Below are 57671 nucleotides of genomic sequence, written 5' to 3'. Positions count from 1 at the left end.
TAAGATGTGCCAACCTCTGTTTTAAAAAGAACACTTAAGTAAGCCGTGCTCATTCCGGCTCTGTCTGCAAGCTCACTAAGTCCGATATCCTGATCATAATGCTCATCCAGATAAGTAAGAAGCTCCAGGATAACTCTGTGTTTGCTTCCGGTCTGGTCTGCGGTCAGATGCTTGCTGATATCAGACAGAACACTTTCCCCATAGGCCTGTACTGCTTCTATGCTCTGACATTTTGCCATCTCCTGAAAAGAGACAAGGGACCCTCGTTCCACCTGCTTCTGACTTTCGATCAGTACATCGCTGAGCACACAGAGATGCTTGTAAAATTCCCTGCGAAAATCCTGCAACTCCGGGTAAAGTTCCTGCAGGCATCTGATTGCCTGCCGGCATTCTTCCCGAAATGCTGCAGCATCACAGTCTGTAATACATTTTACACTGCTCTCAAAAGTTCTTTCCAATTCCTGAAATTTCTCGCGATTAGCCTGTGCCTTACGATTATCCTCATGACGAGTCTTCGCCCATTCATCTTCAATTCTGGTAAGGGCATTTTTCAGTTTATCTGCTGTAACCGGCTTATCAATATAATCTTTTACGCCAAGAGTAAGCGCCCTCTGCGCATACACAAATTCAGAATAGCCACTGATCACAATAAAATATGTATCCGGACATTCTTCCTTCGCCGCCTCGATCACAGACAGACCATCCAGCCCCGGAATTCGGATATCCGTAATTACTACATCCGGTTTCTCACTTCGGATCACTTCCAGTCCCTGGATTCCGTCATAAGCAGCCCCTACTACCTCATAATCCAGCTTCAGGCGGGAAATTAAAGCCTTAATTCCCTGCACAACTATATATTCATCATCAATTACCACTAAGCGATACATGAAAATCCTCCTTGTATCTGCATTTCCCTATCCCTTATCTTACCGGAACCACAATCGTTACCTTCGTTCCATTGCCTGGACTGCTTTCAAATGTTACACCGTATTTTTCCCCGTAATTCAACTTTATACGCTCTATTACATTGCGCACTCCATAACCGTTCTCCAGTCTGGACATATCGTCAATTCCCACACCATCATCTTCAATAGTGAAAATCATATTATTCTGCTCCTGCCAGCCGCGAAGGGAAATCTTTCCTTTTCCAATCTTCGGCTCCAGACCGTGATACATGGCATTTTCAATAAATGGCTGAAAAATAAAGGTAATCGTTTCACGCTGAAGAATTTCCCTTCTGATATCCACGAACAGTTCAAAACGATTATTGTAGCGCATATTCTGAAGCTTCATATAGCCCTGCATCCATTTCACAGAATCCGCAACTTTAATATATTTGCTTCCATTATTCAGCGCCAGCTTAAAGTTATCAGAAAGTGCTTCTACCATTTCTGCCATCTGGTCATCCCCATGCATGATTGCAACAAAGTACAGGGAATCCAGTGTATTATAAAGAAAATGGGGATTGATCTGGGACTGAAGCAAAAGTAGCTCTGCTTCCCGTTCATTCAGCTTCACCGCCATAAGATGCTCGGAAAGCTCCAGGTTCGTATTGACCATTTCCTTGAATTTCCGTCCGATCCGGCCAACTTCACTGTAGTCAAACTCTTCTGTAATGTGACGCTCTCCTTCCCCAACCTGTGCAATGGTATTTTCCAGCTGCTTCAGAGGATGGCTGATGGTTCTGGAAATGATTCGTGCCATGAGAAAGCCCACTACAAGAACACAGCCGGCTACCAGAAACGAGGTCAGACGGATATTTTTGCTCTCTTCACTGATCTCATTTTTCTCCACTACGTTTACAATATGCCAGCCTGTAGTAGAATTGGTGACAGAAGAAAACAGATACAGATGGTTCTCTCCCGGATTAGAATAGGATTGCATAATTGCATTCTCCCCTTCCTCATTTCCCACAAAATAAACCAGCTGATCATCCTCATCTACAACCATAAAGTTACTGGAATCAAAGCTTTCATTGCCCATAACAAAGGATTTTCCCAACAGCTTCTGGCTCAGTCCCACTACCATATAGCCCATTCCCTGTCCATCAGAGGGATTGATCATATATTTCGCATAAGAAAATCCTTTCTTTGTTCCTGCTTTTAAAATACTGTCACGGAAAAAAATTTCCTTTCCCTGCGCAGCCTTTGCCTGTTTCACCCAGCTTTCTTCCAGGATATCCTTATCACTATAATAATTATAGAAATCATAAGTACCCTGGTTCACATTGTTCAGCTGATACACATGACCATAAAGATCCGTAAATACTATATAATTCACCCACACCTGCTGACTTGCCATTTCATTTGCAATCACACGAAGCTTCACACGGTCTGTGGATGTAAACTTGCTGCCTCCGTATTCATTGCCTTTTTCCAAAATCTGCTGAAGAGCTTCATCATTCAGAAAGCTTCGCCCTACGTCTACAATGTTCTTCAGATTCATATCCATAACGCGGCTGGAATTCTTCAGTGTAGACTGATAAGATGCCCTGTAATTCTGTTCAATCGCATCAATAGAGGTTTTGTATACAATATTCATCAAAACGCCCACACCCAAAAGGGTGATAAGAAACATGGATAAAAAAATCTGATTCTGAATACTCAGCTGTCTCCACGCTTTCTGTATTCCTGAAGGTTCCTTTTTCTTTTCCATATTCTCATCACCCTTTCGCATTTTGCGTTATGATTACTGTTCAAATGCGATATGGTATGTACCGCTTCCCGCTTCGGCAGCCATATAGTCTGCTTCCCTGGTAAATGTCAGTCCATCGCTTTCCAGAACAGCTTTCGCCTTATCCAGACGGATCTCTGCTGTTGTATTTACCGGAATCTGAACAGTTAAAGTAATCTGTTTTCCCTGGACTTCCCATTTTACACCAACATCACCATAAATGCTATGATATTTTCCTGCAGTGTACTTCAGATTTCCACCGATGCGCGGATAGAGTATCGCATGTTTAAAGCCCGGATGTTCCGAATCCGCTTCAATTCCGGCCATTGCACGGTACATCCACTCACCAATAGCTCCATAAGCATAATGGTTAAAGGAGTTCATATCTGCACTCCACATGCTTCCGTCATCCTTCATGCCATCCCAGTGCTCCCAGATCGTAGTGGCACCTTTTTTCACCTGATACAGCCAGGATGGGAAGTCTTCCTTCAGAAGCAGGTCATAGGCTTCCTTCAGAGCGTGGTTCTGACTTAGTGCATGGCAGAAATACGGAGTTCCCACAAATCCGGTAACCAGATGACCGTTTTCTTTGTCCAGAAGGCGTTTCAGACCTTCTACCGTTTTTGTGATATATTTCTCAGGAGTCAGCTGGAAATACAGTGCCACAATATGTGCGGTCTGTGTCTGTGCTGTCATATTTCCTTCTGCGTCGAAGAAGGTCTCCTGGAATTTCTTTACGATCTTATGATAAAGCTCCTCATACTCTGCTGCCACATCCTCTTTTCCAAGGGCTTTCGCCATCTGGACAAAAAGTCCGGTAGAGTATGCATAATATGCCGTACAGGTCAGATCATTTGGTGTGGCTCCAAAGTAGCTGCCTTCTTCTGCATCAAGAGCTACCCAGTCGCCAAACTGCAGCTTGTAGTTCCAGATATAATCAACAGCATGGGCACGCATGAAGTCAATCCATCCCTTCATGCTGTTGTACTGTTTTTTCAGAATATCTTTATCCCCATACATCAGATACATGGTCCATGGATTGATGATGGCCGCATCAGCCCAGGCTGCTGCAGAGTGAGGTCCCTGGCGGAGAAGCCAGTTTCCATCTGTACGGCCTTCCTCAATATTCGGAACAACATGTGGTACACCGCCTTCTGGTGTCTGATCAACCTCCAGATCATGGAGCCATTTCTTATAGAACGTATAGGTATTCATCAGATAAGTGGCTGTACGGCAGAAAATCTGCGCATCACCAGTCCAGCCCAGGCGCTCATCACGCTGCGGGCAGTCTGTAGGTACATCAAGGAAATTACTCTTCAGTCCCCACAGGAAATTGTGATGCAGCTGGTTCAGCAGCGGATTCGAACACTCCAGACTTCCGTTTGAAGCCATGTTGGAGTGAAGAGTGCAGGCTGTGAAATTCTCAGCTTTCGGCTCGCCTGGATAGGAAACAATCAACGCATACTGAAATCCCATGTAAGTAAAAGTCGGATGCCAGGTAACTGTCTCTTCTCTTGCAAAAGTATATTTCATCGTTGCCTTGGCTGCACGAAGGTTGTCCAGATATACATTTCCATCTTTATCCAGAACCTCGAAGCAGTGAAGCTCGATCACATCGCCCGGTTTTCCTGCTGCAGTTACTTCAATTCGCCCTGCCATATTCTGGGCAAAATCAATAACCGTATCTCCTGCCGGTGTTTTGAAAATACGTTTTGCAGGAATACGATCCATTACACGAACCTTTGCAGCGTACTGTGCGCGCATAACCTGTGTATCAAAGAATACAAGCTGAACCGGCTTCCAGTCGCCTTTTGTGGTTTCTGCCTTTGACCAGTCCGGAATCTCAAGGGCTGCATCATAAGTCTCACCATCATAGATTTCTGCAAATACCACCGGTGAATCGCAGCCTTTCCATGATGGATCCGTATAAACAGATTCTGTTGTTCCATCGGTGTAGCGAATCAGAAGTTCCATAGTAAAAGCCGTCTGATCACCATAGTTGTTGCGGGCCTTTGTCAGTCCCATAACTCCTTTATACCAGCCTGGAGCCAGCATTGCTCCGGCATCGTTAATGCCCTTCTGCAGATATTCCGTTACATCATAGGTCTGATAGAGGAGATGTTTTCTATAGGATGTCCAGCCCGGTGTCATCTCGTCCTCACCAACTTTTTTGCCATTCAGGTAAAACTGATACAGGCCAAGGGCTGTGGTAAAGGCATAGGCTTCTTTTATATCTTTTTTGATTTCAAAGGTTCCTCTTACATAGGTTCCTTTGGAAACGTTCTTATAGGAATCGTCAGTTTCGGCGGATACAAAAGAAGCTTTCCATGCTGGTGCGCCTTCCTCCCACTCACCATTTTTTCCTGCAAGGGCAGTTACAAAGGATGCGGTTTCGCTCCAGTCCGTTTCTTCCTGACCATCACTGGCTTTTGCACGGACAAAATAGCGCTTGCCGCTCTCCAGAGAAGCACCTTCTGCATAAACATGTGCAGATTCCTCAGACTCTGTTTTTCCGCTGTTATAGATCAGATCTGTAAAATCAGCGTCTTTTGCAATCTGAAGTTCGTAGGATTTCTGTTTTACATTTTTCTTATCGCTTACAAGTTCCCAGGCAAACTGGGGCATATGGGAAACACCAACCGGGGCTGTTTCATAATCCATATATATTTTCTTGATTGCCAACATTTGTTTTAACCCATCCTTTCTGACATATATTTCTTTGGTATATCGTAACTGTTCAGTACCTTCATGGTCACACACTTCGCAGAATAACATCTACTGAATAATTACGATCCAACACTTTATATTTTTAAATCGTATTTTAGCGTTTTCTCAGATTCAACATCTGTCTTGCCTCATCCGGAGTCGCTGGCTCCAGACCCATGGCGCGGATCAGATTTACCAGTTTCTCAACCACCTGCCAGTTGTACTCGGCATCTACACCTTCTGCCAGATAGTGGCTGTCTTCAAAACCAACTCGTACTACCGTTGCTCCCATAGCAATTGCAGCGGCCAGGAATGTCCAGTTATCACGTCCAAAGTGGGTAACGCCCCAAAGTGCATCAGATGGAACAAAGGAACGGAAAGCTGCCAGCATCTCCGGAGTAGGCTGCATGCCGCCTTTGTGACCAAATACCAGGTTAAACAGCATTGGATCCGCAAATGGCTGCTCAGATTTTACCACTGCCATGTTATGTAACATTCCAATATCAAAAACTTCTGTTTCCGGAAGGATTCCTCTCTTATAAACAGCGTCTGCGCAGTAGCGGATATCATCAAAAGAATTAACATAGACTGCTTCGCCAAGGTTTGTACTTCCGCCATTGAGAGATGCGCTCTCTACCTTGGGATAATCAAGCGGATTGCAGCGTTCCTGGATATTCATATCCGAAACACCGCCTGTAGACGCCTGAACTACCACATCTGTCCGTTTCAGAATCTCATCAAAACACTCAGACATATAAGAAATGTCAGGTGTAAGGCTTCCGTCTGGTTTACGGCAGTGAAGGTGACACATAGCAGCACCAAGTTTTACGCTTTTCTCTACATCCTCTGCAAGCTTTACTGCATCCACACTGGTTCCTGCCTGTACAGGTGCCAGGGATATAATTACTTTTCTCATTATGTAAACCTCCTATTTAAGCGAACCTCTTTCTAATAGACATCTTCCTAACATACAGAGTCTCCGTAAGCTGTTCAAAACAGACTAAAAATTTACTTGTTATGTCATTAAAACTCTTACGTAATTGAAATTTGCCACTCGCGTAAACGAAGACCTGCAATCATGCTATTTTTCAGATCAATTCCTCTACAATTTCCTTCAACGTACTTACTTCACCCACATTTCCCGGGAAAATAATGTATGGCATTCCAGGGAATTTGCTTTCTTCGCCGGTCATCCATACCGGGATTCCCTTCTTCACCTGTCCCATAACACGGGCTTTCTTTACCCGAAGTGCTTTCGTTCCTACGTCAGATGAAGTGATTCCGCCTTTTGCAATGATAAATTTCGGCTTCACAGAAAGCTTTCCGATAATACTGGTCACTGCGTTGGAAATCTTTACAGAAATCTGCAGTTTCTCCTCCGGAGTCATATTCTCCGGCGCAAGAAGCTGTCTGCTTGTATAAATTACAACGGTTCTTCCAGACAGGATTTTCTCCTCTGCTGCTTTCACCGTTCTCTCTACCTCTTTCTCCAGACCATTTTCTTCGAATACGGTATTTACCTGAAATTCCATAAAATCAGCCTGTCCGTCCAGTTCTTTCAGACAGTTCAGCTGGTCTGTGGTCTTCTTTACATGGGAACCGATCAGAACGATTCCTCCGTTCTTCGTGTCACCCTCCAACTGCTCTCTTCCAAGAAGAGGCTGGTCAGAAATCCTTCCCATTACTTTGGTGAAAGCTGCTGCTGTTCTTGCCATGTAATGCTTTCCTTCTTTCATTGCAAGCACCAGTGCTGCGCAGAAAACTTTCAAATCTGCATAAGATACTGCATTGACGATAATTTTCGCCATATTCTGTGCGGACATCAGCTTCTCCTTGATTCCCTGCACATCCAGAGCATTCAGTTCGTCCAGAGAAATGGTGATACAGTCCTCTTTATGGTACTTTCCTTCTGTTTTTTCCTCTACGTATTCCGTAAGATCCGAGGATTTGTAGCCGAAGGTTTTGTCCCTGGCAAATTCCGTCATACCGGCTGGAACCAGGTTGTCCTGCTCTTTTACATAATGGATATTGTCCATTGTGTAGCGGCCACCTTCGGGAAAAAACGGGCAGATGATCTCACCGTCAACAGCTGTGCTCCCTGCAGAAGCTCCATTGTCTGCTGCCGTCTTCTCTGGTCCGGCTGTATTCCCGTCAGCCAGGCCTTCCGCCAGAAGCTGTGTTTCCAACGGATAATGACCTCTTAAAGTGGAATCTCCACGGGAAATGATCATGAAATCCTGTCCCAGTTCCCCTGCCACCTTTGCAACACGTGCGGCAATATCCTGGTGTACCTTTGTGGTCTCTTCCACAGAAAAGCTGCGGGAATTGGTGAGGATAAAAAACATGGATTCTTTTTCCTCAAAGCCCTTGCGGATGGATTCTTCCTCCCAGTCCGTATAAACAGACACATCATGAACCGTCTGCACACCAGTAGGATCATCATCCAGCACTACCAGTTTTTTATGAAAACCTTCCATTGCCTGGGAAAGAAGGGCTTCTGCTTTGTCAGCATCTGTTTTGCTTCTCTCCTCGACGGTATGGAAAGGAATTACTTTACATTCCATAATTTCTATAGCTCTCCATTCTGTTCGTTCAAAGTATAATAAGAAATTGAGTGACATTTGCTATTCCACCGCCATCGGATTCTGCACGGCAGGATTTTTTACATTCATATCCCAGGTTGTGATAACTCAATTGTTACTGTTCACTCCGTTCACAGTAACACGCTTCGCGATGCACAGAAGGACGAACCTTCTTGTGACAAGCACAAGAAGTAGCGTTTGCTGCGCAAACTTAACTCTCGGGTTTTCTGTGAACTTTGTTCACAAAAAACACCTCGCGGAATGTTACCAGTGAACAGTAACACTCAATTTGTTATACGGTATATGCGACAGGGAACCAGATCCTCATTTCTCCATAATCACGGTTATCCCATGCATAATACGGAATCAGACGTACATGCTTTCTGCTCATGCCATGATATTTCAACGGCTGATAAAGCGCATTTCTGTCAAATTCAGAGCGGTCAATGGCATATTCCTCAGTTTCAAGAGCCATCATTCTTCTTCCCTGGATTTCAAACTCCACAGGAGTAAATTCTGCGTTCAGATCCAGGTAAACATCATCCAGATCTGCTGCATGGGTATCTACACTCTCACAGCAGTATACCAATGGTCCCCGCTCAATTGCAGCCTGTCCCACAGTTTCTTCCACCATATTGTTTGCAACAGTATAGCGAACCTTCATATCCAGACTCAGCTGCACATCCATATTCTGAGGATCTTCCACCAGAATATCAAGGTAAGTTCCAGCATCCTCTTTCGTCAGTTCACGGTCTGCACCAGCGCCCTTAATGGAACCGCCCGCTGACCATCCCGGAACACGAAGTCTTAAATGGACCGGGGCATTTATTTTCACATCTTTTGCTGTAAAGCGGATTGTTCCGTCAAATGGATAATCCGTAGACTGCACAAGTGTAAATTCTCCACCATTTTCCAGCTTCACCTGCGCCTCACTTGCACCGTACATACCAGTCCATACACTGTTATCCGATGTCAGATATGCATATTCACTGGACTGTGCAATGGTTCTTGCCAGGTTTGGCGGACAGCAGTAGCTGAGAATATATTCGCTTCTGGTAAGAGGCCAGATCAGCTTATAATCAAGCTCTTTGGCACGTCTTAACATATTTTCATAGAAGAATCTCTTACCATCCAGACTCAGTGCAGCCAGGTTGGTATTTAACATCATTCGTTCCAGAATATCAAAGTACTCTGCCTTTGGCTCCAGCTGGAACATGCGGTACGCCCAAAAAACACCGCCCAAAGATGCACAGGTCTCATTATATGCCGTGATATTCGGAAGCTGATATTCATAACCATAAGCCTGATGCACAAGCTGATGGTCAAAAAAGTAACCATATGGAGAAGCACCATTATATAACGCTCCACATCCGCCTGTGATATAAAGCTTTTTATCCACAAGACTTCTCCATACCTTGTGGAGAACCTCCATATAATCCGGATCTTCCTCTTCCAGGCAAAGGTCAGCCACACCTGCATAGAGATAGTTTGCACGTACAGCATGTCCCAGAATCTTTTCATGCTGCTTCAGCGGAATCTTATCCTGGTTATCATCCATACCATTTTTTACACTGTCGCGAAGAACGATTGCCTGCTTCGCCAGCTTCAGATATCGTTTATCACCAGTAGTACGGTACATTTCCACAAGTCCCATATAATGAGACGGGCAGACGGCAGTCTGAACTTCTCCGGTGCGCTCTGCTTCTTCGTAAAGATGCTCCAGATAATCTGCGGTTTTTGCCGCTATTGTAAGGAAATTATTCTTTCCGGTAATTCTCTTGTGCACACACGCTGCTGTAAACATATGACCGAAGTTATAAACCTCAAAATCATTGATATCGCCCATTCTTGAGACGCCGTTCCCGGTTCTCTCACCGATAATCTGCTTTGTGGAAAGATAACCGTCAGGCTGCTGTGCTCTGCCGATCAGGTCTATATAATTCTCAATTTCTTCCTTCAGCAGCTGATTGTCTGTCTGGTAAGCAGTATAGATGGCAGACTCCATCCATTTATAGAAATCTCCGTCTCCAAAAACGGTTCCATCAAAATCTCCCTCTGCATCGCCAGCACAGATCTTAAAATTCTCTACTACATGACTGATATCTTTACTGTCAAACATATGTTTTAGCTGAGGCACCGTGCTATTGGCACAGGTGTCAAAGCGTTCCTTCCAAAGACCGCCTGTCCATTTTACTTTCATTCCATCCAGGGCATGGACCTTCGCGTATGGGGATCCGGTTGTATCTGTCAGCATGATTATTCTCCTTCTGTAATTTCATATTCTGTTTTAACGGACATGTCGCCCATCAGTGACATCACCATATAGGAAAGTCAGCTGTTCCGCAATATTCCATATAGTATTCTTTATAAGCCTTTCGCTTTCAATGCTGCAGCAAGTGCCTGCGCTCCAAAGCGCGGGCTGGAAAGTACCGGTTTGCCGATTTTCTCGTGGATTGCGTCCTCTGCATAAGCCATAGAGCCCTGTGCCAGAAGAATTACGTCTACCTGGTCTGCGATCTCAGCAGCTTTTCCGCAAAGAAGTGCCTTAAACTTATCTTGGTCTGCACCAAAAGCATCTACCAGGCCATCCACCAGTTCTACATGGCGATTCATCTCTCTTGCCACACGGGAAACTGTATTCTTAGTTGGTTCCAGGGTGGTAGGCAATGTAGCCAGAACGCCCACTCTCTTGCCAAGGCGGGCTGCCTCGCGGCACATCTCCTCATCAATACGGACAATCGGAATACCTGTATAACGGCCAATATCCTGAGCCGCATCTGCAACCTCGCCAACAGAAGAGCAGCAGTTCAAAACCGCATCTGCGCCGTCAGAAACAGCCTGCATATACATTCCTACAAGACGGGCTGCTGCGCCTGCTGTTACATATCCATGCTCTCTTACTTCTGCCAGAATAGACGGATCCTGATAATTCAGGATCTCCGGTGCATCGCCAAGATTTTTTTTGATTTCTTCATTTACACACTCAATCAGCTCTGGTGTGGTACTTGTATAAACAATTCCTAATTTCATTTCCTTGTTCTCCTTCTCTTAACCAATATAGAGCCTTTTCAAATACGCTCTGCGTTTTCACAAAGCTCCGGAAGCTTTCTCCCTGGCTCTGTATTTTCACTTGTGAATTTTGCCCTATTAAAGTATCAAAACCCACTCCATCCTTTTATAGTTTATACAAAAATTTTACGATTACAGGGCCTCCACCGTCAAGTCCAATTTCTTTATTTAGTGTCACATTTATTTAGCGATGCAGCCACCATACAGACAAAAAGGGACGGCGTAGTTTCTAACCGCGCTGTCCCTCCTGCTTGTACCCTTAAATAAATTTATTTGTTTGTGATCACAGAAGCAACTGCTTTCTTCCATCCTGCATACTTCTGCTCACGTTTTTCCACTTCCATGTCCGGTTTATAGGACACGCGGTTTAATTTTCCAAAAATACTTTCATCCCAGACACCAAGCTGCAATCCTGCCGCATAGGCCGGTCCAATAGCGGAAAGTTCCTCGGAATCCGGAACCAGAACTCCGGCATCTGCAATATTGCTCTGGAACTGCATCAGATAGTCGTTTCGGGTCGGACCGCCATCTACGCGAAGCTCCTTCACCGGAACACCAGCATCCTCAGACATAGCCTGTACAACATCTGTAATCTGATAAGCAATACATTCAAGTGCCGCTCTTACAAACTCAGCCTTGCGGGTAGTACGGCTCATGCCTACAACAGAAGCTCTCGCCTCGCTATCCCAGTAAGGAGCACCAAGACCGCTGAATGCAGGAACCAGATACAGGCTGTCCTCCTGAATGGCTTCTTTCGCCAGTTTACCGGTCTCTCCAGGAGAAGAAATGATCTGAAGATCGTCCTTCAGCCAGGTAATAACAGCGCCTGTATAGTTCAGGTTGCCTTCAAGCACATAGTTAACCTTGCCGCCGATTTTCCACGCAAGAGAAGTCACAACCCCATGGGTACTGAGAATTGGCTTCTCACCAATATTCATCATAATAGAAGAGCCGGTTCCATAAGTGGATTTGATCATGCCTGGCTGCAGGCATCCCTGACCAAAAAGAGAGCCGTGGGAGTCTCCCAATACGCCATGGATCGGGATTTTATGAGGAAGAAGTCCCTCGAAATCCGTTTCGCCGAAGCAGGCGTCGGAATCTGTAACCTCTGCCATATTTGCCGGATCAATGCCAAATAATCCGCAGATTTCCTCATCCCATTTCAGGTCAAAAATATTGAAAAGCTGTGTTCTGGAAGCATTGGAATAATCGGTTCTGTATTCTTTGCCCCCTGTCAGCTTGTAAACCAGCCAGCTGTCAATCGTTCCATGGCAGATTTCGTGACGTTCTGCCGCCTCTTTTGCGCCCTCTTCATTTTCCAGAAGCCATGCGATCTTGGAAGCCGGGAAATATGGGGAAAGATTCATTCCGGTTTTCTGGCGGATCAGCTCTGCTGCGCCAGCCTTTTCCACACGGGCACAGATATCCACGGCACGGGCGCACTGCCATACAACTGCATTTCCGTAAGGCTTACCGGTGACGCGGTTCCATGCAAGAGAAGTTTCACGCTGGTTACTGATTCCCAGCCCAACTACATATTCCTTCTCTACCCCCTCCAGAAGTTCTTTCACAACCTCCAGAACATTGCTGTAAATTTCCTCTGGATCATGGGAAACCCAGCCCTTTTCATTGATGATCTGCCTGTGAGGGCGGTCAGTACGGCGCATAATGCTTCCAGTCTCATCGAAAAGGAGCGCCTTGGTACCCTGGGTACTCTGATCAATACTAATAATATATTTTGCCATGTTTACTATCCTCTTAAAACTTTTATATTCTCTAAAATCAACATCTCTGTACCTTAAGTCTGTTTTGTAACTAAATAATAAGCGTGCCTGACCAGACTGCTCAGAAGCACGCCCAATCGGGCAGCACTTCTAAGCAGCATCCTGGTTCTGCATCCACGCAGTCTGTCAGTCACGCTTAAATTTGTTTCTTATTTAATTATTATTTCAGAGCCTCCACAGCCTTCTTCGCAATACCCTCAGCATTTAATCCATAGTAATCAAATACTTCCTGGGAGTTACCTGTGATAACCGGAGCATCCGGAAGAGCCATGTTCAGCACTTTCTTCGGGCAGTTAGCACCAACAACCTGTGCAACCATAGAACCCAGTCCACCAAATGGAGCGTGCTCTTCTACCGTGATCACTGCCTTTGCATTCTGGGCAGCTTTGATAACACCTTCTGCGTCAAGCGGTTTCACGCAGTACATATCCAGTACAGTTGCGGAAATTCCCTGCTCCTCCAATAACTTGGCTGCTGCAAATGCCGGGCGCACCATCTCGCCGCAGGCAATAATTGCCACATCTGTTCCCTCTTTCAGAACAGTTGCCTTGTCCATTTCAAATGGGCAGTTATCTTCTGTATAAATATCCTCAACCGGATTTCTTCCAACACGGATATAAGATGGTTTCTCATCCTTCAACAGTGCCTCGATCAGATGCTTTGTCTGATGACGGTCGCTTGGAAGGTAAACTCTCATATTCGGGATTGCAGACATAGCTGCGATATCCTGTGCAGAATGATGGCTCATTCCAAGTGCGCCGTAACTGATGCCACCGCTGATACCGATAAGAGTAACATTTGTATTGGAGTATGCCACATCAACCTTGGCCTGCTCGTAGCTTCTTGTGGATAAGAAGCAGGCTGGTGAGCATGCAAATGGTTTCTTTCCACATTTTGCAAGACCTGCGGAAATACTTACCAGATTCTGCTCTGCAATACCGGTCTCAATAAACTGATTCGGGAAATTATCTGCAAATGGTGTCATGGAAGCGGATCCTCTGGAATCGCTGCAAAGCACCATAATATCTTTATCGTCTTTTGCCTTGTCCATCAGTACTTCACAGATGGCCTGTCTGTTTGGAATTTTATTCATGAAGAGCGGCCTCCTTTCTTGCTGCAAAATCCGCGATGATCTGATCATATTCTTCCTGAGTCGGAACCTTGTGATGCCAGTTTGCCTTGTTCTCCATTACGGAAGAGCCGCAGCCTTTTACAGTGTTGGCAATTACAGCTGTTGGTTTGCCTTTTACAGTTTTTGCTTCTTCAAAAGCAGCATTTAACTGGTCAATATCGTTTCCGTCTTTTACATCGATCACATGCCATCCAAAAGAACGGATACGCTCATGGAGATCGTCATGTCCCATAACGTCCTCTGTGTTTCCGGAAATCTGAAGACGGTTACGGTCGATTACTGCACAAAGGTTGTCCAATTTATACTGATGACCTGCCATGAAGCCCTCCCATACAGAACCCTCTGCCAGCTCACCGTCACCCATTACGGTGTAAACACGGTAATCTCTGTTGTCTTTTTTGCCTGCAAGAGCCATACCTACACATACCGGAAGTCCATGTCCCAGAGAACCGGAGTTCATCTCGATTCCAGGAAGCTTATTGTTCGGGTGTCCAATATATTTGGAGCCAAATTTTGAAAAATGTGCTTTAATATCTTCCAGATCCAGAAAGCCCTTTGCTGCAAGTACAGCGTAGTAAGCCTCTACAGAATGACCTTTGCTGAGTACGAAACGGTCGCGATCCGGATCATTCATGTTTTCCGGAGAAATGTTCATCTGGCAGAAATACAGGCTCATCAGAGTATCAATCACACTCATGTCGCCACCGATATGGCCGCCCTTTCCGGCAACGATAATATCTACAGTATCTTTTCGCAAGTCAAAAGATTTTGCCTTTAAATTTTCCATTCTCATTCACCTCTTAAATATGCTTTCACATCTTCTTCAATAGGATCATATAAATCAGGAGTGATTCCCATGTATTTGCATGCCTCGTAAAGTACCGGAACTACATCTTTATGGATACCTACACAGTGATGGATGTATGGTCCTTCTACAATCTTGGCTTCCAGACGTTTGATGTTCTCAACCTCAACCCAGAGGTAAGTTCCCATACCTTTCGGTCCATCAACGCCTTTGGCCTTTCCAAGAAGCATAGAGTATTCTCCGTTATCACCATCGAAACGTGCCAGTGTCACTTCACCATGTTTTGCCTCAGCTGTAATGCTTCCCGGATGGCTGAATGCCAGCGGATAAGTAAGCTTCGGAGTCTCTCTTGCAACAGAGATTGGCCATGGTCCACAGTGCTGAAGGAGCTCGCCGTTCTCAATGTCAGGATGACGGATGGTCCAGTCAGCGAAGAAACTTCTGGTATCGTCAAGTGCTGCTGCCTCAACAAGAAGAGCGGTAATAGCACCGTGGATATCTGTCTCGCAGACAACCGGGATTCCTTCTTCGTTCAGAAGGGCATTTGCTGCACATGGCATAATTCCGATTTCACTCTGTAACTGGTTCCAGCACTGGATTGCAGCTGCCTGGCAGCCATATTTTGTAATCAGGTTTTTCATAGCAACCTTAAGAGCTGCTACATTTTCAAGCTCGTTGTCTTTGATGCAGATTTCCATATGCTCGCGGCAGTATTCTACAACCTTTGCAACCTCTGTTCCTTCTGCTTTTGCTTTCTTCATCTCATCTGTCAGCTCTGGCATTGGGATTGGGGTCAGCTGGATGTTGAATTTCTCAAGAAGTTCACCCTCGTTGCACATGGTGGACCAGAACTCGTATGGTCTTGTGGAAATCTGAAGAATTCTCATGTTGCGGAAGGTTTTTACTACATTACAGACAGCCATGAAATCACGAAGACCACGCTCGAATACCGGATCATTCAGTCTGCAGTTTGTCATATATGTAAATGGAACGCGAAATCTTCTGAGGACTTTACCTGTTGCAAAAAGTCCGCACTGCGTATCACGAAGACGGACACCGTTCTCGTCTGGTCTCTCATCAAGAGGTCCCCACAGGAGAACCGGTACATTTAACTCTTTTGCAAGTCTTGCGCATTCAAACTCAGTTCCGAAGTTGCAGTGCGGAAGGAAAAGTCCGTCGATTTTCTCTTTTTTGAATTTCTCTGCAATCTTGATGCGGCCTGCCTCGTCATAAAGAAGACCCTCGTCATTTACATCTGTGATGTCTACAAAATCGATTCCTAATTCTTTTAATCTGTCTGCAGTAAGTCCACGATACTTAACTGCATCCGGTGCACTGAAAATACTTCGTCTGGTTGGCGCATAGCCGATTTTGATCTTTGCCATTCTGGTATTCCTCCTTGTTTATATTTATTATTTTCTTTTGGTTTTTCTTAGCTGTAAAATCTTTTTCTTTATTACTTACCCAGATATTCTGTTTGCTTTTCTTTATAGCTTTAGTATAGGTCTCCTCCAGCTTTATTCCAATAAAAAATAAAGTATTTTTAACTTTATTTTCGCTTTATTTTTCACAAATATATTGTTTATTTTTCAATTAAGAAGTACAATATATACAACAGAAAAAACTTCTGCCAAAGAAATATGAACAGTTTCCACAGGAAATCCTTTTACATCTAAAAACTGGTGAAACTTTATCTTTTTGCTTTGCAATTATTACTCTGGGAGGTGCCGCAAATGTCCATTACCGCAAAAGAACTGGCTGAAAAACTGAATCTTTCACAGACTGCCGTCTCCATGGCGCTGAACAATAAGCCCGGAGTCAGCACGGAAACCCGCCGGATGGTGATAGAAGCTGCTGAAAAATACGGCTATGACTTTACCAGACTTTCTCTAAAGAAAAATAAAGCTGGAAGCATTTACGCGGTAAGCTATCGTTCCCATAATGCCATCATGTCCTATTCTCCTATTTTTGATGCTATGGTGGAGGGTATGGAATCCGTAGTGCAGAAAGATAATTATAAACTGAAAGTAATCACATTTTATGAAAAGAGGGATAACCTGGAGCATTATCTGGGGGATTTAAGAACTACTGACTGTGTGGGAATTATTTTGTTTGGTACTGAAATGCGGGAGGAAATGGTCCGTCCTTTCCTGAAGCTTCCTTTTCCGGTGGTGATCCTGGACGCCTATTTTGAAAACCTTGACTGCAATTATGTCGTTCCCAATAATCGTCAGGGAGCTTATCTTGCTACCGATTATCTGATCAGCCGGAGAATGAAACAGCCTGGATACCTGCAGTCTGCTTACCCTCTCCGCAACTTTTCAGAGCGTCTGGAGGGATTTTATCATGCTGTCCATGATAACGGAATGTCCCGTTCCCGCTGTATCATCCACCAGCTTTCTCCAACCATTGATGGTGCAATGGCAGATATGCTTGCAATTATTGACAGAGGGGATGCTCTGGCAGACTGCTATTTTGCGGACAATGACCTGATTGCAATCGGAACTATCAAGGCCTTGCGGCTCAGAGGCTACAAGGTGCCGGAACAGGTGGCAATTGTAGGCTTCGACAATATCTCTGAGGGACGCATTATCGACCCCTCCCTTACCAGTATCAGCATCCCCCGTCATTATATGGGACAGGTTGCCGCCAGAGAGCTTCTCTCTCAAATAAACGAACCCCGGCAGCATACCTGTAAAATTGAAGTTTCGGCAAATCTGGTAAAACGATTTTCAGTTTGACGCAAAAAAAGGTATCGCAACCTTTCACTTCCGGTTGTGATACCTTTTTAATTACTTATTGCAAAGACGCTTAATTCCAAACCCCCTGTCTTTTTACAGTATTTATGATATATTTATTTGTTTCATTTTTTCGAAAATATCGTCTTTTATTGTGAAATTATCACAAAATTTACTTTTCAATTATAACATCCGTGCATTTTTTCATCTGAAAAAACCGGATTTTCTGCGCTCTTTTCACCCAAAACAAATCACGATGCATACAGATCATGCAGCCTTATATTTTACCCAATTACACTGGTAAAATCTTTACGTTTATGGTATACTTATTTCATTATCTGCAGATAGCAATGTCAGAAATATAGTAACCTGACATTTTCTACCTTACACTAATAACCGGAGGGATATTTATATGGATGAAAAAATCATGAAATTTTTAAGGAAAAACAATATCCATATCAGTAATATCAAATATCTGCTCAGACAGGAGAATAAGACCTGCATTTATATGACCGATGGACGAGTTGTGAAAACTTTTATCACAGTCAAAGATTTATATGAAATTCTTATACCTTATGATTATATTTCCATAAATAAAGGCACCGTGGTTTCCAGAGGACAGATTGATCATATTGAGAACTGCACCTATCATATGAAGGATGGCGTACGTCTGGAAGGACGTAAGCGTGGCGCAGCCACTCACAAATTTCTGAACAAATCTTTGCATCAGGATCCTGCCAAGACTTTATCTCCAAATATTCGTACGCGTTTTTCTGTATTAGATGATATGCCCCTTGCTTTTTGTGTAATCGAACTGATTTTTAATAAAAACGGAACTGGAATTGACTTCGTTTTCCGCTATTGCAATAAAGAAATGCTTCTTCTGGAAGGCATGGATGTGCAGGAAATACTTGACCAGTCTTTTTATCAGGTATTTCCCAACGGAGATAAGAAGCTCCTTGCCGCATATACAGATGTTGCCGTGAATGGCGGAAGCTGTCGTCTCAAGACTTACAGTGCCAGGATTCATCGTGAACTTATTATCAAATGTTTCCAGCCATTGGAAAACTTCTGCGCATGTATATTGATTGCTGCCTATGAAATAGAGAAATAAACATTTTCCAGATTTCCATATATACATGATATGAGAGTCAAAAGGTCTTTTGCCACTCATATTCTTATATTTATTGATAAAATATTGGGAGGGAATCGACTATGCAAAATCCAGTTCCTGACGAAAGATATTCTGTGGCGGATGAAGCCATCCTGGGTGCTTTTTTTAAACTTCTAAAGAAAAAAACTCCTGATCAGATCACAGTATCCGATATCACTAAGACAGCTGGTATCGCGAGAAGCACTTTTTATAATCATTATCAAGACATTCCTTCTCTTGTATCCGCTGTTGAGGAAAAGACGATCCAGGATGTTTTTTCTATAATGGAAAAATTTCATCCTGAAAATGACCGCGATATCTGTCAGTCCTATTTTCTGACTATTTGCCGCTATACAATGGAAAATCCTTTCCTGTCCAGTCTTCTGAGCACACCCCATGGGAATGATCTCTTTGAAAAAATGCTGACTATGCTTCATCACTATGTCACCGCTACTACCTCCAGTGCCAGACCCGGCAGACACACAAAAGAGGAAATATCTTATGTGATCACCTGTGCGATCGGCAGCACGATCGGTGTTCTTCACAAATGGACCCGGGATCATTTTGATCTTGAACCAGAAGTCATTGCAGAAATTCTGACTCAGGTTTTTCTGACTGGCATGCTGCCACTTTTATCCTGACGTGTTTGTAAAAGCATTCCCACAAAGTGGGGCGTGCAGATTGCGGGAATGCTCTTTCAAACAGGCATAAGAAAAACCCGTCTAAGCAATTCACTCAGACGGGTTTTTCTTATGCCTGTGGCTCATCAATCAGGACATCCTGTCTCCTGATTTTCTTTGTTGTACTGCGTATAAACGGATTTTTCCGGATCACCAGACCTGTAATACGACGGTAGGTCGGCTGATTTTTATTGTATTCATCCAGAAATGCCTGAAGCTGTAAACGAATCATCTCAGTATCCAGTGCCTTTGCCTCCACAACTGCCTGTTCCGGATAGATGCGCGCTGTCAGACCATTCTCTTCACCTGTTACGATTACTTCCGCAACAAGCGGGTTCAGTGCAAGCTTGTTCTCAAGTTCTTCCGGTGATACATTTTCCCCATTGGAGAGAATGATCAGATTTTTCACACGACCATTAATAAAGAGGTATCCATCTTCATCCATATAGCCCTTGTCGCCTGTATGCAGCCAGCCATCCTTCAGTGTTTCCGCTGTCTCATCCGGCATCTGATAGTACCCTTTCATAACACTTGTACCCTTTACCAGAATCTCCCCGTTTTCAAACTTTATCTCCACATTCTCAAGTGGTCTTCCGATAGAACCCGGCTTATGATTTTCCGGTGTATTATTACTGATAACAGGAGAACATTCCGACATGCCATATCCTTCCAGTATCTGAACGCCATATTCTGCAAAACGGTCAATATAGTACGGATCCAGATGTGCCCCGCCGGTAAAAATCGTCTGCAGTTTTCCGCCGAAGACTTTTTCTGCAAGAACCGCCTCCGGGATTTCCGGATCAGCAGCCGCCAGTCTCTTATAAATTGTCTCAATCATCATCGGAACCATGAGCATGATATCTGGTTTAAAAATGCTCATATTTCTGACCATATGAAGCAGGGAGTCATTGATGCAGATAGTTGCCCCCTGGGAAAATCCTTTCAGCCAGTCCATGACAAGGCAGAATGCATGATGAATTGGGAGTACACTGAGCATGGCAGTTCCAGGTTCTGCTGAAATCTTAACTGCCTCAACGTTGGATGCCAGATTATTCTGTGTCAGCATAACCCCTTTGCTCTTTCCTGTGGTTCCGGAAGTAAAGATAATAGTCGCAATATCTTCTGCCTTCGGACAGGAAGCATCTTCTGCTGCGCTCTTTCCCATATCTCTCAGCTCATTGATACTGTACACGCCTGAAGGCAGATCCTCCACCTCTTCCTGGAGCATCCATACTTTCTGAAGCTTGGGACAGTTTGCAAGAAATGCTTCCAGATATGGTCTGTGTTTCGGACTTAAGAAGAGTGCTTCGGAATCGGAGCGATTTATCAGGTCGATCAGTTCTTCACACGGGAGTGCAGCATCCAGCGGCACCGCTGTCGCGCATCCTGTAATAATCCCCAGATAGCTTTCGATCCATTCTACAGAACTGGTTCCGATTAATGCAATATGTTTTCCCTCAAACCCTTCTGCAAGAAGTCCTTTTCTGGTAGAAATCACGTTTTTCATCATTTCGCTGTAGCTTTTCTCCAGAACTTCTTTTCTGTTAAGCCATTTTACTGCTTTGACTTCGCCAAATTTCTGTACACTTTCTTCTAATATATTCCTGATCAGCATATTTTTCCTCCTTCACTGTTCAGTGAACTGACACTCTGTTAAGTCTTACTGTTCACTCCGGGAACAGTAACATTAAGTCCTACTGAAGCTCCTCAAGAAGCTTGAGTGCCTCCTCAAGAGTTGTAATTTTTGTCACTTCGTTTTCATCCAGTTCAATATCAAAGGTATCCTCGAGCTCACCCAGAAAAGACATAAAATCCAGGGAAGTAAATCCCAGATCTTCACGGAATCTCATCTCACCTGTCATCTCTTCCGGTTTCACTTTACTGTACTGTGCTACGATATTTTTAAATTCTATTTCCTGACTCATTCCATTTCCTCCTGATTTTTGATTTCGTAACTGTTCAGTACCCTCACAGTTACGAGTCAAAATGCATTCCAAATCACCTTCGGTGATGGCATTTTGCCTTGTATGGCTCGGGATTTTGGCAAAAAACATGCCAAAACGCCTCGCGGGATACTACCTTCTGAATAGTTACTTGATTTCTATAAAAACAATGCCGACAAGTTCTCTTTAACCGTTCTTACTCCTTCAAGCTTTTTGGAACCTGTTACGCTTTATACCTGTTCCATAATCTCTCCAATGCTCATATCCGGCTCTGTAATTCCTTTAAAAAGAATACGCATCATATAATAATACAACAATTCCATGTCATGCTCCTCCAGATGCGCAGTCTGATAATGATAGGAAAAGTTCATTCCCCCATCCTCGGTATGAGATACGGTCAGATACATTTTCTTGGTTGCAGCGCCGTTTGCAAACCATTTGGCATGCTGGCGGATAGTTCCAAGCATTTCATTCTCCACCCTCACCGGCATTGGCTGATAGGTCAGATAGCAGCTTTCATAGCTGGTATGCTCCGGTATATGATATCTTTTTCTCATCTCATCCACAATAAATGCCGGGTCATAATTGCTGTGCATATAAATTCGATTCTGCATATTCTGGATTTCATAAGCTGCCGAAAGAAAATCTGTCTCTGGTGAGATCACTGTTCTGCATGGAAACATAATGGTTCGGCTTCCTCCGGAAGTCCATTCGTCATGGGTAGAACGTCTGGATATAAAATTCTGAATTGTAATATCTTCCTGTCCATTATTTACTTTTGACAAATAAGTACGGATACCAAGCAGAAGCAAATTTGTCATAGAGAGCTGATGATTCATACAGAAATCCATCAGGTTCTGTGTCGCATACGGTTCCAGATGATAATCCTTTACTGCAACAAACAGCTCGTTCATCTCAATGTCAGAAGCACGAAGCTTCGGATTTCCATGGCGCTTTCTTGCTTCCTCCAATACGGATGGTCCCTGAATATCAGAATATAACGGCTCACCCAGTGCATCCAGCTGGTCATCCCAGAATTTTTTATCTTTTGCAAAACGCTTTTCATTGCCCGCCTTTGCCAGGTCTTTTTTCAGAACCGTTTCAAAATCTACCAGTTCCTGAGGACAGGCTGTTCCATATCTGTAATGCGTATATAATTGGAACAAATCTTCGATCATAACTACAAGTCCACAGGAATCGATCAGTCTGTGATCCATATGTAAAAAGAAACCATTGTATCCTTCTGGAAGCTTCAGCATGGTAAATTCACACATCGGAATATTATTTCCGTCAAATGTTTCATATGCCCACTGCTGCATCAGCTCATCTGCCTTTGCCAGACTTTCCATTCCTGACAGATCCTTCAGCTCAATATCACGCGGGTCCTGTTTTTCGATATACTGTTTTACATTTCCCTCTTTATCCGGCTTTGTAAAACGGACTCTGGTACAACCGGAACGCTCTGTTTCCATCTGAATACATTTTTTTAATAATCCAAAATCCAGTTCTGCCTGTACAGAAGCCACAACGCTTACGCCAGATACCTGCTGTGTACCATAATCCAGTATCCAGTTGTGATGCATTTTCTGAGCTGCTGTCAAAGGATAATAATTTCTCATATAATAGATAACCTCCATTGTCCCGGTTTTCCTCTTTATCCGGAACAGAAAACATTGTATGTATGCTTCAGGTGAAAAAATATCATACCTTCTCAGGAAATACCAGTACCCTGAAGACTTAATGAACACTTTATAAAAAATTGACCGGGACTTATCATACATTTAACATAGTACATCGAATATTAAGTAACTGCCATATTGACTTGTCTGATTTTTCATCTGCTGCGTTGTCGTCAGTCGCCGTAGCCACCGCTACGCCTCCTTCCTCCGCCTTGCATATGAAGAAATCATCCTACGTCAATATGGCAGAAACTTAATTTTCGATGTACTAGCAGTTCAAAGGTATATTTCCTGCTATATACTATGTCTGATAAATCCCGGTCAGGATTTTTTCATTTAATCGTATTTTTCAAAAAATTCCATCATCTTATGCTGATACAGTTCCGGATCTGCATAGGCACTGCACAGATGCCGAGCTCCTGGTATGATCACCAGTTCCTTCTCTGCCCTGCAGAGCATATAATTCTGAAAAGAGTTATTGGGATATACATAGGTGTCCTTCTCTCCATGGAAAAAGAGAACCGGTCTTTTATTTTTTTTCATGGCTTCTGTAGTGTCTGCATCTTTCATATGAAATCCAGCCAGAAGAGAACAGAACCAGTCCAGTTCCATCAGAAGCAACGGAATATGATGCAGATGGAACCAGTTAGCGGCCATATCACGCATCTGCCGTTCCATAGACTGAAAACCACAGTCCGCAATCAGGCCTTTCACCTCCGGTGGAAGTGTATGTCCTGATGCCATCAGCACAGAAGCTGCACCCATGGACTGTCCGTACAGGTAAATCGGAAGCTTCTCTTTGTTTCGTTCAGCCATATATACTGCCCATTGCTGCACATCCCATTGTTCCTTTGCTCCAAAAGTAATATAGTTTCCCTCGCTGTCACCGCAGCAGCGATGCTCTATAAACAGGACATCACACTGATGCTCATGCAGATATTTCGCCATAAACGACAACGTGCCAAACCGGCTGCCACGATATCCATGACTTAATATGACGATCCGCTTCGCAGCTTCTGCAGGAAGATATAATGCATGCAGTTTTAATCCGTCAATACTTTTGATATAACAGTCCTGCATATTCTGTTCAAAGCACCATGCCTTACTCTCATTATATTCTCTGGCATAACCATTCTGTGGATGATTTTCCCTGATATGAGACAGTTCAAACCATTTCTTTCTTTCCTTTTTCTGCTCTCCTCTTTTGCAGCGGACCACCATGTTAAAAAAGCGCCATCCCATCTCCAGTGATCCCAGAAAAACAGCCGCCAGTATTGCGAACGGCTTAATAAATTTTTTCTTCGTCATGATTTCCTCCACAGTTCACATTTTGAATAAGAATCCTGCCCGTAAAACTTCAGTTATATCAGATAGCTTTAAGGTCTTTCACCATAGACTCAGGTGGCAGATAAGGTATCCACTTTTCAAGCTGATAGCTCTCCGATGAAGATACTATTTTACCGGACCATCCCACGATGCAAATTGATCTGCATATGTATCCAGATCTGCCACACTTACCGTCAGTTTTCCGTCTGTATTCTTATAATCTATATACATAGGATTGCACCCGCCAGTAGTTTCACCTACACTGTCTGTCGTGAATACATTTCCACAATTCTGGCATACCAGTCTTCCGTTCTGTTCCTTAAAATACGCCCTTGGCGATGGATTGCATACCTGACATGTATTAAGTGATAAGCGCGGAGTTCCATCCGAGCCTTTTACAGCAATAAGCTGGATATTGGTTCCATTGGAATCGTAATTGATATACATTGGATTCGAAGTCAATGTATCTGCATTAATTGAAATTTCACCATTCTCTACGGCAGGAGTTTCATATACCACTGTTTCCTCTTTCTCCGCATCTGATTCCGTATTTTCAGCTTCTGACGTATCCAGACTTCCAAAACCAAGCATCAGAGGAACCGTTCCCAGACTGAACATCAGCATCGCAGCCGCACCTGAGACAGGATTTCCCGATCCAAGTGCTATAATCTGCATGGACTGCATGGGGCCACACGGCATCAGCCCATTCAACAGTCCGACAAAAAACGGTCTGTTCTCTCTTCTTCTTTTCTTGTTTATTTTATCAGTCAGCCTTTGTGGAAATCTGATTTGGAACTTTCTTAATAATGTAATCCAGCCCAACATGTTTATTCCCATGATCACCATGAACAAACCCGCTATTATTTTCAATATCCCCTGCAGAAGCAGTGGAATTCCCATTCCGCCGCCTCCTGTTAACAGCATTCCCATTCCGCCCAGCAAAAAACCGATTACCGAATATGAAATCACACGTCCCGTATTATATAACAAGGATGGAAAGATTATCTTATTTTTCGGAGTTTTCCCATTGTCATCGTCTGCCACAGGAATGCACTGCGACAGATTAATCCCTCCACACATCGCTATACAATGAACAGATGTAAGAAGCCCTACTTCTTGAATTTATATCTTCCTTTTCCGTGACCGGATACCGGTTCAATAATGTCTGCCTTTACCAAATTGGAAAGAAGTTTTGAAGCACCTGAACCTTTTAGCTCAAGAAGCTCCATAACTGCACTTCTTCCAAACACCTCATCAAAACCAAATCTTTCAAAAAGTCTATGAATATGAATCGTCGTTTTTACTGAGAAATCACTACCTTTTCCGGAAAGCACACTTTCAATATCCACTTTTTTGTCTTGAATGTCCACTTTTTCATTCTCAATATCCACTTTCGAATCCCCAATGTCCACTTTTTCTTCGTTCAAAAGTCCACTTATATGAAGATTTCTATTATGAAGCTCATTTTTCTCGTTCAAAAGAAGATTTCTGAGAAATACTTCCAGATACTCTGTTGTTTCGTGAATACCTTTTTGCAGGTTCGTATAATTTGCACGGACAAGTGCATTTCTAAAATACCACGCATTTTCCGCAAAAATATCATTGGTTGCAGAAAAGCCCAGTGTCCTTAAATATTTGATAAAGAACACTGCCGTTGTTCTCGTATTGCCTTCTCCGAAGATATGGATTTGCCATAACCTTGAAACAAACACCGCAAGATGATGGATAATCTCGTCCATTGAAAGTCCTTTATAACTAAAATCTTTCTCCTGCGAAAAATCATATTCCAGTGTGGCTCTCAGTTCTGAAGCACTACCGTACATTACAGTTGCTCCATCAAGCACCCATTCTTTCTTTGTGATGTTGTAATCTCGAATCTTTCCGGCGTGTTTATAAATACCCCGAAAGAGTTTGCGGTGGATAGAGATATACTCATTTGGAGAAAATGAGAACGCTGTTTCAGAAAGAATTTCAGCAATACGGGACGAAACCTTATCAGCTTCTTCGGTACGCTCATCATCGGACAAATGCACAGGTCTTTCCTCATAGTAACTATCAATAAGGCTCTGTACTTCTTTCATTGTGATTTTGCCTTCAATATTCTGAATGGCAGTATCAATCAAATATTTAGATGGTTTGAGTCCGTCCACTGCCTGAAGTCCGATTGCCGTACTCCAAGCATATCCCTTATGAGCTTTATCCGGTTCAGACTCCCTCAAATATTCCTTAAACGGGTCTTTTTCCATATCCACTACCTCGCTTCATAGTCTTATAATTCAATCTAATTTGTGCAGACTGTCTGCGCAAATTCAAATCTGCACTATTCGCTTTTCTGCATATCCTCATCAGCTTTTGCAATCATCTGTCTGTACTGTTCTTTCACACTTTCCGGTGCAAGTACCTGTACCTTGCCATTAATCCCCCAAGGGATACTGTTTCATTCTTATTTGATATTATACTATGAATAATCTATTTTTTTCAAGATATGAGGATTCGTTCGCAACTTCTATTCGTCAAGGTGTTACTGTTCACTCCGTTCACAGTAACGCGCTTCGCGATGCACAGAAATCATGCATTCGCATGATTTCGCGCCGCAATTCTCGGGTTTTCTGTGAACTTTGTTCACAAAAAACGCCTCGCGGAACGTTACCAGTGAACAGTAACGTCAAGGTGTCACTTTTTGATAACACCTGATACTACATTTTTGAGGATAAGAAAAAGAGATGCCGAAGCACCTCAATTATGAATTGCAGACACAGCATGATAGATTCCGTAATATGCACGATTATTGGCACCACGAAACTCTTTCGCACCTAGAAGGATCTCTGCGGCTTTAATGTCACTTTGTGCCGTTTCAATTCTATACAGAACCAGATCCTTCTGTGTTCCTTTTTCATTAGGCTGCTTCAAATAGCTTTACCCCCTCTTTTTCCACGTTTGCATAAAATGGGTACGCATCAACCCAATTTTGAAAATGCTGTTGACTTTTAGCTATGGGCTTTATATCAAGATCGTGATCCATATTAAAATCAAAGGTTTCACCAGATAATTCATGCCGATACTGTTTTATATCCATATCAGATAAATCCAGAAGAACCATAATATCTATATCTGAATCATCCCTGTAATCACCTCTTGCATAAGAACCATACAAAATCACCTTTTTTAAATGCTTTCCATATATTTTCTGCAAAATTTCTGTGTACTGGTCCAATAAATTTCGTGTTGTTATCGGCATAGTCCCACCTCCTGCTGCTCATTACCAGTTTCAATGCCTCTCACGGCACCTTCTGTTCAAATATAGTAGATATCTTACTTTATTATAAGCGTACCACACTCGGTTATGCAATAAGTATTTTTCTCCAAATTTAGACAAACATCTCCCACTTAATAAGGAATAAAAGCAGCCACCCTATTATTTATAGAATAGCTGCTCAGTTAAAATTCCATATTCAGTTTTATTCTACAAATCTGACAGTGAAATTCGGTCGTATGCACCATTTTCTTATCTTCTGAGTGTGGCTCCAAACCGATAATTGTAATATCTTTCTGATCTGGACCGTAAACCCAGTACATTCTCATTGCGCCACTGGTTTTATTTTCCAGATATGATTGCCACACTTTCATTCCTGTACCTGCTTTCTAATTCTGCAAAAAACTCTTTGTAATCTCTTCCTTTTCCTTTTTCAATATCATGGTAACTGTCCATTACCATCTTACGGACATCCTTCTGGTTCTCTTCCATTGCATCTATAAAATCTGATTTTCTCACTGTTGCTGTTGCTCCCATCGACAATTCCTCCTTTCAAATTATCCAATGTTTCATTCACTTGTTATAGTCTATAGCTCCATAGCTTATCTTTTGTTCCCTTTACATTTACTATAATCTTACTACCACTGCTTATGCAATAAGATTTTTTCGACAACGCCAGAAGAGAATCTCGCATCCTTTTCCTGTCTGTTTTTCCATTCCTGCTTCTTTTCTTTCAGTTTTTTCTGGAAATCATCAAACTCTGCCTGTTTTAATTCTTTTGTTACTGTCGTATATATATCAAGTGTCACATCACTTCTGCTATGACCACACAGGTTCTGTATCACTTTAATATCTACTCCTACTTCTACCAAGCGTGTTGTAAACGTATGTCTGAGTGAGTGGCAGGAGAAGTTTGGAAGTAACACGGGATTATTTTTTTCTTTCAGGAGCTGTTTGTCATTACAGTCTCTTATAATACGCCGTAAAGCCCTATTTAGGGTTCCCTGGTTCTGCACATTACCAAAGCGGTTTACAAAAATAAAGTTGTGGTACCCGTCAATAGTTACTTTGGACTGTATTCCTGCCAGCTCCTGCATTTTTTTCTCTAACAGGAACGCATTCTTTACTTCCTCCGTCATAGGGATCTGACGCACTCCAGCTTTGGTCTTCGGAGAATGAATATCGAAATAACAGCCGTTCTCATCCCGATGTTTATAATAAACCAGCGTATGGTTCACGTCTATTATTCCAGACTTTAAGTCGATATCATTCCAACGTAACCCGGTAATTTCACCTACACGCATTCCAGTTCCCAGCATAACTGTAAAAATAGGAAGCCAATGATAATACTGTGAGTTCTCTTTGGACAAAAATTCCATAAACAGCTCCTGCTCTGGTAATGTCAAAGCGCGTCTATGTGAATCCTCATAATGATGAGAACTTTTTAATTCTTTCAGCAAATTATCTGAAATATTTCTTCTTATGTAATTGTCTTCAACAGCAAGCTGCAGAATCTGATGTATCACTGTATGAATATTATCTATTGTCGCAATCTTTAGGCCCCTTGCATTACTCTGGAGAGGGTTACGTACAAGAAAGCTGATTACTAAAGGCCTATGGATTTTTATAGATGAGTTCCAGAATCTTTCTTTGAAAGAGGATTCCGTTCTGTTAGAAATGCTGTGTGAAGCAAGAAAGTATCATGTGAATATTGTGCTGGCTACTCAGTCAATCGCTGGATACAGAAACGATATCAAAGCAGCACTGGATAAAACGGCAGTCCATTCGTGACCGCAAGCACCTTTCCACCATACTTTCTTATTCGAGCCGAAAGTTATACTGTCCGGTGTCAGTGGTAAATTCTTTTCTGACCACTCTGCAATCAATTCTGGATGTACTGCCGCTAAGCTGTTACTCATATCAAAACCTCCACTTCCTCTGTGATTAAAGTATATGAGGTTTCGGCTTTTTCTTGTAGTTTGCGAATATCCGTAAAATAGAAAAAGCCCTTTGAGAAAAGATTTCTCCTCTCTCAAAGGGCTTGATAAATGGGAATTTTCAAATTAGTCTTTGCAAATAACCTTTGAACCTTCACCATCAATTACAATTCCCTGACGGTTGTTAATCGGGCATAGATTCAAATCCGAAAACTCAGTCTTTATTTTCTCGGTAACTTTCTTAAATGGTGCTGTAAGATAATGCGGAAGAACATAGAAATCAATCAAATCAAGCCCTGCATCATCTTCTTGTGAGTAGTCCTCTGGCTTTTCATCCATTTGCTCGATATATTGGATGCTTGGAGCGCATATAATTGCGCCTGCCGACTCGCCGATCATCAATTTTCCATTTGCCAATTCCTTTTTCAGTAGCCCATCAGTTCCCGTTTTACGGAGCTGGTCCATAAGAAAGAAAGAATTTCCGCCGGTAAAATATATCACATCTGCTTCTTCAAAAACAGACTGTATCGTTGAATAAGCCTCCGTTGAAATATCAATTTCAGTTACGATTGCTCCCAACTTTTTGAATAATTTTCGAGCCGAGCCGACATAACCGGTGTAGCCTTCACGCAGTGAAGCTGTTGGAATAAATGCGACTTTCTTATTTTCAATTTCTTCCTTTATCAGACTTCCCACACTTGAAAAGTGCGAACATAAAAATAGTTTCATCAATATTCTCCTTTATAAATACCAATTTATCTTTTTCTTTCTGAAAATGGGCAATTCCGCAATGGAACTGCCCATATATCTTTAAAATATGCGATTTTTAAGGCTCTGCACCGTTTCAAGCACCATTTGGTGTAAATTTGGTGTATTTGTGTATTTTCAGAGCTTTTTCACAAATGAAGTACATCCCGTTTTGTAAGGTAAAACGGTACTTCTTAATAGAGCTTTGCACCTGCCGGAATATGGTCATCTACCATAAGGAGATGAAGCTTCTCTTCGCCTTCTTCTTCGTGTACTGCACTGAGAAGCATACCACAAGAGTCAATGCCCATCATTGCTCTTGGAGGAAGATTTGTGATTGCGATAAGTGTCTTACCAACAAGTTCTTCCGGCTCGTAATATGCGTGAATACCGCTTAAAATGGTTCTATCTGTGCCTGTTCCGTCATCAAGAGTGAACTGAAGGAGTTTCTTTGACTTCGGTACAGCAACGCATTCTTTAACCTTAACTGCTCTGAAATCTGACTTTGAGAATGTATCAAAATCAACATCTTCTTCAAACAAAGGCTCAACCTTTACCTTAGAAAAATCAATTTTTTCCGGCTCTGAATTTGGTGTAGAAACCTCTTTAGAACTTACACCATTTTCGGATTTTACACCACCGAGGGTCTTCATTGTCGGGATTTCTAACTGCATACATCTTATACAATTTAATTCCCTTTATTAAAACACTTTACAGCCTTTCATCATTTATTCTCTAAACCTTTAGAACTGATTAAGGCTCTTTAATTTGTCGTACTCTTGTCGTACTATACAAATTTTGTCGTACCTCCTCAGCAAAACTAAATCAGACTCTTTCCTAAAATACATCTAATTTTTTTGCTAATTCCTGCATCGACTCATGCTTTTTTGTTTCTGTAACTTCTGCATAAATGTCCATCGTAGTTTCAATATTTGCATGTCCCATGATAGACTGAATTACCTTTAAATTTGTCTCATTTTCACAAAACCTCGAACAAAAAGTATGTCTCAAATGATGACATGAAAAATGCGGTATAAGAATCGGCTCTCTCTTTTCTTTGGCAGCTTTTAGCACCTCTTCTACATTATATGCTTCGTATATACGCTTAATTGCTCTATTGATAGCCTGTGGATTATGTACATTTCCAAAACGATTAGAAAAAACAAATCCAGACATTCCATCAATTTCTGTTTCATTGAACCCGTTTTCTTCTTGAAATGCATACTCTCTTTTAAGAGCTTCATAAACTGTATCAAGCATAGGAATCATTCTTATGCCCGCCTCTGTTTTAGGTAATGATACGGCAAATGAACAAATACCATGTCCCTTATATTCCCTGCTATAATAAACCAAACTATGATTGATACTAATTATCCGCTTCTCAAAATCAATGTCATCCCACCGGATTCCAATCGCCTCACCTATTCTGCAGCCAGTGCCAAGTAAAAACTTGAATAATGTCACCCAGCTTTCAAACCTTTCATTATTCTCTATGTATCTTATGAAAGCTCTCTGTTGCTCCAAGGTTAGTGCATGTCTCACACCATGATTTCGCCCCGGTAGCTTTTTTACTTGTGCCATTACCCCATCACTCGGATTAGTTCTGATAATATTATCCCTTACTGCTAACTGAAAGGTTGGATGTAACACCGTATGAATAGTCTCTAGCGTATTCACTTGCATTTTCTTATCTTTCAATAAGTATTGATAAAATTGTAGGACATCTGAAAACTTAATCACAGCAATCTTCTTTTTGCCAAACCCATCTTTCACGAAACGATCATACATATATTTATAATTCGTTCTTGTTGTTTCTCTCAATTCTGATTTTGTAGAAATATATCTATCAAAAACAAAATTAACTGTTGCACTGCCTGCAACATAGGTGTCCAGACCGTCTAGCTGATCTTTAACTAACTGTTCTTCACGTTCTCTTAATGTCTTAATATCTTTTGAATAAATGCTGCGTCTTCTGCCTAATGTATCCATATATGTATACACATACTTTCCATCGCATTTACGTTGTGTTTCGCCTTTTCTTAATACCCTCCCTTTTCTATCCTTCCTTGAATATGCCATTTTTCTCCTTTCTCAAGGAAAGAATTTTCACACTTAGCTTCTTTGGGAATCTTCCATTGCATACTGCAAATCAATTCCTTTTTGTAGCACTTCTGTTACGGTCATGTCATGTTTGGACGCATATTCTCTAAGTTTTGTGGCTTCTTCCTCTGTCAGTTTCAATCCAATCAACGTATTTTTCGGATTCGCTGACTTTGGTCTTCCCATTTTAGCCACATCGTACACCTCCATCCATTTCTCCTTTATTATACTTTTGGTTTAACCGTAAGTCAAGTGTATTTTCCTTTTCTCTGAAAATCTTTCCTTATCAAAAATAATTCTTTTACTGCACCCGGAATGTTTCAAGATATTGATCAAAAATATCTAAGTCAACCAATACCATTCTGTCTATCTTCAAGATGGCTCCCGCATCCTTTGCTAATGTCTGAAATTTATTCATTCCCATACTGTACATTTCTGCACCCTCTTTATATCTGACTAACCTTTTCTTTTCCACTTTTTTTGTTGCTCTTTGCATATTCTTTTATTCCTTTTCTCTCTATATTAATATAAAAATTCTGCAGGCGGCTGTCGGGAAACAGCCTCATTGGAATCACACCATCTTTTCAGACCGGGCAGCCATGCCAGCTTATCTGCCAGGTAAAAAACAATTACATAGGGAATATTCATCATAAGCAGACGTTTCTTATCCACCGCAGGCATCTGTCCGGCAATGTCCTGTCCTATTTTTTTCAAAACTGTCATAACTTCTGACTCCGGCTTCTTTTTATGCTTCCTGCTCAATGTTCCTGCCCCCGATTCTTCTGTTTCATCTTTTCCCTCTGCCTGTGCTTTGCCACACGTTCCATTGCCAAATACAGTTTCTTCCGGACAGATACTTTTTTGCTTTTCTTTAACTGCCATCCGGTATATTCCTTAAAAGCGGCAGTTATGGAATCCACTTCTTTCGCCTTAAAAAAGACATAATATTTCGGAGGTTCTGCCGACCTGTCTTTCTTCAGGCAGTAGTCTATATCATATTTTCTGGCATATTTTTCAAAAGACCGGATATTCCCATCTGTAACCTCAATATTAGAAAGCTCCTGATTGTGTGCTTTCAGTTTTTCCATGCTCTGTTTCCCATGATATACGGTTTCTTTTTTCTGCCCCTTTCCAGAAATTTTTTGCCGCTTTTGGGACTGTTCCATCTCCCTGAGCAGCTTCTGCAGCGATGCTTTTAAAATCTGTGCAGAAATTTTCCCTCCCCGTATACACAAAGACACCACCTTTTCATTTACTTCATCCTGCAAGACAATCACCTTCCTTCTCCCTGACTGCTTTCTTCTGTTTTATTTCCAGCAGAATCTTCTGCAGGCAGTACCCGATGCAAGGAGAATATCTTCCATAAGGGCATCCCTCACAGCACCAAGTCTCCTCTTTCTCTTCAAAAGGTTCCTCCGGCAAAAGCCGATAATAGCATTCTTCTTTGGAACATCCATTCTTCCGGCTATTCCAAAAATAACAGTAAGAGCAGTCCTTTGGCTTATCCTCTGCATATTTCTGATTATCCGCTTTCTTCTGCATCCTGTTTTGCTCTCCTGTCCAATTCTTCCAATCTCCTGTCCTCCTCTGCCCCTACACGAATACAGCAATATAGGCTAACTGCTATGACCACTGCAGCTCCGCCGATAATAATTCCAATCATCTCCATACACCTCTTTCGTCCATCAACAAAAAAACAGGGTGTTTCCAAAATGACCAGCACTTCGGAAACACCCAATATTTCTTTTTTATTTTTTCTTTTTTAACAGGAACAGTGAACCCCCTGTTCCGCACAATGCAAGACCAGCAAGAAGCAGCCACAGCCGTATATTGCTATCATCACCTGTTTTCGGTGTGTCTGTCGGCTTTGAAGGTTCCTGCGGTGTCTGCGGCGTTTCCGAAGGTTTCTTTTCATCCTTCATGGATACCTTCTGAATCTCTCCGGTATCTTTTACAGAAAACTCCACATCCTCCGCTATCAGATATCCTTCCGGTGCTGTTTCCTCTCGCAGTATATAATCTCCAATCGGAAGTTTTTCCATATAATGCGGCTTGTCTGTAGAAGTCCAGCTTTCCACCGCATTTCCATCTTTATCAAGCACCGTCATTTTTGCCCCCGGCAATTCTTTCCCCGAAATATCCGTTTTGGAAATCTCAACCTTTGTCACATCGTCTTTCATTTCCACTTTCTGAACTTCTGCAGTATTTTCAACAGTGAACGTAATACTTTCCGCTGTCACATAACCATCTGCCGGAAGTGTTTCTGTCAGAGTATATTCTTTGCCGACTTCCAGTTCTTTGATAATGTGCGGCTCCGTACCGGATGTCCACTCATCTACCACAGTTCCGTCCTGATCGGTTACTTCCAGTTTTGCACCCGGTAACTCTTCTCCTGTGGTAAGGTCAGATTTTGTGATTTCAAAGATAGTTGCCTCATTTTCAAAGGTGTGCTCAAAAGTAACTTCCGGCACATCCGCTCCAGCATACTCGAAAGTAAATTCTTTTACTTCTTCTGTCGTAACAAAACCTGCAGGTGCTTTTACTTCCTTCACATAGAAGCTGCCACCTACCGGAAGATCTGCAGTAAAGAAGATTTTTCCATCCTTGTCAGTCGCTTTCTGCTCCATAATGGTATCTGCTTTTACAAGCACATCACCGTCAGTATTCTTAATATCTTCTTTGGCACAAAGGGCAAATACGCCGCCCTCCAGCACACGGTCAGAATCTTTCTCTTTTTTGGTTACGATCACTTTTGCTTTCTGACGGCTGTTCTGCCATTCAGAATCGAAAGTTACCACCGGAGTATCCTGATCACGATAAGTCAGATCAATGTCTCTCGGCTCTCCGTCCAACACAAAACCATCGGCTGTTTCTTTTTCTACCACATAGTATTTTCCAAGCGGCAGGTCATCGGTTCTTGCAATGCCAAGTTCATCGGTTTTGATGGTTGCTACCAGTTCATCCTTTTTGTAATAATCATCACTTTCTCCGTCAGCGGCTTTAATATCTTCTCTGGCATAAATTTCAAAGGTAACGTCTTTCAAAGAGCCTGTCACATAACCCCAGATGGAATCCATTGCTCCTGCAACCATGTCATTCCAGCTCACTTCACTTAAGAATTCACCTTTTTTGTTGATGATGATACGTCCAATCGGAACGTCATCCTTCATTTCCACTTTCTGAATCTCTGCAGTATCCGTGATTGTAAATTCCACTTCTTCTGCTTTTAAGTAGCCATATGGCGCAAATTCTTCACGCAGGATATAGGTTTCCCCGACATGCAGACGTTTGATGATATGCGGTTCCCCTTTTACGGAAGTCCATTTATCAATTTCATTTCCATCTTTATCAAGAACCGTTAGAGTTGCACCATCCAGTTCCACGCCTGTGGTAAGGTCAGATTTTCTAAACTCAACCGTTGTAGGCTGATTCTTAAAGATTTCTTTCAGGCGGACAACTTCTACATCCTGACCCTGATAAGAAACAGTCACTTCGATAATCTCATCAGAAGAAACAAATCCGTCCGGTGCCTGTAATTCTTTGATATAGTAGCTTCCAAATGGTAAATTCTGTTCAAAAATTGCTGTTCCATCTTCGCCTGTGACGGCTGTACAAAGCTGCTCATCTGCTTTCACAATCACTTTTCCCCCGGCTTTGATGTCTTCTTTTGCATATAAACCAAACTCTGCTCCGGCGATGGTGCTGCCATTTTCCGCATCCTGTTTTTCCACGGAAATTTCCACTTTCTGACGCTCATTGATGAACTCTACGCTTTCCACCACGGCAGGAGTATCCTGATCCACATAGACAAACTGCACATTCTGCTCTGCTTTGTTATGTACAAAACCATCCGGTGCTGTTTTTTCTACAACCCTGTAATTTCCAAGTGGAAGATTTTTGATTGTGGCACTTCCTGTTTCATCTGTTGTAAGCTCTGCCACCAAAGTATCTTTGGCATACTCTAAAATACGGTTTCCGGCATCGTCTTTCTGAAAATCTGCAGTATAAATATCTTCTGCAGCGTAGATTGCAAAGACTGCTCCGGCAAGGTTTTCCATCTCATATTTGAAGTCCTTTCCGTAGTCTTTCAGAACTTCACCTTTTTTCACTACTGTAAGTTCCCCTTTTACCGGATGATTTTCATAAACCACTTCGATAATGGCATCTCCTGAAACCGGTTCAATCTGATACAGAGTATCGCTATCTACTTTAATTTCCGCATAATTCTTGTTGATGGTATATCCATCGGGCGCTGTCACTTCTTCAATACGATAATGACCGATTTTCAAATTCTGCGGAAGGATTAAATATCCATCAGCATCGGTAAAATAGGATTTATGTACAATAGTAGTCGGATAGGTCGTTACCTGTTCTACATATTTCTCATTATCCATATCGTAAATCTTAAATTCTGTTCCAGCAGCCAGCACTGTTTTCTTTGTTTCATCGTCCTGTTTCGTGATTTTCAATTTGGCAGAAAACTCATCATCCAAAAGCACACGCCATACCTGCGGCTCTGTCGGCTTATGCTCTGTGATTCTTACAATAAAATCATCCACTGGTTTATAATTATGCGGTGTCGTTGTCTCTCTTACCACATAAGTTCCATATGGAAGTGGAATGGATACTGCATAGCCTTTTTTATCGGTAAAGATTTCAGTTGCCCCATTTTCTCCAAGTACCACCGGAGTAACGGAATCAAAGTCATAAGTTCCATCTTCTTTCACAGTTAAAGAAGATACCAGATAAGCAGTAAATCCTGCGCCTTCAAGAAGTGCTGCATCGGTATTCCCGTTATTTGCAGCCTTAATAATCTGGAACGGCTGCTTCTTGACCTGCTCTAAGGATGTACAGCTTCGTTCCACCACAGCCACTAAATCCCCTTCATAATCACAGACAAGATCATATTCATTTTTATCTGTCAGATAACCTGTCGGCGGTGTAATTTCTTTCACAAAATATTTACCGAGATACAGGTTTTCTGCAACTGCTTCCCCTTTTTCATTGGTTGTCAGTGATGCCACCTTATCCCCGGCTTTATAAATCACACCTGTTGCCCCATCCGGATGTACGATATCTTCACGTGCATACAAACCATATACTGCTTTTTCCAATGTGGCATCGCCCTGCGGTTCTGCTTTGTTTGTTTCTGCATCTTTTTTCTTCAGGAAAATCTTTGCTGTCACACGTTCATTTACAAATGTATGGGAGAAAGAAACGTCAGCTTCGCTGTCATTGGTATATGAAAATTTAAAAGAATATATATCTTCTTTATTTCTCTGATACCCGGACGGAGCCTGTTCTTCTTTTACATAGTAAGAATTTCCAATCGGAAGATCCGCTGTAAATATCGCTGTCCCATCCTCACCTGTGACTGCCTTTTCAATCAGAGAACCTTTCTTCACAACCACAATGCCGTCTGCGTTTACAATATCATTTCCGGCATACAAACCGAAAATACCGCCATCCAAAGGTTTTTCTGTATCCTTATCTTTCTTTACCACGGATACTTTTGCTTTCTGTCTGTCATTGATAAAAGTAGTCTCTGAAAATACCGCTTCTGCATTCTGCCCTGCATAAGATAACGTCACTGTCTTTTCTTCTTTTGCGTTATAAAAGTTTTCTGGTGCCTGCATTTCCTTCACAATATAAGTTCCGAGATGGAGATTTTTTAATACTGCCGCACCGTTATCTCCCGTTACCAGATGCTCTTTTACCAGCTCGCCTTTCTTATATACCTGTGCCCCATAAGCGGTCATTATATCCTCTCCTGCATATACAGAATAAACAGCACCTTTTTGTCGGCGTTTCTCATAGCGGAACACAATGCCTTTCTCGCTTAAATCTGCACCCGTCAATACCTGTCCCTCTTTATATACAGTGAGCTCTCCAAGCTGTTCTTTATCCGGAACAGTTACAGAAGTAGACTGATTTGCTACAAGTTTCACATTATATGCGGATGTATTGATACGATACCCGGTTGGTGCCGTAATCTCTTTTAAATATACCGTATCTTGTGTTTTCACAATTTCCACAGAGGCCGTACCGTTCTTATCTGTCTTTGGCATCTCCTTGATAAGCTGTGTACAGTTTTTATCTTTATAAATGCCGAACACTGCACCGGACAGTTTCGCATCCTCTTTTTCAGAATCTACTTTTACAACCTGAACTTTTGCAAGTTCCAGCCATGTAACCTGAAAAGAAGCCGTAGTTTCTTCCTCTATTCCCTCTCCAAAAACCAGTGCCAGATTTTGCGTATCGGAACCTGTGGTAATTTTATAAGCAGAATAATCCTTTGTTATGCTTCCTTTCATCTTTGCAGACCAGTTTTGTCCCACATCTTCCGTCTGGGTCAACGGCGCTGAAAGAAAAAACGTTGTACCTCCTTTTACTACAACATCTGCCCCTGCATTGCTGATTTTTCCTGTGGATACGTTATGAAACTTTACGCCCTTTGGCAGTTTCATGGTAATGGACTGTCTGCTGTCTGCCTGAAACGTTACTTCTTTTGTTCTCTGGATATTTCCATCTACATAAGCAGTTACTTTGTCATCTGAAAATGCCATAGCCGCATCCGGGATTTCCGGCTGGCTGACCGCATAACTATATAATTCTTTTGCCAATGCGATTCCGGTATCATTCGCCCCATAAAAAGCATCTTCACTTCCCTCTGCATAGGATGCCGCAAGATGTGTCACGACAAATCTTTTTCCGGCTGAAAAATCGGGATATTTCTTATCAAAAAAACAATCCTCTCCGCTTGCATTTGTCCCATAATAACACACTTTGGACAATTCTTTGCCGTCTCCCAGTTTTGTAATTTCATATACTCCGCTGCCCGGTCCCGGCTTTGACGGCTGGATGCAGTATGCGGTTGCCGTCACGCTTCCAAACTTTACGGTAAACGGACAAGTCAGGTAGGAACCCAGACCATAGTCTGCATAATAATACCAGCCGCCGGAACTTACCTCTACCTGTGATGAACGCAGCATTTTAGGATTGTATGCAGTAAAAGTAACCGTTTCTCCTTCCTCCAATGCCAAAAGGTCCACATTCCCTGCAATCATATGGTTTTTAAACTGTTCCATAACATCTAAAAGTTTCAGGCCACTTTCCTCATCATAAGTGTCCTGCCCTTTTAATGCTTCTAATGCCTGATTCAGTTCTGTTTCCGAAAGTTTTTTCTTATGCGAGTCCGTCTCGCCTTCCTCTGCATCCTCTCCCCCGGTCTGATCATTTCCGTCAGAATCCTGTGCATTTTTCTCTTTATGGATTTCCGCTGACGGCTCTCTTACCACAATATTTCTTTGCACATGATAAGACGGATGACCACTGACAGGCTCTACAAAATACACTGCATGATACGTATCTGCTTTATTTCCATCAAATGCCTGTCCATTCTGGTTCTTTGCCTCGTGGTACGTGACCTTTACTTTTTCCGGATGAATCTTCATTCCTGAGAAATCACTTTTCACGTCAAAACCCGTTCCTGCTTCTACTTCATAATCTTCCGCCGTTACAATCTCATCTTCAGCAAGGGCACCCTTTACTTTTTCCATGTCAGGATATTCTGCTTCGTAAGCCGCTGGCTCCGCTTCTGCCGCATAAGTGGTAACTGGCTGCATAATAGAAGAAATGATTGTCAATGCCGAGAGAAATCCCGATACGATTCTCTTTGATTTCCCTTTCATTCGCTAAGTACCTCTCTTTCTTTGTTTTTTGCCATTCTAATACTGTCCTGTTTCAAAAATTTTTCCTAAGTTCCCATATCTCTTTACCTCCTTTTTTACTTGTACTGCCCATAACAGTACATGAATACAGGGAACTTCCCTAAGCGGAACTTCCCTGCATGGTATCTACTGTTATACAGCCCGTAACCGGACTGTTTTTTTATTGAGCGTTTTTCCTGTTCTCATCCTGAACCCGTTCCCTGCTCCGGTTTTCTTTCCGCAGCGTTTTCTCCGAAAGGGTGGGCAGAATGCCCACTCCATGCCGGGTATCTATTCAGGCAGGCTATGAAATTATCAAGGTACATATAAAGGGATTTTTGAAATAAGAAAATACCCTCTCACTAATCGCAGGCTGGAGAGGGTAAAAATTGACCGTTTATAGAAATTTTTTGTTATATGGATTTCAAAGAATTGTCAGTGTGTTTTCTATCGCAACAAACACCAGCATTATTAAAGAGAATTGTTAAAACAACACTAGCGTATTTGATACAAAAAACGGGAGAGAACTGCATAAAAAACAATTCTCTCCCGTAATCATTATTCACATTAATTTTTAATTAGCCCAATCAAGATATGTAGAATCAACCAATATACCTCTACTTTCCTTAAATGTGTCTACCAATGTACATTCTTTAGTATTCAGTCTCTTTTTTACATTCATTATATGAATATAACGTATTAAGATAATTATGGTATTTTATAGAATCAGTTTCTATTTCACCAACATCTATTCCATGAAGAATCGTAATATACATTTCAAGCATGGCACAATTACTATATAGTCTATCCGTATCATTATCATACACAACACAAAGAAAAGGTTCTAATGCATATCTGCTATGAAAATACAAATAGAAACTATGGCTTATTTCATTGTCTTTAACTATATAAATATCTGACACATTTAAATTTTTAATTGGTAAAGTTTCCAACGTGGCACGTGTTATAGCGTCCATCTTTTGTATGGATACTTTTTGATATAAAACAAATTTTTTCATAAGAATTTCAAGAACATCTCTTGTTTTCTTATACGGTTTTACAATGCTGTTATTATATTCTCGTTTTAAGTCATTTATAAACGATTCTGTCTCTGGATTTATTAAAACTTTTTTACACATCAACCCATCCACCTATTTCATTAAATTTAATCCAATAATCTTCGTTGTAAAAATAGCATCGGAGATTATTTGTTGAAATATATACACTTTCTTCAGTGTCAGGAATCACGCAAGTACCTATTGAACGATATCCTTGTGTTGCAGATAATCCATCAATAAGAAAACCTTTACTATAATATTGTGAATCACCTACAATATATAGGTTATCAGCCCTTAACGCTTGAACCGCATTAGAACCTTGCCAACGAATATAAATCGTATATAAGGTAGGAATTCCACCAGTTCTTCCACTCAGGACACATGTTACCGTTGTAAAGCCACTACGAAGTTGCCCTGAATAGTTACCGTTTTCATCCAAAAACAGACGTCCATCAAATGTCGTAGAAGGTCCATCGAGAGACATTATATCAGCATTCGTATTTGTCTCTATGTCGGAAGCAAATACTGTTTCAAAATTTATCGACAACAACAAACAACAAGCCAAAAATATGCTCATTACTTTTCTAATTTTTTTCATATCCATCTTTATATGGTTTTTATTAAATCTGAACATTATCGCTACCTCCAATCGTAGAATTATCAGTTGTTATTCTTTACATTAAGCATACGTATATTTATCTTTTTCAAAGAAAATAACCTACTGAACAAATTTTAATGTATCAAAGTCAATCTCTGGTACCGTAACTGCTCTTCCTGCACTTTGGGCAGCACTTAAATAGATATAGTCATTCACGATCCATCCCGGATAACCGATTGAGCTGTCAGACACCTGCCACCAAATATAGTTTTCATTCAAAGAATAATTATCATTTAACAAAACCCAATCTTTTCTGGTTTCATACAATAACCCATTAATTACTCCGGAAGTGCTCGGTGTGCTTCTTAAACGAACACCATTTCCTTTTACATATGCGAGATAGTAATATTCTTTTGACTTCATCAGTGTCTTCACATCTGGATTTTCTTCCCAGATTTTTTCAATCTCATTCTGATCTGTGATAATTTCAAGATCGGCAAATACTTCGTTTTGGTCTAAATACTTTTGAATTCTGGGATTCTCTGAAACAATTTCATTAATGGTTTCTTTGTCAGTCACAACTTCTAAATTTGCAAAGGGCTCTTTAACTTTCTCTGCCGCAAATGCAGTCACAGAACTGGTTACTACAACACAACAACAAATGAATAAACCACATAAACGCTTAATTTTTCTCATATTTCTTCCTCCTAATGTGGTGCATGTGAATATGCAAACTGCCAATCAGAAAGACTCTTTAGAGCAGCGCCACAGCATTTGCACATAATAACTCTTTTGGTATAGACCCAGCATTCAGTAGGACTTACTTTCGCATGACCATAAAGAGTTGTCTTAACCTGATTGCATGGAATATGCGTACAGGAAGCTCTTAAATTTTTATCTGAGACAATGTTTACCTCTTTATCAACATCCAACTGTTCCATAAAAGAATCTGCTATTTCCTCTGATACGCTAACTTCCTCGCCATTTTCATTAAAAAATGAAACTTCAACCTTTTCCGGCTCCTGTTCTGCTGCTGAAACACTAATCGTCGGCACCAAAATCAGTCCACATACTAATAATATGCTCCATATTTTTTTGATTGTTTTCATATTCTTCCTCCGTTTTATTATTTTTTTAACATTTCAACACTACACTGTCCATCTCTCCTTTCCAATATCAATGTAATTCTTTCGACCATTTTTCCGTCATAATTACATACTTCAATATTTAGTGTTGAACTGTCAGTTTCTGGTATTTTAATAACATTCCCGTCCTGATCTCTGAAATTTATACTATTCATTCCATCTGGCATCCAAAAAATCTTATTTCCATTTCTGAAAATATTATCAGCATTCAAGTTTTGTTCATTTTCTATCGTATAATATCTGCTTCCTTCTTCCACACTCATTTCCAGAACATACCCATATCCCAATGGAGTTCTTTGTTTTTCCAAGTTTACTCTCTCATTTAGTCTTAATTGCACCATTTTATCCCCAGTTGCCGCATAAACTACTAAATCAGGAGATTGCAGGTAATAATTTACAGAAAACATTATCATCATAGCTAATGCAACTACTGCTACACGATAATATCCTCTCATAAGAACTTTTTTTCTTCTTTGGGATTCAATTCTCTTTTTGTATGCTATAAAGAGTTTTCTCTCATTCTGCTCTGTCAGCACAATATCATCTGCTAATTTTGATATATTCTCTAATTTTTTTTCCAATTTTATCTGCCCTCACTTTCATATTTTTCTTTTAATCTTTTTCTTGCCCGTTCTAGTTTTTTCTTCACTGCACTCTCTGAAACCTTCAACATATCAGCAATCTCCTTGCAAGAATAGCCTTCTATATAATAAAGAATTAGTACTTCTTTATCCTTTGCATTTAATGTCATCAATGTATCCATAATTCCTGTTTCTTCAGGTTTATGGTAATGTAGTGCAAGAGTTTCGTAATCTACCGTTGGATGCATCCTTCTGAAACGGAGTATGTTTTTACAAATATTAATATTAACTCTTGTCAGCCATGCTCTTTCATGGCTTTCGTCATTAAAGTCCTTTTTTGTATTTAAATATTTCAAAAATGATTCCTGCACTGCATCATAAGCATCCTCTTCGCTACACAGCATAATAATTGATATTTTATACAACAGTTTACAATATTTATTAAAAATCTGATCAGCATTTCTTTTCATCTTTTTTTCTCCTCATATATATCACACATATAATACATAATTGGTGACACCTAAACCAAAAAAGCAAAAAAATATTTAACCACCTGCTACTCACCAAAGATTTTTCCATTCTTCTGCTTGTATTCTATATCATAATTATAGAAGCTAACTTCGGATACATAAACAGCTTTGTAAACTGACAGCTCTTCCCACCAATTTACAAAGCTGTTTTCATTTCATATACGTTGTCTTATACTGATACTATAACTTTAAATTTATATGATTTTAGAACAATTTTCCACTATTTTAATTGAAATAAATACATCCTCCCTCAATTCCAAGTTCTTTCATTATATTTTTAAGTGTCTTCAAAATTCGTTTTTTTCTGTTCTGTATTGTTTTACGGCTACATCCACAAATTTGTGCCGCTTCTTTCACTGTAACCTCTTCAAAAAATAACAGATAAATCAGATATGCCTCCTGTTCCGGTAACTGTTCTAAACTCTCCTTCAATTTTTTCAGGCATTCACTGCGTACTGCCATCTCCTCCGGCTGTCCTTCCTGCGATATAGAAGTTTTTGCAAAACTGCCTTCCTGCACCACATCAAGACTGCAAACACCGTATTTCTGTTTCTGTTCCTGCTGGTATTTTTCCCTTCTCCGGGACTGATACCATTCCAGATAAACCTCCCTGGTTACTTCCACAAGTGTTTCGTTTTCTGTCCGCAAAATATAATTTTTTCGTTCTTTCGGCTTCTTTCCACGCATATCTTCTTTCCTCCCACTATCTTATCTCTTTTCGATTGCAGCCACCTGACCGTACATCTGCATAATATCTCCGCATCCTGTTCATCGCCCTTGACAGGGTTCTGGACACCGCAGACGGAGAAATTCCCAATTCTTTTGACAGTTCATTCTGTGTTTTTTGATGAAAGAAACATCCGTAAAATACCCTTTTCTGCAGTTCCGTCAAAACCTCAAATATTTCATTTACAGACTCTCTGCCAACCAGCATCTCCAATGGAGACTTTTCTTCTGTCTGAAGCATTCCCCATTCTTCCGAAACATCACTGTATGAGATTGTCCAGCCCTGTTCTTTCGATTCCTGATTACGACTCAAACGGTCTTCTCCTTCCAATACCAGACGGATATACCACTCCCTTTGATTAAAAAACTCTTCCGAAATACAGTCCGCCTGTTCCGCATTGTATTGATATTCCCCACAAAAACAAATCGGAAATACCGTAGTGAACCGACTAACCTGATACAACGCATAGCCATTTTGAAATGCCAAGATTTCTGTCTCACAACCCATGCTCTTTTTGGCAATGACCGTTCCATATTCTTTTAATTTTTTTGCAGTTGGAATTTTCATGCCCGGATATGGGACATCTACGATCTGTTTTAATTCCTGTAATGTCAGCATAACTACCACCTCTTCCGGGTGGCAGAAAATAAAAACATCACAGACGAAAAAACAGTAAAAGACAGCTCCCGGCACACCCGTTTTTTTTTAACGGGAGCCTGAAACTCCTTTTACTGCCACATAAATTTCTTATGCTTTATTTTGTTCTGATAATTCCGGCTGTGAAGCAGCCACTTCATTATCCCTGCTATCTTCCTTTTTCTCCGAAAAAACAGAGAAATCGCCCATTGCATCATATGGGCATCTTTGTCTGTATGCAAGGCACTCTTCCCTTGTCATATCCTGCCTCCTTTCTGTCCGCATCTGTTCTCTTTCCTGACTTAAAGTTTAACAACATTGGCTTTCCATTACCTCATCAGATATGGGGATATTTCTAAATATTCCCACCATATCTGTTGAATTTCTACAATTCCGTACCAAATCCCTCAATCAACACTTCCATTGTCTTTTCCAAAATTTTCTGTTCTTTCCGTTTCAGTTTTTTCGCACGACAAATCAAATCATACAGACGATGGTTTTCTTCTTCCTTACATTCCCCCAATAGTGTTCCTGCATCGGTTTTCAGAATCACCGCCAGCTTCCTGAATATCTCAATAGACATTGCTGTCTGTCCTCCCTCAATCCTGCTGATCGTGTTGGGGCTGATACCTGTTTTTTCTGCTAATACTTCCTGTGATAAGTGAATTTCCTGCCGCCTTTTGCGAATACGGTTTCCTAAGTCAATCAAATCCTGCGATTCCGCACGATTACCCAACACACATCCTCCTTTACTTTGCGACACCGTGTCGCAAGGTTTTTCTTAAAAAGGGCAAAAAAGCAGCCAATATTTTTTACGCATTGGCTGCTTTTCACACTCTATATTCTATTTTTTATACTTTGTTTTTTCTCTTTGAAATCATGTTCTAAATGCTTTTCTCACTATCCACAAACCACCATATCCAATACTCTTTAACAGATATGTTCCCACCATAAGCAAACGCCATGTCAAAACCACGCTGCCTATCATTCCTCCTATCAGCAGATTAAAAGCAAACATTCCAACAGTACCGCCTATATCAAACCCTTTTGGAATCATCCAGAAATACATTTTTTGTATGCCAAAGGGAATCCCTGAAACTATCCACAATTTCCGGTAATCACACACACCGTTTTCCACACAAAACAGATAAACAATAAACATTACCACAGCTATCCCTAAAAGCGGAACTGCCACATTCTCCAAAAATTCTTTTCTTCTCATCCGTTTTATCCTCCTCCATACATATCGTGATTCACTTCTGCTCTGTAATAATTTTCTATGGTCATGGTTGAATTGTAGAGTGTTGTCAGAAGATACGCCCGGATATTTCCTACCTTGCTGGTATTCTTCTCAAGGCAGCCAACGACATATTCAATATGCCCATGTTCCACCTTCATAAAGCGGTTCTTCACAATCACCACAGGCTTGTCCACTCCGCCAATGCGAACAGTGCTGTTATCCGGCATGACCATAACCTCTACCATCAGTTCCACAAGTTCATCCACTTCCTCCTGTTGTCGATACCTGCTGTCCTCAAAACACTCATACGAAATATTTTCCCTGATAATTTTCCGATAGGCTTCCATCTCTTCCACCATATCTATCATTCCTGCTGTTTTCCTCACTGATAGATGAGAAAGATTAGATAAGATATTATCTGTCTCGTTAAAATCAGTTTCACTACTCTCAGTGTCACTATACTCATTTTCACTAAAATCAGTATTGTTAATATCAGTATTATTAGATTGTGATTTTGGACATTCAGGAGTTGTGATTTTCACTATTCCAGAATTGTGATTTTCATCATTCTTGAATTGTGATTCTGCACATTCTTGAATTGTGGTTTTCATCATTCCAGAATTGTGATTTTCATCATTCTTGAATTGTGATTTTGGACATTCCTGAATTGTGGTTTTCACAACTCTTGAATTGTGATTTTCACAATTCTGTGTATTTACAGGCTTTTCCGGCTCTTTTTCTTCCTTTTCAGGCTGTTTGACCATAAAATTCTTCACATAAATCACGTTGGGTTTCCCCAATCCAAGCCGCCTTTTTTCCACCAGGCCAATGCCCTTTTCACTATCCAGTTCCTTTAATAACCGCACTGCCTTCTGTGTGCCACAGTTCATAAGCTCCGCAATTTCTTCCACAGTAAAAATAATGTATACCCTGTCCTCTTCATCGAACCAGCGATTTTTAATACTCAGGCTCATACGGTCCAGCAACAGACCGTATAAAACCTTTGCTTCGCAGGAAATAGTTTTGAAGCATTCTGCGGTAAATAAAATTTTCGGAATCCGGTAAAAGGTATACTGTTCCGCTTCCATTCCATGAAAATAATCAAACTGTATCTCCTGCATCTTCCTGTTCCTCCTTCCCTTTCTTCTTTCTCCACTGTTCCAACAGCGTATAAATTACTTCCTCAACCTGCTCTTTTGTATAGGCTGGCGGAAAATACGAGCGTACCTTCTTTGCCGAAAGAGTTACCTTTGTTTCTGCTTCCTTTTTCTGCAATAAAACAGAATAGATAATTCCCTGATTCAACGTCTTTTCCCTGCTATGATTCTTGAATAACTCCGCCTGTTTATCTGTTACCGTCAAAACTGCATTATCTATTGCCTCTAACACCCATTCCTGTTCTTCTACCGTCAGAAAAGAAAGTTTCTCTCCCGCTTTCATGGAAAGTCTTTTATTGTCTACATAGTCTAATAATCTGGAAATAAGGAATGATAGACGGATATACCGCTGAACCGTCCTTCCGCTTTCGCCAGCAGCTTCTCCTACCAGATCAGCCGTATGCTTCTCTCCCTTGCTTCCCTGATGTTTCATGGCTTCATATTTCATTTTATAAGCATGGGCTTTCTCACTGGGCAGAATATCTTCCCTCTGGATGTTCGTATCCACCATTATCACCGTAGCAGTATCATCATCCATTTCCCGGATAATTACTGGCATCTCTTCCATTCCTGCCAGTTCACACGCCCGCCATCTGCGGTGCCCTGCCACCATCTCATACTCACCATCACCATACGGACGTACAATTCCCGGCATCAGTATTCCATATCGTTTTACACTTTCCACAGTCTCCTGCATTTTTTCATCATCCAATACCCGGAATGGATGGTCTTTGAAGGTGTGAAAAAGACGAATCGGAACGGATACAATCTTCTCTTCTGCCGTTACTTCACTACTGCCAAATAAATCATCATAAGAAGTCAGCTTTATCTTTTCTGCGCTCTTACTCTTCATCATCCAACACCTCCCCTGTCAGATAGTGATAGCCCTCTGCCACAATTCCTTTCGGGTCATGGAGATAGATGCTTTTTCCCTCTGCGGTAGTTTCAGCCGCCCTTACAGACATCGGTATGCAATTTGCAAAAATATGTATTTTGTTTCCGTACACCTCTCGAATCTGAGCCGCAATATCCTTTGCGAAATTTGTCCTGCGGTCTACTTTTGTGAACAAAATCCCCATGATAGAAAGCTCCGGATTCAGTTTTCTGTGTACCCGCCCTATTGTCTTAATAAGCTGCTGTAACCCTTTAACCGGAAGATAAGCCGCTTCTACCGGAATCAATACCCTGTCAGCCGCCACCAATGCGTTAATGGTAATCATACCAAGTGAGGGCATACAGTCAATCAGGATATAATCATACTGTTTTTTTATCCCACATATATACTGCCGCAATACCATTTCCCGACTCATGACATTCACAAGGGAAGTCTCCAATCCTGCAAGTTCAATATTGGCAGGGATAAAATCCACCCCTTCTTCATGATGGATAATTCCTTCTCCCGGCTCCGGTTCCTTGTCATTGATAAGTTTTTCCATAATATTGACCAGTGTCTCATCCAGCTCGTCCGGTTCCTGAATCCCAAGACTGACCGCCATGCTTCCCTGTGCATCTGCTTCAATCAGAAGCACTTTTTTCCCTTCCCTTGCAAGACCGATTCCTAAATTCACACAGGTAGTTGTCTTTCCGACACCACCTTTTTGGTTTGCGACTGCGATTACTCTACACATACTTTCTTCCTGCCTTTCTCCTGTCATGCTTTACTGCATGGTATTTTCTCTTTTCTCTATTTCTGCGTATACACGAAAATATTTGTTTGTTCCTTTATTTGCAAACGGTTTCGATACTCCAAGCACCCGGATTTTCGGGTGCTGTTCCAAAAGTTTCCCAAACCACTGTATATCCTTAACTGTTCCCTGTAATCTAACCTTCAGCATATGAATCCTCCCAATCCCGATAAAAACAATACTCCGGATAACGGATTTTGACTGCCTCCCAAAAGTACCTTGCATAGCCACAGCAGAATAAATCACTGACCGAATATTCCCTGCATTCATCTACCTGTCTGTCACTGTCTCCTTCATAATCATAAACACTGGGAGTACCGTCACAATATAGGTTAAATGCCAGCCGTATAATCCTTACGCTGCCGCTTGTCTGCCAGCCTTCATGCAGGCATTCCGTTTTCACGTATCCTGTCTTAAAATCGTATATCTGTTCTGCGTTTTCTCTTGTATCCCGGTCAATTCCAAGACAATACACCAATGCCTTGTGGTATACATCCTGATATCTGCACTTTGGCAGATAGGTGTAATAAAATTTTTCGTGCTCCTTATTTTTGAAAGTAATTGTGCGAGTAGTATCTTTACCTGCTCTTAACGCTGTGTTATTTGCCATTTTAATTTCCTCCTGTTTTTTTGTACATGACCGTAACAAAAAAGACACTCTTCTAAAATTTCTCTTAGAAAAGTGTCCTCATAATGTAAAAATATTGATTTCATTTTGCATGGACTATTTAAAATCATTTATTATAGCCCATTAAGGAGGTTTTATTTGTCGTACCTTTGTCGTACTCTACATCAAAAAGCCTACATTTTTTAATCCTTTATCGGATTTTTAATACAGCTTTGCACCAGCCGGAATATGTTCATCTACCATCAGTAAATGTAATCCCTCTCTTCCGTCTTCCTCGTGTACTGCTGAAATCAGCATACCTTCGGAATCAATGCCCATCATCTTTCTCGGCGGAAGGTTTACGATTGCAATCGCTGTTTTTCCTACCAGTTCTTCCGGTTCATAATACTCGTGAATACCGCTTAAAATCGTGCGTTTACGGTCTGTTCCGTCATTCAGAGTGAACTTTAAAAGCTTCTTACTCTTCGGAACTGCCTCACACGCTTCAATCTTTACGGCTCGAAAATCTGACTTGCTGAAAGTGTCAAAGTCAACGTTTTCTTCAAAAAGCGGTTCGATTTTTACATTGGAAAAATCAATCTTCTCAGCAGGTTTTTCCTCTGCTTTTACAGCCGGTGCTGCCTGTGCCGCATTGTTTGCTTCGTTCTTGGAAGCGCCCTGTGACTTCATTGTCGGGAACAGCAACACATCACGAATAGCCTGGCTGTCTGTCAGAAGCATAACAAGACGGTCGATTCCGTATCCGATACCACCTGTCGGCGGCATACCGATTTCCAGCGCATTCAGGAAATCTTCATCTGTATGGTTTGCTTCTTCATCACCAGCATCTGCAAGTGCATCCTGCGCCTTGAAACGTTCGCGCTGATCAATCGGATCATTCAGCTCGGAATATGCGTTACACATTTCCCATGTATTAATGAAAAGCTCAAAACGCTCTACCTTGTTTGGATCAGAAGGTTTCTTCTTAGTCAACGGAGAAATCTCGATTGGGTGATCCATAATAAATGTAGGCTGAATCAGCTCTTTCTCACAATATTCTTCGAAGAAGAGATTGATAATATCGCCTTTCTTGTGACGCTCCTCATACTCGATATGATGTTCGGCAGCAAGCTTCTTGGCAGCTTCATCATCTGCAACCTGGTCAAAGTCAATTCCTGCATATTTCTTGATCGCATCATTCATGGTCAGACGCTCAAATGGCTTTCCAAGATCAATCTCGATACCATTGTAAGAAATCTTGGTGGAACCGCAGACCTTCTCTGCCAGATAGCGGAACATGGATTCCGTAAGTTCCATCATTCCTTCATAATCTGTATATGCCTGGTAAAGCTCCATCAGTGTAAATTCCGGATTATGACGGGTATCAACACCCTCATTACGGAATACACGGCCAATCTCGTAGACTCTTTCAAGTCCGCCAACGATCAGTCGTTTCAGATAAAGTTCCAGTGAAATACGAAGCTTAACATCTTCGTTCAGTGCATTGTAATGTGTCTCAAATGGTCTGGCAGCTGCACCACCAGCATTGGAAACCAGCATTGGAGTCTCTACTTCCATGAAGTCACGGCCAGCAAGGAAGTTTCGGATCTCTTTAATGACCTGAGAGCGCTTGATAAATACGTTCTTGCTCTCCTGGTTCATGATCAGGTCTACATATCTCTGACGATAACGCATATCTGTATCTGTCAGTCCGTGGAATTTCTCCGGAAGGATCTGCAGGCTCTTTGATAAAAGAGTCATTTTCTCTGCATGAATAGAAATCTCACCGGTTCTGGTTCTGAATGCAAAACCTTCCAGACCGAAGATATCGCCGATATCAGATTTCTTAAAGTCTGCATAAGAATCTGCTCCGATAGCGTCTCTTGCAACATATACCTGAATGTTTCCCTGTAAGTCCTGGATATTGCAGAAAGAAGCTTTTCCCATGACTCTCTTGAACATCATACGTCCAGCGATTGCCACATGGAGCGGGCTGGCATCCATAATACTTCTTCTCTCTTCGTAGTCGTTCTTCTGAACTTCCTTCGCCTGCTCTTCATCAAGACCTGTTACATCCGGCTCTGTACGATCCTTCAGCAGCTCTGCTTCGTGTGCCTCATAAAGGTTCTTTACTTCCAATGAATGATGGGTCTGATTAAATTTTGTTATCTGAAATGGATCCTTGCCATTCGCCTGAAGCTCTGCCAGTTTATCACGGCGGATTTTCAGAAGCTGATTCAGATCCTGATTCTTCTGTTCTGCCACTTTTGTGCCTCCTTAAATATTACGCTGGATTTCCAGCACTTTGTACTTCATGATACCGGATGGCAGCTCTACTTCTACAATATCACCTGTGTGTGCGCCCATAAGAGCCTTTCCTACAGGAGATTCGTTAGAAATCTTGCCTTCCAGGCTGTTTGCCTCTGTGGAGCCAACCAGCTTCAGTTCTATATCTTCGTCAAACTCGAAGTCATGTACTCTTACTTTACATCCTACGCTGATCTTGTCAAGATCGACTTCGTCCTCAACTACAACCTCAGCGTTCTTCAGGATTTTCTCAATTTCTTCAATACGCGCTTCGATATCTCTCTGCTCATCTTTAGCTGCATCGTACTCTGCATTCTCGGACAGGTCTCCCTGCTCTCTTGCCTCTTTGATCTTACCTGCTACTTCTTTTCTTTTTACTACCTTTAAATCATGCAGCTCTTCTTCCAGTTTTTTAAGTCCTGCATAGGTTAGTAAGTTCTTCTTTTCTTCCATTATAGCCTTACTCCCTTTCATTCCGGCGGCTTGTCGCCCCGTATCATACATTTCTTATATGCTGTTTCTCCCGGAAAATTCCATTACTATAAAAGTCCTGAACAAAAAGCTGCAGAAATATACCAACCACAGATAACATTCATTCGCCAAACAGTCCACTTTTATAATTGGTAATGCCTGCAGAAGCAGACATTTCATTACCCAAAAGGGTACAAATTCACTAGGATATTCACAGTTTCACCATTATAGCTAAATCAACAGGCATTGTCAAGACAGAAAAATAGCGAACAAATGTAAAAAAAGATGCCGCAGAACCACCATTTTCCGTGATTCTGCGGCATCTTACTTCTTAATTATGCTATTCTCTCAGAATATGCTTCTGAAGGGGGAAAAGTTATCCTTCGATGGCAATGTGTTTCTTCTCTTCCACTGCTGGTTTCGCTTCTTTCTTCGGAACAAACAGTTTCAGAATGCCATGTTTAAACTCAGCCTTAATATCCTCCTGCTGTACGTCCTCGCCTACATAAAAGCTTCTGCTGCAGGCTCCTGCGTAACGCTCCCTGCGGATATAATGACCGGATTCTTTCTCCTGCTCATCTTTGTCCAGACCTTTCTCAGCGCTGATGGTCAGATAGCCATTCTCCAGGGAAGCCTTAATCTCATCTTTGGTAAATCCTGGAAGATCAACTACCAGCTGATAACCGTTATCCATTTCCTTAATATCAGTCTTCATAACGTGGCTGGCTCTCTTGCCATAAAGCTTCTTCTCGGTATCTTTCATTGCTTTATCATCATAATAGAATGGAAAATCATTAAAGAAATCATCAAATAAGTTCTCTCCAAAAATACTAGGCATTAACATAAGTCATCTCTCCTTTTTATATATGCTGTTTACCTTGTTTCTTGGAACTCGGGTGGTAGGGAATTCATAAAGCCTTTCGCTTTTGCTTTCTTTTTATCCCCTTCCTTTGTTCTAGTTGTAATATAGCACCTATTATTAGCACTGTCAAGTGGTGAGTGCTAATTTTTTGAGATTTTTTTTGCAAACCCTTTAAAATCAATGGTTTGCAGTATCTTATTTCTTTTGAAATTGTGATTTTTTCTGTTTTGACACCAATTTGACACCAATTTCTCTTTTTGTGGTGTCAAGCATTTAACACCATACTATCTAGTCTTGCAATCTCATTTTCAATCCTTGTCAGCTCTCCAATATGGTTATACACTTCCATTGTTACATCTATATGAGCGTGTCCCATAATATATTGAAGAACTTTTACGTCCATACGGCACTCTGCCATTCTGGTACAAGCTGTGTGACGCATTACATGAGCTGAAAACTTTGGTAACAGCTCTGCTTTCCTATGCTCTTTTTTTGCTCTCTCTACTTCGGTTTTGTTATATGCGTCTACAATGTTGTATAAAACACTATTTACGCCATTCGGCATAAGCGGTCTGCCCGATTTTGCTGTAAAGACAAACCCCGAACACCCGTCCACCTCAATGCTCTTATCCTTTGCAAGCATAAAATTGATTTTTCTTTGTTCCTCAAAGGCTTTTGCAACTTCTTGTGTCATAGGTATAATACGAATACCCGACGACGTTTTTGGTGTTGAGATATGGAACTTGCAACCGTCGCCTAAATTCTTATAAATGAGCTGGTGGTCTACATTAACCGTTTTTGCCTTGATGTTTATATCTTTCCATGTAAGACCAATAAGCTCCCCACATCTTAACCCCGTACCAATCATTATGGTAAACATAGGATAATATGTGTTATAGACATTGCTCTGTTTTACAAACTCCATAAACTTTTCTTGTTGAGAAACTGTTAAGGCTTCTTTTTCCTCTGCTGGTTTTCCATAATCACTAATGGAACTTTTTGCAGGGTTCTTTCGGATAATATCATCATCAACAGCCATTTCTAATGCAGGATAAAGCAGGTTGTGAATATACTTGATTGTAGAATAAGCATATCCAGCTTTGGAAAGTTTCGCATAATACGCTTTAATATGTGAGGGTAAAAGCTGAACAACTTTAATATTTCCAATCTCGTCTTTTACTCTGTTTTCCCAAGCACGAACATAACTAACTCTTGTAGTATCAGCCAGCTCACGAGTTGCCATATAACGCTCAAACAACGTGTTAAGCGTCATTTTTTTGATTGCTCCGTCTGTCAATATATTATCTTCCATATCTTTTGCAATCTGCTTCTCTTTTTCTCGAAGCTCTGGTAAATCTTGTGCATAGACTGTCAATCTCTTGCCTGTTCTTACATCTGTATAACGATAACTGTATCTTCCATCATTACGCCAGTTTTCGCCCTCTCTTAATTTTCTTCCTTTTGGGTCTTTTCTACTAATTGCCATGAGAACCATTCCTTTCTGAAAAAGCCTCTTTTCTTGTTCTCACAGCGTGCTTTGTCCTTTCTTATTATACTACACACGCCAGAGAACATAAATAGAAAATCGCTCTATTCTTCCAAATATAACAAGTATTTCTTGACTTTTTCTATGGAATAAAGAACCCTGCGACCTATCACAATTTTTGCTCCTGCCTGCTCGCCAATCTTTCTTGCAGTAGCACGACCACAAGATAACCTAGCAGACAGTCCCTCTATATCAACAGCAATCGGCTGTTCCGTTGCTCTTATCTTCGTTTTATTCATATTCCAACACCTTACCTCGCTGGAACATCACATCATTTAACACATCAGTATTTAACATAATGTAACACCCCCTTTACTGTGTGTCTATTTATAAGTTACATAAGCAGACAGACGGCTTTGGAAAGCTCCATTAGTATCTCAACTATTCCCATTCTTGTGGGCAGAACCGCACCATGCGGACGTATCATTATTCTGTGAGGATAGGTCATGGCAAAACGACTTTTCCAACAGTCGCTCTCGGATCACTGCGTGAGTCGCTCGCTTTCTTTTGGAAAGGTCGTGGCGTACAGTCCCCGTGGCTCGCTATCTCACAAACGTATCTGTCTGCTTTATTCAGTTGTCAAAGAGCTGTGGCGAAAGCGTGTTGCTTTCATGTAAAAGCAGGGCAGAGCAGGAAAGAGGGGGACATTAAACCATGCTCTGCAAAAAACTGCTTATTCTTCTTCGATTTCTAAGGCAATATCAAACCCTAAAATCATTTTGATAAGTGCTTCTCGGATAAGTCCCTTTAACTCCATATCTACAACAATATAGACATTGCCGTATTCATCATAGAGTGGGCGCAAACAGCACTTTGATATGTACGGGTCATAAAATGCCAGTATTTTTTCAATCGCTTTTTCGTCCCCGTCCATTGCTTGCGAAAGCAAATAGTAGGACGGCTTCTTAAATGTTTGCTTCATTTTACTGCTTCTCCTTTAGTATTTTTTTCATAGTTTCCAAAGCATGATGTCGGTTTCTAAATACACCGCTTTGCGTAATCTTTTGTAAGTTGGCAATTTCACTTTCTGTCATTTCCAAGAAGTAATACATTAACAGAGTATTTCTCTTTCTTTCTGGAAGTTTTTTCAAGGCTTCTGCCAGCTCATCATCAAGGACACGAATATCAATGCCACATACTGAAAAGATTGTATAATCTGTTTCGTAGTCATCCCACACAGCAAAATTTTCAACGAAAATTTCTGGAAGTTCACAGAATGGAATTTCTTTATCTTTTCGTCGTTTCAATCCTTGTTGGTAGTCCTTTACAATATGACGGACAACTTTCTTCAAACAACTTTCAAATCGACATTGAACTGTTTTCTGGAAGTCAGACGGTTTCATCAATCTCACCCCCTTTCCACTATGATTTGAAAAGTGTTTATCCCTCTTTCCGCACCATATAGGGAATGAAAGGTGTGATTTAATGACCTCTTTTGAAAAATTTTTAAATTTTTTTCGGGTATGAAAAAAGCCCGCACAAAACATATAGTCTGTACGAGCCTTTAAAGCTAAAACATATTCAATTTTTAATAGTGTGCTATTAGGTGGAATTTGATTGCAAAGAATTGTACTTAAAGCTTTCCATAATGCAAGCCCCCTTAAAGCACCGTATCAATGTTGGCATGGTTTTCAAATTACTCTGAAAAATTATGAACTGTTCCTTTTGGAAATGTAATGGTCAGTCTTGTATATTCTTTTTCCGTAGAAGCAATATCCAATTTCAAGCCCAACCTATCGCATAATTTTTTCGATAGATACAGTCCCATACCCGTTGCATTTGCCTTGTTTCTATTTGAACCCGTAAAACCTTTTTCAAATACACGGGATAAATCAGACGCTTTTATTCCACAACCATTATCTTCAATCACAAGCAATATATTTGTACCATTGTCTTGACTGTATATCGTCAGCTTATTTTCTTGCTTATCAAAATACTTAATCGCATTTTGCACGATTTGAGATAGAATGAATGTCAGCCATTTTTCATCAGTATAAATGACATTTTCTATGTCATGGATATTGATAATTGCTTTTCTTTCCATAAGCGAATGACGGAATTTCAGAATGACATTATGTATCACTTCGTCTAACTGCAACTGTTTTACAAAATAGTCCTTTTCCGTATTTTCGCTTCTTGCATAGTAGAGCATTTGTTCCACTAACTGAAATATTTTGTCTGTTTCTTTTTTTAATGTGTAATTTTTTGTATTGTCAAACGTCAAAGACAATGCTCCTATCGGTATTTTAATTTCATGGACGAAACTTTCCACATATTCTTGATAGTCCTGTTTTTCCTCTGTGATTTTGCCGATTTCATCATTCATAGATTTGCAGGCTTTTTTTAGTGCGTAGCAATAGGCTTTATTTTGAAATTCTTTTGGCTTTGGTAAAACGTCTGCAATATAATAGGTTTCTTCCAGTCCGTCTAAAGGTATAATCACTTTCCACACGCTTTCCATTGATAAGAAGTTCTGCATTTTCTTCTTTCAACATCTGCCAGCCC

Annotated in this window: 59 protein-coding genes (1 of these 59 running past the window's edge); 3 read left to right on the top strand and 56 right to left on the bottom strand. The window is 41.3% G+C overall.

All coding sequences use genetic code 11. The features are described 5' to 3' along the window. The 11 genes from I4V84_RS03440 to I4V84_RS03390 form a co-directional block, all read right to left on the bottom strand. Positions 1 to 887 carry the 5' portion of a response regulator gene (locus I4V84_RS03440; RefSeq protein ID WP_148461476.1) on the bottom strand. 184 nt of this gene lie to the left of the window's left edge, so only the first 887 of its 1071 coding nucleotides appear in the window; its start codon is at positions 885 to 887; the stop codon falls past the left edge of the window. Positions 888 to 921: 34 nt separating this feature from the next. Further along, on the bottom strand, positions 922 to 2655 hold the full coding sequence (locus I4V84_RS03435) for a histidine kinase (RefSeq protein WP_173734801.1): 1734 nt from the start codon (positions 2653 to 2655) through the stop codon (positions 922 to 924). 33 nt (positions 2656 to 2688) lie between these two features. Next, positions 2689 to 5334 carry an alpha-L-rhamnosidase gene (locus I4V84_RS03430; protein WP_243284006.1) on the bottom strand — a complete coding sequence of 882 codons (2646 nt, stop codon included), beginning with the start codon at positions 5332 to 5334 and terminating at the stop codon, positions 2689 to 2691. A 160-nt stretch (positions 5335 to 5494) separates the two neighbouring features. Next, positions 5495 to 6295: a 3-keto-5-aminohexanoate cleavage protein gene (locus tag I4V84_RS03425; protein ID WP_195991236.1), complete on the bottom strand. Its 801-nt coding sequence runs from the start codon at positions 6293 to 6295 to the stop codon at positions 5495 to 5497. A 172-nt stretch (positions 6296 to 6467) separates the two neighbouring features. Beyond that, positions 6468 to 7943: a four-carbon acid sugar kinase family protein gene (locus I4V84_RS03420; protein ID WP_118577674.1), complete on the bottom strand. Its 1476-nt coding sequence runs from the start codon at positions 7941 to 7943 to the stop codon at positions 6468 to 6470. A 310-nt stretch (positions 7944 to 8253) separates the two neighbouring features. Beyond that, entirely contained in the window at positions 8254 to 10215 is a 1962-nt protein-coding gene (locus tag I4V84_RS03415) for a beta-L-arabinofuranosidase domain-containing protein (protein ID WP_195589350.1), read from the bottom strand. Positions 10216 to 10325: 110 nt separating this feature from the next. Beyond that, positions 10326 to 10991 carry an aspartate/glutamate racemase family protein gene (locus I4V84_RS03410; protein WP_118577675.1) on the bottom strand — a complete coding sequence of 222 codons (666 nt, stop codon included), beginning with the start codon at positions 10989 to 10991 and terminating at the stop codon, positions 10326 to 10328. Between the two features lie 308 nt (positions 10992 to 11299). Next, positions 11300 to 12775, bottom strand: a complete 1476-nt coding sequence (locus I4V84_RS03405; protein WP_195991235.1) for a glycerol kinase — start codon at positions 12773 to 12775, stop codon at positions 11300 to 11302. 199 nt (positions 12776 to 12974) lie between these two features. Next, complete coding sequence (locus I4V84_RS03400; protein ID WP_195991234.1) at positions 12975 to 13907, bottom strand: transketolase C-terminal domain-containing protein; 933 nt, start codon at positions 13905 to 13907, stop codon at positions 12975 to 12977. Next, positions 13900 to 14733 (bottom strand): transketolase, encoded by an 834-nt coding sequence (locus I4V84_RS03395; protein ID WP_195991233.1) that lies wholly within the window; start codon positions 14731 to 14733, stop codon positions 13900 to 13902. Before I4V84_RS03395 ends, I4V84_RS03400 begins: the two co-directional genes overlap by 8 nt. Positions 14734 to 14735: 2 nt before the next feature. Next, on the bottom strand, positions 14736 to 16136 hold the full coding sequence (locus I4V84_RS03390) for an L-fucose/L-arabinose isomerase family protein (protein ID WP_195991232.1): 1401 nt from the start codon (positions 16134 to 16136) through the stop codon (positions 14736 to 14738). Between the two features lie 348 nt (positions 16137 to 16484). Between I4V84_RS03390 and I4V84_RS03385 the strand changes: the two genes are divergently transcribed. From I4V84_RS03385 to I4V84_RS03375, 3 genes are all read left to right on the top strand, one after another. Next, positions 16485 to 17492: a LacI family DNA-binding transcriptional regulator gene (locus I4V84_RS03385; protein ID WP_173718645.1), complete on the top strand. Its 1008-nt coding sequence runs from the start codon at positions 16485 to 16487 to the stop codon at positions 17490 to 17492. 409 nt (positions 17493 to 17901) lie between these two features. Then, positions 17902 to 18603 carry a hypothetical protein gene (locus I4V84_RS03380; RefSeq protein ID WP_195991231.1) on the top strand — a complete coding sequence of 234 codons (702 nt, stop codon included), beginning with the start codon at positions 17902 to 17904 and terminating at the stop codon, positions 18601 to 18603. A gap of 101 nt (positions 18604 to 18704) precedes the next feature. Further along, complete coding sequence (locus I4V84_RS03375; protein WP_173770815.1) at positions 18705 to 19283, top strand: TetR/AcrR family transcriptional regulator; 579 nt, start codon at positions 18705 to 18707, stop codon at positions 19281 to 19283. A gap of 109 nt (positions 19284 to 19392) precedes the next feature. Here the strand turns inward: I4V84_RS03375 and I4V84_RS03370 are convergent, their stop codons facing one another. The 45 genes from I4V84_RS03370 to I4V84_RS03145 all read right to left on the bottom strand — a co-directional run bounded on the left by I4V84_RS03370 (position 19393) and on the right by I4V84_RS03145 (position 57618). After that, positions 19393 to 20937, bottom strand: coding sequence for an AMP-binding protein (locus tag I4V84_RS03370; protein ID WP_195991230.1), 1545 nt, complete (start codon positions 20935 to 20937; stop codon positions 19393 to 19395). Positions 20938 to 21016: 79 nt separating this feature from the next. After that, positions 21017 to 21247: an acyl carrier protein gene (locus I4V84_RS03365; protein WP_118577685.1), complete on the bottom strand. Its 231-nt coding sequence runs from the start codon at positions 21245 to 21247 to the stop codon at positions 21017 to 21019. Positions 21248 to 21495: 248 nt separating this feature from the next. Further along, positions 21496 to 22884: a condensation domain-containing protein gene (locus I4V84_RS03360; protein WP_195991229.1), complete on the bottom strand. Its 1389-nt coding sequence runs from the start codon at positions 22882 to 22884 to the stop codon at positions 21496 to 21498. Between the two features lie 396 nt (positions 22885 to 23280). Beyond that, complete coding sequence (locus I4V84_RS03355; RefSeq protein ID WP_173718649.1) at positions 23281 to 24252, bottom strand: alpha/beta fold hydrolase; 972 nt, start codon at positions 24250 to 24252, stop codon at positions 23281 to 23283. 144 nt (positions 24253 to 24396) lie between these two features. Then, on the bottom strand, positions 24397 to 25350 hold the full coding sequence (locus I4V84_RS03350) for a Fe-S-containing protein (protein ID WP_173718650.1): 954 nt from the start codon (positions 25348 to 25350) through the stop codon (positions 24397 to 24399). Between the two features lie 29 nt (positions 25351 to 25379). Beyond that, entirely contained in the window at positions 25380 to 26516 is a 1137-nt protein-coding gene (locus I4V84_RS03345; RefSeq protein WP_173718651.1) for a Fic family protein, read from the bottom strand. Between the two features lie 490 nt (positions 26517 to 27006). After that, positions 27007 to 27180, bottom strand: a complete 174-nt coding sequence (locus I4V84_RS03340) for a hypothetical protein (protein ID WP_226814914.1) — start codon at positions 27178 to 27180, stop codon at positions 27007 to 27009. Further along, positions 27167 to 27508: a nucleotidyltransferase domain-containing protein gene (locus I4V84_RS03335; RefSeq protein WP_195991228.1), complete on the bottom strand. Its 342-nt coding sequence runs from the start codon at positions 27506 to 27508 to the stop codon at positions 27167 to 27169. Before I4V84_RS03335 ends, I4V84_RS03340 begins: the two co-directional genes overlap by 14 nt. Positions 27509 to 27865: 357 nt before the next feature. Continuing rightward, on the bottom strand, positions 27866 to 28060 hold the full coding sequence (locus I4V84_RS03330) for a hypothetical protein (protein WP_118577689.1): 195 nt from the start codon (positions 28058 to 28060) through the stop codon (positions 27866 to 27868). Between the two features lie 101 nt (positions 28061 to 28161). Then, positions 28162 to 28983: a site-specific integrase gene (locus tag I4V84_RS03325; RefSeq protein WP_334286001.1), complete on the bottom strand. Its 822-nt coding sequence runs from the start codon at positions 28981 to 28983 to the stop codon at positions 28162 to 28164. Between the two features lie 264 nt (positions 28984 to 29247). Beyond that, positions 29248 to 29442, bottom strand: a complete 195-nt coding sequence (locus I4V84_RS03315) for a zinc-ribbon domain-containing protein (protein ID WP_202017096.1) — start codon at positions 29440 to 29442, stop codon at positions 29248 to 29250. Between the two features lie 144 nt (positions 29443 to 29586). Beyond that, positions 29587 to 30189 (bottom strand): Type 1 glutamine amidotransferase-like domain-containing protein, encoded by a 603-nt coding sequence (locus I4V84_RS03310; protein ID WP_195991227.1) that lies wholly within the window; start codon positions 30187 to 30189, stop codon positions 29587 to 29589. A 212-nt stretch (positions 30190 to 30401) separates the two neighbouring features. After that, a complete protein-coding gene (locus I4V84_RS03305; RefSeq protein ID WP_243284005.1) occupies positions 30402 to 30881 on the bottom strand; it encodes a methionine--tRNA ligase subunit beta in 480 nt (159 codons plus the stop codon). 163 nt (positions 30882 to 31044) lie between these two features. Beyond that, a complete protein-coding gene (locus I4V84_RS03300) occupies positions 31045 to 32286 on the bottom strand; it encodes a tyrosine-type recombinase/integrase (protein WP_144167544.1) in 1242 nt (413 codons plus the stop codon). Positions 32287 to 32319: 33 nt separating this feature from the next. Further along, positions 32320 to 32493: a hypothetical protein gene (locus I4V84_RS03295; protein WP_243284004.1), complete on the bottom strand. Its 174-nt coding sequence runs from the start codon at positions 32491 to 32493 to the stop codon at positions 32320 to 32322. Between the two features lie 115 nt (positions 32494 to 32608). Then, positions 32609 to 32803 carry a DUF6462 family protein gene (locus tag I4V84_RS03290; protein WP_117639540.1) on the bottom strand — a complete coding sequence of 65 codons (195 nt, stop codon included), beginning with the start codon at positions 32801 to 32803 and terminating at the stop codon, positions 32609 to 32611. Positions 32804 to 32829: 26 nt separating this feature from the next. Next, positions 32830 to 33030, bottom strand: a complete 201-nt coding sequence (locus I4V84_RS03285; protein ID WP_195991226.1) for a hypothetical protein — start codon at positions 33028 to 33030, stop codon at positions 32830 to 32832. A gap of 35 nt (positions 33031 to 33065) precedes the next feature. Beyond that, entirely contained in the window at positions 33066 to 33548 is a 483-nt protein-coding gene (locus I4V84_RS03280; protein WP_334286006.1) for a PcfB family protein, read from the bottom strand. 16 nt (positions 33549 to 33564) lie between these two features. After that, positions 33565 to 33849, bottom strand: coding sequence for a hypothetical protein (locus tag I4V84_RS03275; RefSeq protein ID WP_158422086.1), 285 nt, complete (start codon positions 33847 to 33849; stop codon positions 33565 to 33567). Further along, positions 33830 to 33970, bottom strand: coding sequence for a hypothetical protein (locus tag I4V84_RS03270; RefSeq protein ID WP_173770139.1), 141 nt, complete (start codon positions 33968 to 33970; stop codon positions 33830 to 33832). Before I4V84_RS03270 ends, I4V84_RS03275 begins: the two co-directional genes overlap by 20 nt. An 85-nt stretch (positions 33971 to 34055) precedes the next feature. Next, positions 34056 to 39998 (bottom strand): SpaA isopeptide-forming pilin-related protein, encoded by a 5943-nt coding sequence (locus I4V84_RS03265; RefSeq protein WP_173770152.1) that lies wholly within the window; start codon positions 39996 to 39998, stop codon positions 34056 to 34058. A gap of 671 nt (positions 39999 to 40669) precedes the next feature. Continuing rightward, a complete protein-coding gene (locus I4V84_RS03260; RefSeq protein ID WP_117639532.1) occupies positions 40670 to 41155 on the bottom strand; it encodes a hypothetical protein in 486 nt (161 codons plus the stop codon). Next, a complete protein-coding gene (locus I4V84_RS03255; RefSeq protein WP_117639530.1) occupies positions 41148 to 41708 on the bottom strand; it encodes a hypothetical protein in 561 nt (186 codons plus the stop codon). Before I4V84_RS03255 ends, I4V84_RS03260 begins: the two co-directional genes overlap by 8 nt. A gap of 84 nt (positions 41709 to 41792) precedes the next feature. After that, the gene (locus tag I4V84_RS03250) at positions 41793 to 42368 is read right to left on the bottom strand and encodes a hypothetical protein (RefSeq protein ID WP_151190353.1); all 576 of its coding nucleotides are present in this window, start codon (positions 42366 to 42368) and stop codon (positions 41793 to 41795) included. A gap of 11 nt (positions 42369 to 42379) precedes the next feature. After that, on the bottom strand, positions 42380 to 42781 hold the full coding sequence (locus I4V84_RS03245; RefSeq protein WP_117639526.1) for a hypothetical protein: 402 nt from the start codon (positions 42779 to 42781) through the stop codon (positions 42380 to 42382). Between the two features lie 17 nt (positions 42782 to 42798). Beyond that, complete coding sequence (locus I4V84_RS03240; RefSeq protein ID WP_151190354.1) at positions 42799 to 43398, bottom strand: hypothetical protein; 600 nt, start codon at positions 43396 to 43398, stop codon at positions 42799 to 42801. A 2-nt stretch (positions 43399 to 43400) separates the two neighbouring features. Next, positions 43401 to 43868 carry a sigma-70 family RNA polymerase sigma factor gene (locus I4V84_RS03235; RefSeq protein ID WP_151190355.1) on the bottom strand — a complete coding sequence of 156 codons (468 nt, stop codon included), beginning with the start codon at positions 43866 to 43868 and terminating at the stop codon, positions 43401 to 43403. Between the two features lie 285 nt (positions 43869 to 44153). Next, positions 44154 to 44615, bottom strand: coding sequence for a sigma-70 family RNA polymerase sigma factor (locus tag I4V84_RS03230; protein ID WP_187565290.1), 462 nt, complete (start codon positions 44613 to 44615; stop codon positions 44154 to 44156). A 16-nt stretch (positions 44616 to 44631) separates the two neighbouring features. Further along, positions 44632 to 45273, bottom strand: coding sequence for a sigma-70 family RNA polymerase sigma factor (locus tag I4V84_RS03225; RefSeq protein WP_151190434.1), 642 nt, complete (start codon positions 45271 to 45273; stop codon positions 44632 to 44634). A 129-nt stretch (positions 45274 to 45402) separates the two neighbouring features. Continuing rightward, entirely contained in the window at positions 45403 to 45552 is a 150-nt protein-coding gene (locus I4V84_RS03220) for a hypothetical protein (protein WP_173770149.1), read from the bottom strand. Between the two features lie 124 nt (positions 45553 to 45676). Then, entirely contained in the window at positions 45677 to 46030 is a 354-nt protein-coding gene (locus I4V84_RS03215; protein WP_334284918.1) for a helix-turn-helix transcriptional regulator, read from the bottom strand. A gap of 138 nt (positions 46031 to 46168) precedes the next feature. Beyond that, positions 46169 to 46513 carry a DUF6050 family protein gene (locus I4V84_RS03210; protein WP_151190433.1) on the bottom strand — a complete coding sequence of 115 codons (345 nt, stop codon included), beginning with the start codon at positions 46511 to 46513 and terminating at the stop codon, positions 46169 to 46171. 5 nt (positions 46514 to 46518) lie between these two features. Then, positions 46519 to 47652 (bottom strand): DUF6017 domain-containing protein, encoded by a 1134-nt coding sequence (locus I4V84_RS03205; protein WP_151190432.1) that lies wholly within the window; start codon positions 47650 to 47652, stop codon positions 46519 to 46521. Next, positions 47633 to 48544, bottom strand: a complete 912-nt coding sequence (locus I4V84_RS03200) for a ParB/RepB/Spo0J family partition protein (protein WP_330591321.1) — start codon at positions 48542 to 48544, stop codon at positions 47633 to 47635. The genes I4V84_RS03205 and I4V84_RS03200 overlap by 20 nt, the downstream gene beginning before the upstream one ends. Further along, positions 48531 to 49316, bottom strand: coding sequence for an AAA family ATPase (locus I4V84_RS03195; protein WP_151190431.1), 786 nt, complete (start codon positions 49314 to 49316; stop codon positions 48531 to 48533). The genes I4V84_RS03200 and I4V84_RS03195 overlap by 14 nt, the downstream gene beginning before the upstream one ends. Positions 49317 to 49346: 30 nt before the next feature. Then, complete coding sequence (locus I4V84_RS03190) at positions 49347 to 49523, bottom strand: hypothetical protein (protein ID WP_173770147.1); 177 nt, start codon at positions 49521 to 49523, stop codon at positions 49347 to 49349. Further along, positions 49510 to 49983, bottom strand: a complete 474-nt coding sequence (locus I4V84_RS03185; RefSeq protein ID WP_151190430.1) for a DUF6075 family protein — start codon at positions 49981 to 49983, stop codon at positions 49510 to 49512. The genes I4V84_RS03190 and I4V84_RS03185 overlap by 14 nt, the downstream gene beginning before the upstream one ends. 219 nt (positions 49984 to 50202) lie before the next feature. Beyond that, positions 50203 to 52245 (bottom strand): lysine--tRNA ligase, encoded by a 2043-nt coding sequence (gene lysS, locus I4V84_RS03180; RefSeq protein ID WP_173770609.1) that lies wholly within the window; start codon positions 52243 to 52245, stop codon positions 50203 to 50205. 12 nt (positions 52246 to 52257) lie between these two features. Continuing rightward, positions 52258 to 52740 carry a transcription elongation factor GreA gene (gene greA, locus I4V84_RS03175; protein WP_148461413.1) on the bottom strand — a complete coding sequence of 161 codons (483 nt, stop codon included), beginning with the start codon at positions 52738 to 52740 and terminating at the stop codon, positions 52258 to 52260. Between the two features lie 394 nt (positions 52741 to 53134). Beyond that, a complete protein-coding gene (locus I4V84_RS03170) occupies positions 53135 to 53602 on the bottom strand; it encodes an Hsp20/alpha crystallin family protein (protein WP_148461412.1) in 468 nt (155 codons plus the stop codon). Between the two features lie 283 nt (positions 53603 to 53885). Then, positions 53886 to 55106, bottom strand: a complete 1221-nt coding sequence (locus I4V84_RS03165) for a tyrosine-type recombinase/integrase (protein ID WP_055168668.1) — start codon at positions 55104 to 55106, stop codon at positions 53886 to 53888. Positions 55107 to 55210: 104 nt separating this feature from the next. After that, positions 55211 to 55405 carry a hypothetical protein gene (locus tag I4V84_RS03160; RefSeq protein WP_055168632.1) on the bottom strand — a complete coding sequence of 65 codons (195 nt, stop codon included), beginning with the start codon at positions 55403 to 55405 and terminating at the stop codon, positions 55211 to 55213. Positions 55406 to 55839: 434 nt separating this feature from the next. Further along, on the bottom strand, positions 55840 to 56088 hold the full coding sequence (locus tag I4V84_RS03155; protein ID WP_004613734.1) for a helix-turn-helix domain-containing protein: 249 nt from the start codon (positions 56086 to 56088) through the stop codon (positions 55840 to 55842). Position 56089: 1 nt separating this feature from the next. Continuing rightward, positions 56090 to 56509, bottom strand: a complete 420-nt coding sequence (locus tag I4V84_RS03150) for a sigma-70 family RNA polymerase sigma factor (RefSeq protein WP_044998991.1) — start codon at positions 56507 to 56509, stop codon at positions 56090 to 56092. 293 nt (positions 56510 to 56802) lie between these two features. Continuing rightward, entirely contained in the window at positions 56803 to 57618 is an 816-nt protein-coding gene (locus I4V84_RS03145) for a sensor histidine kinase (protein ID WP_272112939.1), read from the bottom strand. Positions 57619 to 57671 lie beyond the last annotated feature (53 nt).

The sequence above is a fragment of the Ruminococcus sp. 1001713B170207_170306_F1 genome (assembly GCF_015668065.1).
Classification (GTDB): Bacteria; Bacillota; Clostridia; order Lachnospirales; family Lachnospiraceae; genus Blautia_A; species Blautia_A faecis.
This window is presented reverse-complemented; position numbering and strand designations above follow the sequence as displayed.

Bases quoted from the DNA above. Each gene is read 5' to 3' on its own strand.
- I4V84_RS03435 (WP_173734801.1), bottom strand. From the start codon at position 2,655: ATGGAAAAGAAAAAGGAACCTTCAGGAATACAGAAAGCGTGGAGACAG.
- I4V84_RS03430 (WP_243284006.1), bottom strand. From the start codon at position 5,334: ATGGATTATGAAACAGCCCCGGTTGGTGTTTCCCATATGCCCCAGTTT.
- I4V84_RS03425 (WP_195991236.1), bottom strand. From the start codon at position 6,295: ATGAGAAAAGTAATTATATCCCTGGCACCTGTACAGGCAGGAACCAGT.
- I4V84_RS03420 (WP_118577674.1), bottom strand. From the start codon at position 7,943: ATGGAATGTAAAGTAATTCCTTTCCATACCGTCGAGGAGAGAAGCAAA.
- I4V84_RS03415 (WP_195589350.1), bottom strand. From the start codon at position 10,215: ATGCTGACAGATACAACCGGATCCCCATACGCGAAGGTCCATGCCCTG.
- I4V84_RS03410 (WP_118577675.1), bottom strand. From the start codon at position 10,991: ATGAAATTAGGAATTGTTTATACAAGTACCACACCAGAGCTGATTGAG.
- I4V84_RS03405 (WP_195991235.1), bottom strand. From the start codon at position 12,775: ATGGCAAAATATATTATTAGTATTGATCAGAGTACCCAGGGTACCAAG.
- I4V84_RS03400 (WP_195991234.1), bottom strand. From the start codon at position 13,907: ATGAATAAAATTCCAAACAGACAGGCCATCTGTGAAGTACTGATGGAC.
- I4V84_RS03395 (WP_195991233.1), bottom strand. From the start codon at position 14,733: ATGGAAAATTTAAAGGCAAAATCTTTTGACTTGCGAAAAGATACTGTA.
- I4V84_RS03390 (WP_195991232.1), bottom strand. From the start codon at position 16,136: ATGGCAAAGATCAAAATCGGCTATGCGCCAACCAGACGAAGTATTTTC.
- I4V84_RS03385 (WP_173718645.1), top strand. From the start codon at position 16,485: ATGTCCATTACCGCAAAAGAACTGGCTGAAAAACTGAATCTTTCACAG.
- I4V84_RS03380 (WP_195991231.1), top strand. From the start codon at position 17,902: ATGGATGAAAAAATCATGAAATTTTTAAGGAAAAACAATATCCATATC.
- I4V84_RS03375 (WP_173770815.1), top strand. From the start codon at position 18,705: ATGCAAAATCCAGTTCCTGACGAAAGATATTCTGTGGCGGATGAAGCC.
- I4V84_RS03370 (WP_195991230.1), bottom strand. From the start codon at position 20,937: ATGCTGATCAGGAATATATTAGAAGAAAGTGTACAGAAATTTGGCGAA.
- I4V84_RS03365 (WP_118577685.1), bottom strand. From the start codon at position 21,247: ATGAGTCAGGAAATAGAATTTAAAAATATCGTAGCACAGTACAGTAAA.
- I4V84_RS03360 (WP_195991229.1), bottom strand. From the start codon at position 22,884: ATGAGAAATTATTATCCTTTGACAGCAGCTCAGAAAATGCATCACAAC.
- I4V84_RS03355 (WP_173718649.1), bottom strand. From the start codon at position 24,252: ATGACGAAGAAAAAATTTATTAAGCCGTTCGCAATACTGGCGGCTGTT.
- I4V84_RS03350 (WP_173718650.1), bottom strand. From the start codon at position 25,350: ATGTGTGGAGGGATTAATCTGTCGCAGTGCATTCCTGTGGCAGACGAT.
- I4V84_RS03345 (WP_173718651.1), bottom strand. From the start codon at position 26,516: ATGGAAAAAGACCCGTTTAAGGAATATTTGAGGGAGTCTGAACCGGAT.
- I4V84_RS03335 (WP_195991228.1), bottom strand. From the start codon at position 27,508: ATGCCGATAACAACACGAAATTTATTGGACCAGTACACAGAAATTTTG.
- I4V84_RS03330 (WP_118577689.1), bottom strand. From the start codon at position 28,060: ATGGGAGCAACAGCAACAGTGAGAAAATCAGATTTTATAGATGCAATG.
- I4V84_RS03315 (WP_202017096.1), bottom strand. From the start codon at position 29,442: ATGAGTAACAGCTTAGCGGCAGTACATCCAGAATTGATTGCAGAGTGG.
- I4V84_RS03310 (WP_195991227.1), bottom strand. From the start codon at position 30,189: ATGAAACTATTTTTATGTTCGCACTTTTCAAGTGTGGGAAGTCTGATA.
- I4V84_RS03305 (WP_243284005.1), bottom strand. From the start codon at position 30,881: ATGCAGTTAGAAATCCCGACAATGAAGACCCTCGGTGGTGTAAAATCC.
- I4V84_RS03300 (WP_144167544.1), bottom strand. From the start codon at position 32,286: ATGGCATATTCAAGGAAGGATAGAAAAGGGAGGGTATTAAGAAAAGGC.
- I4V84_RS03295 (WP_243284004.1), bottom strand. From the start codon at position 32,493: ATGGGAAGACCAAAGTCAGCGAATCCGAAAAATACGTTGATTGGATTG.
- I4V84_RS03290 (WP_117639540.1), bottom strand. From the start codon at position 32,803: ATGCAAAGAGCAACAAAAAAAGTGGAAAAGAAAAGGTTAGTCAGATAT.
- I4V84_RS03285 (WP_195991226.1), bottom strand. From the start codon at position 33,030: ATGACAGTTTTGAAAAAAATAGGACAGGACATTGCCGGACAGATGCCT.
- I4V84_RS03275 (WP_158422086.1), bottom strand. From the start codon at position 33,849: ATGCAGAAGAAAGCGGATAATCAGAAATATGCAGAGGATAAGCCAAAG.
- I4V84_RS03270 (WP_173770139.1), bottom strand. From the start codon at position 33,970: ATGATTGGAATTATTATCGGCGGAGCTGCAGTGGTCATAGCAGTTAGC.
- I4V84_RS03265 (WP_173770152.1), bottom strand. From the start codon at position 39,998: ATGAAAGGGAAATCAAAGAGAATCGTATCGGGATTTCTCTCGGCATTG.
- I4V84_RS03260 (WP_117639532.1), bottom strand. From the start codon at position 41,155: ATGTGTAAAAAAGTTTTAATAAATCCAGAGACAGAATCGTTTATAAAT.
- I4V84_RS03255 (WP_117639530.1), bottom strand. From the start codon at position 41,708: ATGTTCAGATTTAATAAAAACCATATAAAGATGGATATGAAAAAAATT.
- I4V84_RS03250 (WP_151190353.1), bottom strand. From the start codon at position 42,368: ATGAGAAAAATTAAGCGTTTATGTGGTTTATTCATTTGTTGTTGTGTT.
- I4V84_RS03245 (WP_117639526.1), bottom strand. From the start codon at position 42,781: ATGAAAACAATCAAAAAAATATGGAGCATATTATTAGTATGTGGACTG.
- I4V84_RS03235 (WP_151190355.1), bottom strand. From the start codon at position 43,868: ATGAAAAGAAATGCTGATCAGATTTTTAATAAATATTGTAAACTGTTG.
- I4V84_RS03230 (WP_187565290.1), bottom strand. From the start codon at position 44,615: ATGCGTGGAAAGAAGCCGAAAGAACGAAAAAATTATATTTTGCGGACA.
- I4V84_RS03225 (WP_151190434.1), bottom strand. From the start codon at position 45,273: ATGCTGACATTACAGGAATTAAAACAGATCGTAGATGTCCCATATCCG.
- I4V84_RS03220 (WP_173770149.1), bottom strand. From the start codon at position 45,552: ATGACAAGGGAAGAGTGCCTTGCATACAGACAAAGATGCCCATATGAT.
- I4V84_RS03210 (WP_151190433.1), bottom strand. From the start codon at position 46,513: ATGAGAAGAAAAGAATTTTTGGAGAATGTGGCAGTTCCGCTTTTAGGG.
- I4V84_RS03205 (WP_151190432.1), bottom strand. From the start codon at position 47,652: ATGCAGGAGATACAGTTTGATTATTTTCATGGAATGGAAGCGGAACAG.
- I4V84_RS03200 (WP_330591321.1), bottom strand. From the start codon at position 48,544: ATGATGAAGAGTAAGAGCGCAGAAAAGATAAAGCTGACTTCTTATGAT.
- I4V84_RS03195 (WP_151190431.1), bottom strand. From the start codon at position 49,316: ATGTGTAGAGTAATCGCAGTCGCAAACCAAAAAGGTGGTGTCGGAAAG.
- I4V84_RS03190 (WP_173770147.1), bottom strand. From the start codon at position 49,523: ATGCTGAAGGTTAGATTACAGGGAACAGTTAAGGATATACAGTGGTTT.
- I4V84_RS03185 (WP_151190430.1), bottom strand. From the start codon at position 49,983: ATGGCAAATAACACAGCGTTAAGAGCAGGTAAAGATACTACTCGCACA.
- greA (WP_148461413.1), bottom strand. From the start codon at position 52,740: ATGGAAGAAAAGAAGAACTTACTAACCTATGCAGGACTTAAAAAACTG.
- I4V84_RS03170 (WP_148461412.1), bottom strand. From the start codon at position 53,602: ATGTTAATGCCTAGTATTTTTGGAGAGAACTTATTTGATGATTTCTTT.
- I4V84_RS03165 (WP_055168668.1), bottom strand. From the start codon at position 55,106: ATGGCAATTAGTAGAAAAGACCCAAAAGGAAGAAAATTAAGAGAGGGC.
- I4V84_RS03160 (WP_055168632.1), bottom strand. From the start codon at position 55,405: ATGAATAAAACGAAGATAAGAGCAACGGAACAGCCGATTGCTGTTGAT.
- I4V84_RS03155 (WP_004613734.1), bottom strand. From the start codon at position 56,088: ATGAAGCAAACATTTAAGAAGCCGTCCTACTATTTGCTTTCGCAAGCA.
- I4V84_RS03150 (WP_044998991.1), bottom strand. From the start codon at position 56,509: ATGAAACCGTCTGACTTCCAGAAAACAGTTCAATGTCGATTTGAAAGT.